Source organism: Mycobacterium sp. E3298, from assembly GCF_001666895.1.
Lineage (GTDB): Bacteria > Actinomycetota > Actinomycetes > Mycobacteriales > Mycobacteriaceae > Mycobacterium.
The window spans coordinates 1-56,637 of sequence record NZ_LZJB01000281.1 but is presented as its reverse complement, the minus strand read 5'-3'; the positions used below and the strand labels follow the sequence as shown (position 1 = coordinate 56,637).

Sequence of the window (56,637 nt, the reverse complement as noted above, 5' to 3'; positions counted from 1 at the left end):
CCGGGCAGGCGCTGTCCGACACCGGACCGGTGTTCATCACCTTCGACGTCAGTCCGCACGCCGACGGGCCCGGCATCCTGATGGGGTTCGTCGACGCGCGCGAGTTCGACGAGCTGGCCCCCGAGCAACGTCGGCACGCGGCGTTGAGCGGCTTCGCCAGGTTGTTCGGCGACGACGCGCTCAAACCGCTCGACTACGTCGACCACCGTTGGGGCGCAGAGCAGTTCGCGCCCGGCGGCCCCACCGCGGCGGTTCCTCCGGGATCGTGGACCCGATTCGGGCCGTTCCTGCGCGAGCCCGTCGGCCCGATTCACTGGGCCGGCACCGAGACGGCGGACGAATGGACGGGATTCCTCGACGGCGCCGTGCGGTCCGGCCAGCGGGCGGCCGCCGAGATCACCGCCCTGTTATGAACTGATCCGCACGTCCGGGATCACCGATTCGGCGAGCGCCCGCAAATGCCGATTCACCTCGCGCGGGTGTTCCAGCATCGAGCAGTGGCCGCCGGGCAGCTCGACCAGGCCGACGACGTTGGGCGCCGTGCCCGCGATCCGGCGGGCCTGGCTGATCGGGGTCAGCCGGTCGCGTTCGCTGCCGATGACCAGCGTCGGGACCGTCAAACCGTCCAGCTCCAGGTAGCGCGACCCCAAGGCGGCGACCAGCATCCTGGCGCAGCCGGCGCGCCCCGCGGGTGACGTCTGTTCGAAGAACTGGTGCACGATCCTGGCGATGCCCGGGTCGGCCTCCTTGCCCACCGCCAGCATGCCGACCAGATAGCGGCTCGGAATCCGGGCGGCGGTCGGGATCGGGAACCCGCCGAACGCGTGGATCAGCGCGCGGGCGGCGGCGACTCGCGCGGGTGACAGCCCGTGCGGCACCGACAGCAATTGCACCTTGCGGACCAGATCCCCGGTGGTGGTGTTGATCAGCGCGACGGCGTCCGCGCGGCGGCGAACCATGTGCCGGTACCGCGCCGACCACGCGGCGATGGTGATGCCACCCATCGAATGCCCGGCCAGCACGGCGCGCTCGTGCGGCGCCAGCGTCGCATCCAGCACCGAATTCAGATCGGAGGCAAGGTGTTTCAGGCTGTAGCCGTCGCGGCGGGGCATACCGCTGCGCCCATGGCCGCGGTGGTCGAAGGCGATCACGCGGTAGTCGTTGGCCAGGTCCGCGATCTGGTATGCCCAGGCCCGGATGGCGCACGTGATGCCGTGCGTCAGGACGATGGGGTAGCCGTCGGCGGGCCCGAAGACCTCGGCGTGCAGGCGGGTGCCGTCGGTGGCCCGGACGCTCACGGTCTGGCTGGGGGGCAACACGTCGGGATAGGGGTCGATCACGCGAGCCGATCGCCGAGCACTCATCGCCGCTCCCCCATTCAACTCGGCCTCGTCGCCGCAGTTAAGGACTGTCGCAAGTTTATCCCCCACGTCCGTTCGGATTCGGTAAATCCGGCAAACCGTTTCTCGTATGAGACGCTAACACCCGTGTACCCGATGTCCCGTCGGGAATTCATCGCGGCGACCACCGGTGTGGTGGGCGGCGGACTGATGGCCGCGTGCGCCCCACGGCGTCCGCCGCCCGCGCGGCCGCCCCCACCGGACACCCGGTCGATCCTTGTCGTCGGGGCCGGGATGGCCGGCCTGTCCGCCGCTCGTGTCCTCGCCGACGCGGGATGGCCGGTGCGGGTGATCGAGGCCCGCGACCGCATCGGCGGCCGCATCCACACCGACCGCGATTGGGGCGCACCGCTGGAGATGGGAGCGTCGTGGATCCACGGCACGGCGGACAACCCGTTGCTGGAGCTGGCGCGGCGGGCGCAGGCTCAGCTGGTCACGACCGACTATTACGGCTGGGCCAAGCTGGTCGTCGATCCCAAACTCCCACCGCTGGACTATGACCCGACGCCGTGGCGCGCGTTCGTGGAGCGGGCGCGTTACCAAGTCGACGCTGGCAGCCTGGCGGCCGCCGTCAACGCGGCGGCCGTCTCCGAGGGCCTTTCGGCCGCGGACCGCGCCCAGCTGGCCTTCTACCTGACCACCGAGATCGAGGACGAATTCGCCGCCGACGCGGATCAACTGTCCGCCATCACTTTTGACGAGGGCGATTACACCGGCGGCGATCAGGACGTCATCACGAACGGCTATGACGCGCTGCCGAGGCTCCTCGCCGGCGGGCTTCAGGTCGAGTTGAACACACCGGTGACCGGAATCGCGCAGCGCGACGACTCCGTCACCGTTCGCGCGAAAGCTCGGTCGTTCCAGGGCCCCGCCGTGATCGTCACCGTCCCGCTCGGCGTGCTGAAAGCCCGTGCCATTACGTTCGATCCGCCCTTGCCGAGCCGCCACAGCCACGCGGTGGACGCCCTGGGGTTCGGGGTGCTGTCCAAGAGTTTCTTCCGCTTCGACCGGCGCGGCTGGATGGTGGACAACGCCTTCTATCAGTACCTCGCCGCCGACAGCGGCACGTGGGCGCAATGGTTCACGCTGCCCGCCGCGGCGGGGCCAATCGTGTTGGCGTTCAACGCCGGCGGGCGCGGCCGGGCCGTGGAGTCCTCGGCCCCACAGGATCTGATCGCCACCGCGAGGCCCATCGCCCGCCGCCTGTTCGGCGACGCCGCGCCCGTGGAGGTCAAGACATCGGATTGGAGCGCCGACCCGTATGCGCGCGGAGCCTACTCCTTTCATGCGCCCGGCTCCGGCCTCGACGACCGGCGCCGGTTGCAAGAACCGGTCGGCGACCGGCTTTATCTGGCCGGGGAGGCGGTCGGCGTCAACAACCCGGCGACGGTGCACGGCGCCATGGCCAGCGGTCGCTACGCCGCGGACCAGTTGATGCGCCGATTGGGCCGCTAGGACGCGAGCCCGCGGAGTCGCGTCGCCGTGTCGTGCTGCGGCTCGTGCTGCCGGGCCGGGCCCGATACCAGCCGCCGGCGGGCCGTGGTCGCGCCTTCGATGTGCGCCAGGGCGGCATCGACCGAGTCGGCAATGGGCAGGCAGTGTTCGGGCAGCACCCGCGTGAGCCGGCGCAGCGCCGCGCCGCTGACGATGCAGCAGCGCAGCTGGGCTTGCCGATGCTCCTCGTTGAGGGCGAGCAGCGCTCGAAGGCCCGAACCGGCAAGGAAATCCAGGCCGGTGAGGTCGAGGACAAGCGGGGCCCTGAGCCGAGAAAAGCGCCGAATCGCCTCGGCGATCAGGTCCGTGTTGGCCGCATCGATTTCTCCCTCGACGCGTAAGACCGTGGCGGTGCTGCGGGCGTGAACGTGGATTTGCACTCCGGCGCAATCGATTTGGTAGCGGCTACGGGGCTCCCCGAGCAGCTCGGGCGTATGTCGATCGGGTGTACGTAGATCGGGTGAAGCAGTCATGTGAATGTGCGCCCTTCAGGCTTGATAAGGCAGGGCGAGCGACGACGGTGTCCGTTTGGCGCCCGTTGATAACGGCAGCTGGGGACTCAACCTGACCCAAGCCTACCGGCAATGGCGACCGGCGGTGCTCATAACCGGCCACCCGCCCTCGGCCGCGCGACCCGGATTCGCCTTCAACCAGGCGTTTTCACCTACGGCTCGCCGTGCGAAAAACATCGTTCGGCGCGTCGGCTTGGGGCCTGGCGATTCAATGCGGCCCGCGGATCTGACCTGCGGCTCAGCGGCGTGTCGCGATCACGACCCCGCGGTCAGGTGCCGGAGGGTGGTGTGCGGGCTCTGACCGTAGGTCTGCCGGTACAGCACCGCGAATCGGCCGGTGTGCGCGAAACCCCAACGCTGGGCGATCTCCGTCACGGTGGCGTGGGACGGCGTGGCGGCCAACAAGTCTTGATGGGCCCGGCTGAGGCGGACGCGGCGGATGTATTCCGTTGGGGTGCTGCCGAGTTGGCGGCGGAAGAGGTATTGCACCGCCCTGGGCGTGAGGTGCACCGCGGCCGCGACGTCGTTGATGCTGACGTCCCCGCCGGCGTGTCGATGGATGAAAGCCACTGCGTCCTTGAGCGTTTCGGGCAGTGCGGGCTCATTGGCCAGGTCCAGCTCCGTGACGTTGGACGGGTAACATTCCAGCAGCGCGCCGGCCAGCAACGGGGCCAGCCCCGCGACCACGAGTGGCTGGTCAGCTGTGTCCGGTCCGGCCAGGGTCAAGGCGACGTAATCCAGCGCCCGGTGCCACGCCCGCACGGCGGCGCGCGAACGCGGGCGCCAATCCGAAAAATGAATCTGCCGGGCTGGCGGGGCACCCCAGTCCGCGGCGACCTTGTGCAGCACGTCGGCGGCCAGGCTGACCACATCGAACCGGGCGCCGTTGCACTGCAACACGCACGGCATGCCTTGGGCGACCAGCACCGGGAAATCCACCGTCGCGGGCGGCCCCCCGGCGACGCTCATCGAGCCCCCGCGGGGCTGGATCACGATGATGCTTTCGGAGGCCACAATCTCCAGCGAGACGCGGCCCTGGATCATCACGTCGTCGACCGTCGCGGCGCCCGCTTCGCACCGCCGATGGGAGACGGCCGACCGGCTCGTGAGTCCGGCGATGCGCCAGGCGGGATGGTAGGCGCCGGCCAGGAACTGCCGCGCGGCCCGCGGATCGACGGTGCGGAACTGGTCGCGCCGAAGTGCCGAGCCCGGATCCCGGGCTTGCCGCACAGCATCGCCCATGCGGCTGGGGTCGGTTTGGTCCGTAACGGGCAGTCGGCCGACCGCGCCGGCCACCTCACCGGGGCCGGTGTTGTCGGTAACGCTCGTCAAGGCGGTCATAGTCGGCGCTCCCCCAGGGTGTTGCGCGCTGCCCTCATTGCATCACCGGATGCCCGATGACTGCAAGCGTTGCGGCATCCAAGTTGTGGAACCCGCCCGTTGGTAGATGTTAAGGCAGTCGAGCGCGATCCGGTCCCAGGCATATCGAGACAGCGCACGACTGCGACCGGCAGAACCCATGCTCATACACTGAAACCTCTGCGCGAGAAGGCTTCTCAACGCGGCTGGCAACTGGGTGGGAGTTTCCGGGCGCAGCACGAGGCCGGTGACGTTGTCCACCACGGCGTCCCTGAGCACGCCGACGCCGTAGGCCACCACCACCACGCCGCAGGCCATCGCCTGTAGCACCGCGGTGGCGCGTGGAGGTTGTCGCGGGGTGCAGGCGACCACATCGGCGGACCGCAGCAGCATCGCCAGTCGATCGCCGGAAACGGTGCCCGCAAACCGGACCCGGTCGGACACCCCCAACCCGGCGCCGAGAAGTTGTAGTTTGAGCCGCGCCTCGTCGCACTCACGATTCGAGGCTTCCGTCTCCGCCAGCACCAGTTCCGTGCCCGGGACCCTGGCCAGCGCCCTGATGACAATGTCGAAGCCGTTGCACGGCTTGGGGTTCGGCGCAAGGCACACAATGCGATGCAGGTCGGTGCGGGCCTGCGCCGGGCCGCTCGAGTTGTATCGCTCGACGTCCACCCCGCTTGTCAAAGCGGATACGCGGGCCCGGCTGCGGCGCAGCCTGGCGAGCGCGTCGACGTCGTCGGAGCTCTCACCGGTGACCCAGTTGGCGCTGCGAGCCAACAGCGGTTCGACGCGGAGCCGTTCGCCCTCCGCCGGCGCGCCCATGGGTGAGGGCGCCGCGGCCTCGGTGGCCAGGCCCAGGAAACTCTGGACGGCCGGCACCCCTTGGCGCCGTGCGGCCAGCTGGGCGGCCAAACCGCCCAGCCACCCGTACGCGTGCACGACGTCGGGCGCCTCAGCGGACCACTCGTCTGCGAGCGCCCCCGCCCAGTCGCCGACGTAGGGCAGCACGTCCAGGTCCGAATTCGTCGACCGCGGCCCGACGGAGATCGACACTGTGCGGTGGCCGCAAGTTCCGATCCCCGCGGGCCGCCGTCGGTTCTGCCGGACGAACCTGGTGACGGCATTTCCGCGGGCCGCCAGTGCGGCGGACAGTTCCTGCGGGTCGTCACCGACAATGTCGTCGCCGCTGACGATCGCAATCCTCACTTCAACCCCGTTGCGTCGCCCATGGCGTGATGGCGTACCCGGCCCCATACCGGCGAAACCGTGGCGGCGCGGGGCTTCGCCTGAAGCGCCTCCGTTTCGCATGGCGGATAGCCGCGGTGGGGCGGGATCGTTCGCCGGACTGTGGTGTGGTCGTCGATTTGGAAGACTGAAAGGGTGGCCAGCGACCCGCATCGGCCCGCCGTCGAACTGGTAGTCCTGTTGTCCTCGGCGGGGGGGTTGGACGCGCTCTCGACGGTCCTCGGTGATCTGCCGGGCGATTTCCCGGCCGCCATCGTCGTGCAGCAGCACCTCGGCGCCCACGACAGCGTCCTCCCGGCGATCCTTCGGCGGCAGACCGCACAGCAAGTCTGTTGGGCCCACGACGGGCGGCCCCTTTGCCCGGGTCAGGCGGTGGTCTGTCCGCCGGGGATGCACCTTGAACTGACGCCCGACGGCTGCTGTCGCCTGCGCCCGATCAGGGATCTGGGCGTGCGCCGCTTCGACGTGCTGCTGCGGTCGGTCGCCGCCTCGTACGGACCGCGCAGCGTCGCGGTGGTGTTGTCGGGCTCCGGGCAGGACGGGGCCGCGGGTACCTCCGCGATGAAGCGGGCCGGCGCCATCGTCATCGCGGAGAGTCCGGAGACGGCCCTGTACACGTCGATGCCCGTGGCGGCGGCGGCCGCCGGCGCCGACCTCGTGCTGCCGATCCACCAGATCGGCCGCGTGCTGACCGGCATCGTCGAGGGAGCGCCGCTGCCCGAACCGCCGCCGCACCACGGTGGCGACCGGTGCGGGGCGGAGGACGTCGGCGAACTGCCCGAACTCCGGCGCAGCGACCTGGTGAACACCGCGGCGGGCCGGGCCGACCTGGCGCGCGAACGCGCCGAAGAGCTCAGCCGTCGACGCAGGGACCTATCCGCCGGACTCGGCGCCACCACCGAATCGGTGGCGATGGCGCGACGCAGGGCCGCGGAGTCGCGGCGGCGCGCGCAGTTGGCGCACCAGGCGGCCGAGGAAGCGGCCGCGCGGTGGGGCCACTGACGCGGCTAGCTCACGACCTCCATGAGCAACAGGGCGCCCCCGACCGTGCCCTCACCCGACCGGAACGACGTGCACGTAACGCGCACCCGGGTCGGGCGCCCCCGGCGGTTGATCGCGTCGACTTCCGTCTCACCGGAACTGTCGGCGTCGACGAACGCATTGCCGATCAAGGACCGCACGCTGTCCAGGGGCAGGCCGATGTCCAGGGCGGTCAGCCGGGTTCCCACCGCCTCCTCGGACCGCAGGCCCCACAGCTCTTCGCACCCGCGGTTCCACAGGATCACCTTCATCTCGCGATCCACCACCACCATGCCCATCTGGACCGAGTCGACCAGCGAATCGAGGAAGACCTTCGCCTCGTCGAGTTCGAGGCTGCGTTCCCGCAACATGTCGTTGATGGTGTGCAGTTCGTCGTTGGTGGACTGCAGCTCCTCGTTCATCGTCTCGAGCTCTTCGTTAGTGGACTGCAGCTCCTCGTTGGTGGTCTCCAATTCCTCCACGGTGGACTGCAATTCCTCGTTGGTGGTCTCCAGTTCCTCGTTGGTGGACTGCAACTCCTCGTACGCCACTTCCAGCTGGCGATTGGTCTGGACCACCTTGTCCAGCAGCGCGCGCGTCGCGCTGACGTCGAAGAACACGATCGACACGCCCAGCAGCCCGTTCTCGGCGTCGACCAGCGGATTGACGTGGATCTCGAACCAAACGGTCTCGGCGCCCGGTCGCTGCCACTTGACGTCTTGGATGCGCGCCGAGCGCCGCTCCACCTTGGCCTGCTCCAGATAGGCGCGCAGCTCGACCGGGCGGTAGGAGACTTCGAGGTCGCGCAGCAGCCGGCCGATGTCGCGGGCCGAGAGCCCGAACAACGTCTCGGCCTGCTGGTTGATCATCGCGACCGTGTCCTCGCCGGTGACCACGATCTGGGCCACCGGGCTGGCACGGAAAGCCAAGTCGCGCACCGTCGTCAGGCCCGTGAGGTCGACGTTGCGTTCGTAGAACGCGCCGGCGGGGTCGTAGCGCTCGACCCCGCTGTGGCTTCCGACCGCCTTGCGGAAGATGCGGTGCTTGAGGTTCAGCGGCGTGAACCGGTCGCCGTGGCTGAGCAACATCTCGGCGTGCCCGAGGAACAGCGTGCCCTGCGGTGCGAGCGCAAAGTGCAAGCGGCCCAGGACGTTTCGCTGAGTCTCGGCGTTGAGGTACATGAGCGTATTGCGGCACACCAGCAGATCGACGCGGGAGATGGGCGCATCCTTGACCAGATCGTTGCGACCGAAGATCACCGCGCGGCGCAACTCCTTCTGAAACACGTAGCGGCCGTTGACCTGTTCGAAATAGCGCGCCAGGAGATCGGGCGGCACCGACTCGACGGCCTTGGCGTCATAGGACGCCGCCCGCGCCTCGGTCAGCGCGTCCTCATCGATGTCGGTGGCGTAGATCTTGACCCGTTGCCGGAAACCCTCGGCGCCCAGCGCCTCGGCCAGCAGCATGGCCAGCGTGTAGGCCTCCTCGCCGGAGGCGCATCCCGCGCTCCACACCCGAATCGGATCGCCGGGACCACGCTCGGCCAGCATCCGCGGAATGACCTCGGAAGCGATGTACTCCCACGCGTCCGGGTCACGAAAGAAGGCGGTGACGTTGATCAGGATGGTGTTGAACAGGGCCGCGAATTCGTCCGAACTGGCCTGCAGGAAGTCGAGGTATTCCTCGAATGTGCTGTAGCCCGCCTGATCCATTCGGTGGCGGACCCGGCGCATCAGCGACGTGCGCTTGTACCCCGTGAAGTCGAAGCCCCGCGAATCGCGCATGTAGCGCAGCAGGGCCTCGAAAGCCTCGTCAGTCGTGCCGTCCATTCAAGTCCCGTCCGCATCGAGCCTGGCCGAAGGACTTGAACACTACTCGCGGTCGTCAGAATCGATCGTCGTGACCGACCATCGCCCAGACGGTCTTGCCGGACGAGGTGGGGGTGGCGCCCCACGTCCGGCACAGCGCGGAAACGATGGCCAGACCGGACACGGTTTCCGCGCCGCGCCGGCCGTCCTCGTGCCGGACCGGCAACTGGTCGCTGGCGTCCTGTACGGCGACGGTGACGGCCTCGCGATGGCTTTCGACGATTAGCACCGGGGCACTCTCGGTGTGGTGGAGCACGTTTTCGATGAAGACGGTGGCCACGGTGGTCGCGATGGGAATCACCGCGCGCCGGTCCCATTCGGTGAGCCAGTCGGTGACGACGGTTCGGGCCATCCCCAGGGTGCCGTCCGAACGGGGCAGCTCGGTGCGCGCGCGGCGCCTGATCTGCGGCGCCCGGCCGCGCACGGCATCCAGCGCCAGCTCGCGGCTCGCGTGGACGGGCACGTAGCGGGCCACCCCGACCCCGATGATCGCCCGCCGGACGGACGGTTCCGCGGACACGAGCAGGATGGGTACGTCGGGCCAGGTGCTGACGTGCCAGCGAGCGCTGGTGAAAACGGTCCAGGCAGAGGCCGTCGGCACGGTGAGCCGGTCGACGTCGACGATGACCGCGCGGGGCTCGTCCAGCGCGGCCTTGATCACGATGTCGCGCAGGCCGCGATACGTGGAGCTGTCCAGCACGCCGTCCGCCACCAGGATCGGCATGTCCTGTTGTTCTTCGGCGGCGATGCGGATGGCCGACTCAGTCACCGCCATCACCGCCGTGCGGAGCGGTGGCCGACAACCGGTCGCTGAGCACCGCCAGCGCCCGTTCGGTTTCTTCGGCGAGGCCGCTGTAACGCATCTTCAGGGGACCGGGTCCAGCCTTGTCCGCCAATTGCCGCGCCAATCGGGCCTTCTCCTGCAGGCTGCGCAGCGCCACCCACAGCGCGCCGTCGACCTCGGTGTCCCGCGCGGCCAGCAGCGCGTCGGCCGTCCAGGCGTGCCCCACCTGGCAGCGGAAGTTGCCTTCGCTGACGGACACCAGGGAGCCGTTGCAGTCCGGGCAGGTGTACCCGGACGGGGTGCCGAGCTGTTGGGTGTCGAAGTCGGTCGAAAACCGCGACATCATGGCGATCCGGTTTTCGAGCTCCATCGCGGCGTCGCGTTCCATGTTGGGGTCCTTGGTCTTCTGGTGCGACAGCTCTTTGAGGACCGCGCCGATGTCGGCGGCCGCCGCATCATGATCCAGCACGCCGGCGTCGCGCGCGTTGGCCGGCATGGCGGGGAACAACGCGTCGTCGGGTGATTGGCCGATGGTGGTACCGCCGCGGGACCGAATGGCACCCAGGCCGAGCACACCGTCGTCGAGCACGCCCGAGAGCACGACTCCGATCGCGCGGGGCCCGAATGCCAGGGCGACCGAGCGGAACAGCGCGTTGATCGCCGGCCGGTGCCCGTTCTCGGTCGGGCCCTGCGAGAGGACCACGCGGTGGTCGGCGGCCAGCAGATGTCGATCGGGCGGGGCGACGTAAATTCGCGCGGGTTCGAGTTTGGCGCCGTCTTCCGCGGTGACGGCCGGCAACGGCCCGCTGCGGTCGACGATGCGAGCCAACACGCTCGGCGCGCCGGCGGGAATGTGCAGGGTCACCAGGTAGGCGTACGGCACATCGGCGGACAAACCCGCCGCCAGCTTCGACAGCGCCTCCACTCCCCCCGCGGAGGCGCCGATCGCCACCACGCCACGCAAGCCGCCGGATTCGTCAGTCATCACTTTCGACTACCCGCATCAATAGTAGGTATTCAACTCCGCAGTAGGTATTCAACTCCGCGCGGGATAGCTGTCGGGGATTCGCAGACCTGGGTTTTCACCGCGGCCGCGGCGGGCACCCTGAGTTGTCTGGTCGCGGACAGGAGGGTGAATCATGCCGAACTCGTCGATCAAGAACGAAAAGTTGTACAAGGACCTGCGCAAGCAGGGTGACTCCAAGGAAAAGGCGGCCCGCATCTCCAACGCGGCCGCCGCGCGGGGCAAGTCCTCGGTTTCGCGCAAGGGCGGGAAGTCCGGGTCGTATCAGGACTGGACCGTCCCACAGTTGAGGAAGCGGGCGAAAGAGCTTGGCATGTCAGGGTATTCGAACCTGACGAAGGACAAGCTGGTAGCCAAGCTGCGCAATCACTGAGTGAGGCCGAGCCGCTCGGCCAGCACCAGGAAGGCGACCGCGTAATCGTTGTCGGCGGTGCGCGCCCGGATCCGCTCCCAGTCCAGCTGCTCGCGGACGGCGCGCACGGCCGGCAGCAGCCTGGCGAAGTCGCAGTAGTGCTCGCCCAGGGCGCGAAGTTGCTGGACGAGCACCATCGTCGGCGGTAGCACGGGCATCCTGACGGCGAGCACGTCGTGCTGCTCGGCGCAGTCCAGCGTGGACGACTCCACCCGCACGCCGTTGAGGCGGTGCAGCACATCCACCACCGTGTCGCCGGTGCGCGCCTTGAAAAGCCAATCCTCCGGGGGACGCTCGATGGCGAAGCCCGCATTGCGCAGCGTCGCGACGGCGTCCTCCACGTCCGACTCGGCCACCACCAGGTCCACGTCATGGGTGGGCTCCGGCGCACCGTAGGCCCACAACGCGTAGCTGCCCGCCAGCGCGAAGCGGGGGCCGTTCTCCTTCAGCGCCGACGCGGCGCCGCGCAGCGCTTCCCGCAGCTGCATGCTGGAAGCGGGTGCGTCGACGTGGGTCTCGATCGGTCCCATGGTGCCCAAGTCATACCCGGCCGACGGCCAGTGCAACCTGCGCTAACGCGGCCGGAGATTGGTAAGCCCGTTTAATCTGCCCCCAATTGGGAAAATCTTTCGAGGTGTCAACCGCTTGGCTCGGCGCCTACGAAGCCGCCGCCGTCGTAATCCCCGCCTGCAACGAGCGGGCGAAGCTGCCGGCCTGCCTGCGCGCCGTCCTCACCGCCGCCCTGTGCGCCCCCATCCCGGTCACCGTCGTTGTGGTGCTTGACGACTGCGACGACGGCAGTGCCGAGTTGGCCGGCGAGTACGGGCCCGATGTGCACTTCATCAGCGTCGAGGCGCACAACGTCGGCACGGCGCGGGCGGTCGGGTTCGGTTACGCGCGGTCGCTGGTCGGGGACCCCGACCGGTGCTGGTACGCCACCACCGATGCGGATAGCAGAGTCGACCCCGACTGGCTGGTGCACCAACTCCGGGCGCGGGCCGACATGGTGCTGGGCGTGGTGCGAGTCACCGACTGGCGCCACCACGGCGCCGAAGTCGTCAACCGCTATTTGCAGTCCTACCAAGCGAACCCGCTTTACCGGCGCGACCAACACGACCACATACACGGCGCCAACATGGGTTTCAGCGCACGGGCCTACTGGCGCGTCGGCGGCTTTCGCACGCTCGCCTCCGGCGAGGATTCCGACCTGGTCGAGCGATTCGAGGCCGCCGGCTACCGCGTTCACCGCGACACCGAACTCTCCGTCATCACGTCGGCGCGAACCCAGGCTCGGGCGCCACACGGGTTCGCTCACCACCTCAGGCAACTGGGGAGATCGGCGGCGGGTGATTGCGCGTGACGGCGGGACTGGTCAGGCATTGGCTGGAGTCGGAAAGACTCGAGCTCCCACTGCCCGCCTCCGGGCGCACCGCCGAGCGCTGGCAACGGCTCTCGTCGCTGGCCGAAGAGAACATCGTGGCGGCCAGGGTCGCCGAAGCGCACGTCGATGCGGTCGCGATTCTTCACGAGTTGGGCGGTAAGCCACCGGAATCCGGCCAACTGTGGGGAGTTTGGGCCGCGGAGTCCCCGGACGCGGTGCTCACCGCCACCGACACCCACGGTGCATTCACACTCGCGGGCACCAAGGTGTGGTGCTCGGGCGCCGGGTTCTGCACCCACGCTCTGGTGACCGCCCGGCTGGAGGACGGCACGCGGGGGTTGTTCGCCGTCCAGGTGACTGACGGGAGCGTGAAACCGCTGCCCAGCACCTGGTGGAACGCCGGCATGGCCGGCAGCGATACGCGGCCCGTGCAGTTCACCAACACTCACGCCGTTGCGGTCGGCGACCCCGGCGACTACCTGGACCGGCCCGGGTTCTGGCACGGCGCGATCGGGGTGGCCGCCTGTTGGCTCGGGGGCGCACGCCGCGTCGCAGATCCGCTATACCGTTGCGCTAAGAGCGAATCCGCCGATGCCTATTCGCTGGCCCATCTCGGCGCCGTCGACGCCGCGCTGGCCGCCGGCGACGCGATGCTGGCCGCCGCGGCGGCGCAGGTCGACGCCGACCCGTTCGACCGTACCGGCACCGCTCAACTGCTGGCCCGTCGCGTGCGCACGGTGGTGGAGCACGCGGTCGATGAAGCCATCACCCGCACCGGCCGCGCCTTGGGCCCGGGGCCACTCTGCCAGGATGGTCGGCACGCCCAGCGGGTCGCCGACCTGAGCATCTACATTCGGCAAAGCCACGCCGAGCGCGACCTCGCCGAGCTCGGGCGGCTCGCGGGCAGCCAGCGTTGAGGACGCCGTGAGGACCGCGCCGATCAGCAACAGCGCCAGGTTCGCGGCCAAGCCGCTGACCTCCGGCGGCACCCCAGCACCCCTGTGGCTAGCCGCGTTTGAGCGCGCTCCCCTGCCGGCGCTCGACCTCGCCGGATGCCGACGCCTGATCGTCGTGGCGGCCCACCCCGATGACGAAACCCTCGGCCTGGGCGCGACCATCGCACACTTGGCGGCGGCGGGGGTCGACGTCCGGGTGGTGTCGGCCAGCGACGGCGGTGCCGCCCAGCCGGGCGCGACGCTGTCCGGCCGGATTCGGCTGTCCACCACCCGTCGATACGAACTCCGCAGGGCCACAAGTATTTTGGGTTCCGCCCCGCCGGTCCGGCTAGGATTGCCCGACGGCGAGCTGGCCAACCACCAGGATCGGCTCACCGAGGCGTTGGTGGGGATATTGCGGACCGCGGGCCCCGACACCTGGTGCGCCGCCACCTGGCGAGGCGATGGACACCCGGACCACGAAGCCGTGGGCCGCGCGGCCGTGGCTGCATGCGTGCGCACCGGCGTCGCGTTGCTGGAATATCCGGTCTGGATGTGGCACTGGGCCGCTCCGGCCGACCCCGCGGTGCCGTGGGACCGCGCCAGATCGGTTCTCGCCCCGGGTTGGGCCGTCAACCGCAAACGCCAAGCGGCGCAGTGCTATCGGAGTCAGTTGCGGCCCGGTCGCGGTGAAACACCACCGGTCTTGCCGCCGTTCGTCCTGCAGCGCCTGCTCACCGTGGGGGAAGTGGTCTTCCGGTGACCACGCGGCTGCCCGACGCCTACTTCGACCGGATGTACGTCGGCACCGACGATCCCTGGCAGCTCTCGACGCGGTGGTACGAGCAACGCAAGTACGCGATCACCCTGGCGCTGTTGCCAGCCCTCCGGTATCGGCACGCCTTCGAGCCGGGCTGCTCCATCGGCACGTTGACCGCGCGACTGGCGGAGCGCTGCGACCACGTGACGGCCGTCGACGTCGCAGATGCCGCGCTTCGCGGCGCCGACGCCCGCCTGCGGCGGGCCGGCTGTCGCGACCGGGTGACGCTGACCCGGTCGTCGCTGGACGCGGCGTGGCCCGCGGGGCCGTTCGACCTGGTGGTACTCAGCGAGGTCGCCTACTACCTGGCGCCTGAAACACTCACCGCGGTGCTGCGTCGCGAATTTCCCCGGCTGGAGCGCGGCGCAACGATCCTCGCCGCGCATTGGCGTCACGACGTGACCGACTATCCACTCACCGGCGACGCGGCCCACGCCGTCATCGCGGGGACACCCGGGCTGACGTCGCTGGGCCGCTACCAGGATCACGATGTCGTCATCGAGGTGTTCGACACCGGCGACGGAAGGTCGGTGGCAGGACGCGAAGGGGTGCCGGGCGTGCGCTGAATCCGCCGCCGACGCATGACAGTGCGACCCCGAGAGTGGCTAGGAGAAAATGGGTAGGAGAAACCCTATGCGCGTGGCGACCTTCAACATCCTGCACGGCCGCACCGTCGGCGACGGGGTGGAGGTGCAACGGCTGCGGGACTGCGTGCGCCGACTCGATCCCGATGTGCTCAGCCTGCAAGAGGTCGACTGCGATCAGCCGCGGTCCGAGCGGGCCGATCTCACCGCGGTGGCGGCCGAGGCGATGGGCGCCGTGGAGCACCGGTTCGTGGCCGCGATCTCCGGCACGCCCGGGGCGACGTGGATGGCCGCGACGGGTCGAGAACAGCCCGGGACCGCCGCCTACGGCATCGCGCTGCTGTCGCGGTACCCGGTGACCAGCTGGCAGGTGGTGCGGCTGCCCCGCATTCCGATGCGCTTTCCCATGTATCTGCCGGGTCCCAACCGGGTGATGGTCGTCGACGAGGAGCCCAGGGCGGCGGTCATCGCACGGATGCGCACCCCGATGGGCGAGCTGACGGTAGCCAACACCCACCTGTCTTTCGTGCCCGGCTGGAATCGGCGTCAGCTGCGCCGGCTGGTGCACGACCTGCGCGGCTTCCCGGGCCCCCGGCTGCTGACCGGGGACCTCAACATGACACCCAAGACCGTGCGGCGCTGGTCGGGCATGCGGGCGCTGGCGGCCGCGGCGACGTTCCCCGCGCACGCCCCCGACCGCCAGTTGGATCACATCCTGACCGACGATCGCGGACTGCGCGGCAAGGCCGTTACGGCCGAGCCGATGAACATCTCCGATCACCGGCCGCTGGTCGTCGACCTCGTGCATTCGTGAATCGCCGGCCGGTTATCCCATCGCGCTGAGCCGGCGCTTGACGCGCGCGATCTCGTCTACCGAGGGCAGCGCGTCGGTGACCCGGGTGATTTCCACCCCGACGTCCACATTGGAGATCGAACGACACGTCGGGACCAGCAGTTTCGTCGCGATGGTGGCGACCTCGTCGTCGGACACCCGGCGCGGCAGCAGCGCCAGCACCGGCGAGTGGCCGAGGGCGGGGGCACCGCCCGGGTAGCCCGCGCGCAGGAACGCGACGATGCTCAAGACGCGATCGCTCAGGCCCATGTTCCACCTCGTTCATCCGGTCGTAGCCAGGAATAACCGGCCCGCGCGGTTTGAAACCCGGCACGCCCGCGAAAGCGAAAAAGGGGCCCGGCCCCTAGACGGAACCGGACCCCTTCGTCAGCGTGCTACTGGTTTTCCTTCTGACGCTCCTCGGCGGCCTTGGCGCCGGCCCGCGCGGACTCGGCTTCGGCCTCCTTCTTGCCCGCGTCGCGCTGGGCGTCGGCCTTGTCCTGCTGGGCCTGGCCCTCCTCGACCATGTCGTCGCGGCCGAGCACGGTCCCGCCGGCCTCCTTGACCTTTCCCTTGACGCCCTCGACGGCGCCCTTGACCGCTTCCTGCGGTCCGCTCTTGTCATCCCCCATGGGGTCGACCTCCCTTTTGTTTACTGTGCATCTCGCTCATACGGCGTTCCCGTCGGCCGAACCGTCAAACGCGCAGACCGCTGTGCGCGCGATCACGGAACGATTCCACCTTCAAATTGGACCGTTTGGGACGCGATCCGGTGGGTAGTAATGAGCGACCACCAACGAAAGCGGGTGAGGTTTCTTGACCACCGTCGCCGTGATCGGGGCGACCGGGACCGCCGGGTCGCGCGTCGTCGCCAGGCTCAGGGCCAGGGGCGTCGCGGTCGTGGAGGTTTCCCGCACCCACGGCGTCGACGTGCTCGACGGCGAGAGCCTGTACCGGGCGCTCAAAGGAGTCGATGTCGCGATCGACGTCGCCAACCCCGAGCCGCACGACGGTCACCCCACTGCCACCGAGACGCTGGCCGCCCGCAACGTCATGGGTGTCTGCTCCGCGCGGGGCGTGCAGCGTCTGGTGGTGGCGACGTTGGCCGGCATCGACGATCCGGTGTTCGACGGGCTGCCCTACTTCGAGGGCAAACGGGCGGCGAAAGAGATCCTTCTCGAGGGCCCGGTCCCGGCCACGGTCGTGAAGTCGACCCAGTGGTATGAATCCGCCACCGGCCCAGCGGGGCCGGTGATTTGTGACGGGAACGAGGTGATCGTGGAGGATTGGCTGATACAGCCCATCGCGGCCGACACTGTCGCCGACGTCCTCGTCGAGGCGGCCCTCGGACAGACGCACACGCCGCGCACCATCACGGGTCCCGATGCCATCCGGCTGCCCGAGCTGACCTCGAAAGTCCTTGCCCAGCAAGGCGATGGCCGTGCGGTGCGGGTGGTGCAGCCCGCCGTTCCCGCGCTCGCCGCCGGGGCATTGCTCGCCCCCGAGCGCGCGGTGGTCGTCGGGCCCGACGTCGAAACCTGGCTCCGGACGGTGCCGCCGGCGAGCACCGACGGGGACGGCGATGGCGCGACGCTGCACCGGCCGGATTTCTCCCAGACCTGACCGGTCGTCCTTAGCCAGAAAACGAAGAGTTGCCGACGGTGCGCGGACCATTCGGTGCCGGATGCGCTGGTCGAGCGCGCTGACCACACCAGGTCACCGCGGGCCGTCGTCATTTTCCTGCGCCGACGGAGGCAACGGCGTTATGGTCACCTCAGGTTGAATCCACAGCTGCCCTCACGCGAGCGGCCGTGGGCACCGGTCGCTCCTCACTCACCCATCCGATGGGGCGACGATATGACTGCTCAACCCTACCGAGTCGAACAACGACTCCACTGCTACGAAATCGATTGCGCCGGGGCGCGACTGGACGTGCAGGCGCACGGCCTGGCCACCGTACTCGGCGTCAGCGGCGAAATCGACGCGTCCAACGCCGACCTCATCGCCAAGGCGATCCGGCGCTTCGTGCGACTGCGGGCCCCGCTGATCCTGGACTTCAGCCGCGTGGACTACCTGGGCAGCGCGGGCCTTCGGGTGCTGCTGCTCGTGCAGGATGAGTGCCGGCTCGCCCGGCTGCACTGCAGCGTGATCGGCGGTGTCGCCCTGCGTCGGCTCACCCGCCTGGTGACCGGGCTCGGCCTGCCCCTGGTCGATTCGATCGGCGAGGCGCTCCAACTGATCCGCGCCTCCGAAAATGGCACGCAGTGGCGGTGATTTCAGGTCACGATTCCGTCACGATCCTGATCACGAATCCTTAAGAATTGCCGGCCCGTTCCTAAGAATTCTCAACATCGCCGGGCGGATTTGACCATTTGCTTAGTGAACGCCCGCGTTCCGTGGCCGATTCGCGGGGTTCGCGCACTTTCCGTTCCTCGCGGGCGATCACGACCACTGTTGAATTCCGCTACTTTGGTTTTCGAGGATCGGGAGCCTCTCTGGCAAGAATCAATTCGTAATTTCGAAGGACACATTCATCATGAAAATCAGCAGTATTGTCGCGCGCCGGCGGCTGGCCGGCGTCGGTGCCGGCTGCCTGCTCGGGGGGATCACCATGGGGCTCGTCGGCGCGCCGTCGGCGGCCGCAGCGCCCGACTGCAGCCCCGGCGGGGTCAACGCCACCGTCTCGTCGGCGCAGGGCTCGGCGGAGCAGTACCTGGCCGCGCACCCGGGCGCCAACGACGTGGTCAGGGCCGCCTACACCCAGCCGCGGCCGGAGGCCGAGTCCAACCTGCGGGGCTACTTCACCGCGCACCCCCAGGAGTACTTCGACCTGCGCGGCATCCTGGCACCGATCGGTGACACCGAGCGGCAGTGCAACGTCAAGGCCCTGCCGCCGACGCTGGAGTCGGCCTACCAGGAGTTCATGGCCGGTTGATCCCGGCTCGAAGCGACCCGCCACGACGCTGTGGCGGGTCGTTTCGCTTCACGTGTGAACGGCCCTCGTGACGGGTAATTGTCCAGTCAACGTGACTGGAGGGAAAGATGCGGCTGCGTCGCAGTGTGCTCAACAAGCCGGGGATCGCGCGTAAGCGCCGGGGTAAGGGCTTCGCCTATTACGGGCCCGACGGCGAGTTGCTGTCCGACCCCGAAACCCTGCAGCGCATCAAGGATCTGGTCATTCCGCCGGCCTGGAAGAACGTGTGGATCTCACCGCATCCCAATGGCCACATCCAGGCCGTCGGCGTGGACGCCGCCGGCCGCCGCCAGTACCTCTACCACACCGCGTGGCAACAGGAACGTGCCGAAGAGAAGTTCGACCGCGTCCTGGAACTGTCCACGCGCCTGCCCCATTGGCGCGCCGCCATCGCAAAAGACCTGACGCGCAGCGGCTTAACGCGTAAGCGGGTGCTCGCGGTGGCGTTGCGGCTGCTCGATCGCGGCTACTTCCGGGCCGGCAGCGAGCAGTATGCCGAGGAGAACGAGTCGTACGGGCTGGCCACCCTGCTGTGTGAACACGTGCAGGTCCGGCGCGACGCGGTGGCCTTCGACTTCCCCGCCAAGAGCGGCGTGCGGCGCACGGTGGAAATCGAGGACCCCGAAGTGGTCCGGGCGGTGCGCGCCCTCATGCGCCGGCCCGAGCGAACCGAACGACTCTTGGTGTGCCGCAACGCAACCGGATGGCTCGATGTCCGATCCGACGACCTCAACGCCCGCTTCAAGGAGTTGGTCGGGAACGAATTCACTGTCAAGGACCTGCGCACCTGGCACGGAACGGTGCTGGCGGCCACCGCGTTCGCCGACGCCGATCCGGCCGTCTCGCAGCGGGTGGCCAAGCGGGTCGAGTCCGCCGTCATGAAGGAGGTCGCCGAGGAGCTCGGCAACACCCCGGCGGTGGCCCGCGGGTCTTATGTGGATCCCCGCGTCGTCGCCGGCTACGAGCAGGGGCTGACGATCGCCGCGGCGACCCGCCGCGCCGAGCGCGCGCGTGATCCCGACGCGGCTCAGGAAATCCTGGACAAGGCCACCCGCATGCTGATCCGCCGAGTGGCCAAGGGCGCTGGCACCTCCGTGCTGCTGAAGAGCGCCTGACGCGCCGTGGGCCGGCCTCCTGCACAGGCGAGGCGCGACGAGTCGGCGCGGCCAAGGCGGGCGAGCGATCGTCGTGCTGAACACCACGACTCGCTCGACCCGACCATGGCGTAAGAGGGGCTTGGGCTACGTCGGAAACGGCGCACCGCAAGGCTTTTAGCCGAATAAAGCCGACCGGCGGCGCGTTCACAGGAAACCCGACGAATAACGGCGGCGATCGTGGGTATGCCCGTCGTGTGGGAAGCGCTTCAGCCTGCCCATTCACGTCTGACTGCGGTCGAAACGGACGGCCGTGGGCCTTCGCAGCAAACCGCACGCCCCCGTGGCTTCGGCGTCGGCCGGCGTAGCTAGCGAATCGTCATCGAAAACCGTCTGTCTAGGAGGAACACCAATGGCTAAGCAAGAGGTCTCGGACTACCTGCTGGAGCGACTGCGGGCGTGGGGCGTTGAGCACGTCTTCGCCTTCCCGGGCGACGGCATCAACGGGATCCTCGCCGCATTCGGCCGCGCCGACAACAAGCCCATGTTCATCCAGTCGCGGCACGAGGAGATGAGCGCATTCGAGGCGGTGGGCTACGCGAAGTTCACCGATCGAGTCGGGATCTGCATGGCCACCTCGGGTCCGGGGGCGATCCATCTGCTCAATGGCCTGTACGACGCCAAGCTCGACCACGTTCCGGTGGTGGCCATCGTCGGACAGACCAACCGCAGCGCTATGGGCGGTTCCTATCAGCAGGAGGTCGACCTGCTGAGCTTGTTCAAGGATGTCGCGAGCGACTACGTCCAAATGGTCACCGTGCCAGAACAATTGCCCAATGTGTTGGATCGTGCCATCCGGGTGGCGATCGCTCAGCGCGCGCCGACGGCCATCATCATCCCGTCGGATGTGCAGGAACTTCCGTATTCGCCGCCCACGCACGCGTTCAAGATGGTGCCCTCCAGCCTTGGCATCGAGTGGCCGGCGGTCGACCCCGAAGACGCGGCGGTGCGGCGGGCGGCCGACCTGCTCAACGCCGGCAAGAAGGTTGCCATGCTGGTCGGCAACGGCGCGAGCGGGGCCCGCGACGAGCTGATCGAGGTCGCCGACCTACTGGGGGCCGGCGCGGCCAAGGCGTTGCTGGGTAAGGACGTGCTGAGCGACGAATTGCCTTGGGTGACCGGCTCGATCGGACTGCTGGGGACACGGCCGAGCTACGAGCTGATGCGGGACTGCGACACGCTGCTGACGGTGGGCTCCAGCTTCCCCTACACGCAGTTCCTGCCGCAGTTCGATCAGTGCCGCGCGGTGCAGATCGACATCGACGGCCGCTTCATCGGCATGCGCTACCCGTATGAGGTCAACCTGGTTTCGGACGCGAAGTCGGCACTGCGGGCGCTGATCCCGCACCTGCGGCGCAAGGACGACCGCAAGTGGCGCGAGACCATCGAATCCAACGTGTCCCGCTGGTGGGAAACGATGGAGATGGAGGCGAAGGTCAGCGCCGACCCGGTTAACCCGATGCGGATGTTCTCCGAGCTGTCCCCGATGCTGCCCGACGACGCCATCGTCACCGCCGATTCCGGCTCGGCGGCCAACTGGTATGCGCGCCAATTGAAGTTCCGCGGCAACATGCGCGGCTCGCTGTCGGGCACGCTGGCCACGATGGGCCCCGGCGTGCCGTACGCGATCGGCGCGAAGTTCGCTCACCCGCGGCGGCCGGTCATCGCTTTCGTGGGTGACGGCGCGATGCAGATGAACGGCATGGCCGAGCTGATCACGATCAAGCGCTACTGGCAGGAGTGGGGCGATCCGCGGCTGATCGTGGCGATCCTGCACAACAACGATCTCAACCAGGTCACCTGGGAGATGCGCGCAATGGCCGGATCGCCGAAATTCGCCGAGTCCCAAAACCTTCCCGACGTGGACTTCGCCGCGTTCGCCGCGAGCCTGGGCCTGAACGCGATGGCCATCAAGGACCCCGAGGAACTCGGGGACGCGTGGCGCAACGCGCTTTCGGCGGACCGCCCCACCGTGTTGGACGTGTTCACCGATCCCAACATGCCCCCGATCCCGCCGCACGCCACCTGGGATCAGTTCAAGGCCGCCACCACGGCGGTGCTCTCGGGTGACGAGGACCGAGTCGGCTTCGTCAAGGTCGGCCTCAAGACCAAGGCGCAGGAATTCATGCCGCACAAGAAGTGACGACGCTTCGCCGGCTCAGAGGTTGGAGCCGGCGCTGCGCAGGTCGTCGACGAACAGCCGGTAGGCCTCCTCGCGTCCATCGCTGCGGTCGCGCAGCACGGCCGACGGATGCACCGTCGCCACCACGGCCGGCTCGGGGTCGACGTCGACGACGGAGGAGGGCAGCCGCAACTGCTGGCCGCGCTGGGCGGAGACCCGAAAGTCGGTGCCCAGCAAGGATTGTGCCGCGGTCGCGCCGAGGCACACGACGACGTGCGGCCGCACCGCCTCGATTTCGGCGATGAGCCAGGGCCGGCAGGCGACCACCTCGGTGCGTCCCGGCTTTTGGTGGATCCGCCGTTTGCCGCCCTTGCGGGTGAACTTGAAGTGCTTGACCGCGTTTGTCTCGTACGTCAGCGAGGGATCGATGCCGGCGTCTTCCAGGGCGCGCGCGAGCAGCCGCCCGGCCGGCCCGACGAAGGGCTCACCGGCGCGGTCCTCCTGGTCGCCCGGCTGCTCGCCCACCAGCATGATCGGTGCGCCGGGATGTCCGCGGCCGAACACCGTCTGGGTGGCGTCGGCGAAAAGCGGGCAGCCCCGGCAGCATTCGGCCGCGGCCCGAAGCGAATCCAGGCCCCGCTGCTCGGGCAGGTAATGCTCGGCCCCCGGTGCCTTGGTTGCGGTCATGGTGCTCCCTTGCCTACCCGACGGGGCTGGGGCGCCCCCACCCAGGTCGTGCGGGGGCGCCCCATCGAGTCGTGCTAGCCCTTGCCGACGATGGCGTCGCGGGCCCGGTCGAGCATCGCCGCGAACGGTCCCGCGGCCAGGTTGGCCGCCTGCGACTCGACTCCGGCGTGCGGCCGGGTGGGCGCGATCGCCTCGGCGAGCTTGGCCGCGCGGCCCATCCGCTCGAGCTCGTCGCCGCTCAATTCCTGGCCCAGCTTGGAGAATTCGTCGTGCTCCTCGTGCTCGGCGTGCGCGACGACCGCGTCGCGCAGCTGAGTCAGCAGGCTGGTGAACTCCGCGCTGTCCACGTCGAGCTTCTCCAGCTTCTGCAGGACCGTCTTGGCCTCGTGCTCTTCGTGCAGTCGCTCGTCGACCACCGCGGCGCCGTCGGAAAGCTTCCGCTTGGCCCGCGGGTGCACGATTTCCTCCTCGGCGGTTTCGTGGACGGCGAGCAGTCGGCGCAGTTCGACGAACGCCTTTTCGCGTTCTTTGCCCGACGCCGCCAGGGTTTCGGCGAACAACGATTTGATCTGCTCGTGCTGACTGACAAGAAAGTCGACCACATCGGTGGGCGACGTGATGGCGCTCTGAGCCATGATGTCCTTCCCATTTGTTCCGCGCGCGGGCTGTTGCGCGCTTCTGTTCGGCTACCCGACGAATTCGGCGACCAAACGGTACGGCCGTGCACCAGTGGGTAGTTCCTCATCAAGTCGCGAACGAGGAGAACGATGGTGACAACCGGAATGCGCAGTCGGGCGGCGATCCTGGGCGCGCTGGTCGTGACGGCCGGCTGCGCGGCGCCGGGGGCGTCGCTGGAAAGCGCGCCCAACGTGGTGGTGTGGTCGGTCGCCGCGCCCCTGCGCGGGCCGGTGTGGTCGTATCGGACGCACGCCCTCGTCGCGCTCACCGGCGACCGCCGGCTGGCCGAGGTGACCGCCGGTGACCGCCCGGGCGACGCCAGGACGCGGCTGTCGGCGCCCGTGGCGGCCGGACGCAACCTGCAGATCAGCCAGCGGGACGACCGGATCGTGTTCGTGCCGCAGCCCGAGCGCGGCAGGGTCGCCGAGGTCGACCTCGAAAGCCTGCGCCAGATCGGCGATTTCGACGCCGGGCCCGCCCCGGCGTATCTGTCCGAGGACGCCGGGTTGCGCACGCTGCTCGCGCTGTCGGCGGACGGAACGACGGTGACACCGGTGGATCAGCACGGTGATCGCAAGCTACCCACCGCCCGGATCGCCGGCGATCCCGCGGACACCATCGACGGCGCCAATCGCGGCCGCGAGATCGATTACCACGCCTATGCGCCGTCCGGAATCCGCCATTACCAAGGCTCTTCGTCACCTCCGGCGGAGCGCGGGTCGTTGGGTATCGACGTCGCGGTGTCGGCGGGCGACGGCACCGCGGTGACGCGCAGCTACGTGGCCGGCCACGACGACGCCACGCTCTACGCCGTGGATTCCCGCCGGGGCGGGGAGGGGCTCACGGTGCTGGCCAGCACCCGGCTGCGCTCCCCGATCCGCGAGTTGGGCACCGACGACACCCGGATCTACGCCGCCACCGACCACGAGGTGGTGGTGCTGGAGACGGCGAGCTTCACCGGCTTCCCGGCGGGGACGATCCCGGTGGTCCGCGCGATCGGCTACCGGGCGGGGCTGCCGCCCGCGGCCCAATCCGCGCCCCTGTCGGGCATGGCGATCGGGCCCCACCGGGTGTACCTGACCCTCGCCGACGTGCCCTACGTGGTCAGCGTCGCCAAGCCGCGCCTCTGACGCCCGGGCTTCGGCTACATTTCGGGCAGGTTGGCCGGTAAGGAGGCGCTGGCGTGACCAACCCGCAGGACCCGTATTGGCAGAACCCCTATACCTACGACCCGCTCGGCCGGGTTCCGCCCGCGCCGTCCCCGGTGGAACCGCCGCCCGTCCTGGCGCCCCCGCCCGCGGTGCCCTATCGGCCGCCGGTCAACGTGCTGGCGACGCTGTCGCTGGTTTTCGCATTCGTGTTCGCGCCCGTCGGGGCGGTCCTGGGCCACGCCGGACTGGCGCAAATCCGCCGCAGCGGGGAGCTCGGCCGGGACCGCGCCCGTGTCGGGCTGGCGCTGTCGTACGCGTTCATGACGCTCGCCGTGGTCGCCGTCGTCGCGTGGGCCACCTTGGGCGCGACCCCGTCCACCCAGACCGCCGCGCCCGCCACCACCACCGGCGCGGCGCCCCCGGCGCCCCCTGGTCCGGTCGCGCCGGACGCCCTGGCGGCGCTGCTGCCCGGCGCCGACGCCCTGCGCAACATCACGTCCGATCAAAATCTCGAGGCCGGCCAGACGTGGGACAGCCTGGGCCGATCCAGCGCGGAGGGGGCCATCGACCGGCCGGAATGCTGGGGCAGCATCGCGCCCGGAACGCCCGACGCCTACGCCGGTGCCGCCGTCACCGGATACCGCGCAGCGGAGTTCCGCGACTCGCGCAGCTTCCTGAAGTCCACCCAGGTGATCGAGGCGGTCGTGGCCTTCCACGACCCGGCCGCCGCCCGGGCACAGCTGGCGGCGTTGCTCTCCGGATGGCGCCAATGTGGCGGCTCGACCGTGACGCTCACACCCCGCAACGGGGAGTCGCTCACGTTTTCGGTCGGCGCACCCGCCGACGCCGGCAACGGCGTCACCACCCAGGATCTGACGCCCCGGGGAGTGCAGATCCGCTCGGCCCGCGTCATCGCGGCCAAGGCCAACGTGATCGTCGACCTGATGGTGTCCTGCAGCGGCACGACGGACGGCGCTCAGCCGCGGCAGGGCGGCCTGGGCATCGCCACCTACGTGCTGGGCAAGCTGCCTGGCTAGGGTGGGCCTATGAGGTATGTCGACGTCGACGGAGTGGGCCGGGTCAGCCGGATCGGCCTGGGCACCTGGCAATTCGGGTCACGGGAGTGGGGCTACGGGGAGGGCTACGCGTCCGGCGCCGCGGGCGAGATCGTGCGCCGCGCCCTGGCTTTGGGGGTGACGCTCTTCGACACCGCCGAGGTCTACGGGCTGGGCAAGAGCGAGCGGATCCTCGGCGAGGCACTCGGCGACGGGCGCGCCAGCGTCGCCGTCGCCAGCAAGATCATGCCGGTGGCGCCGTTCCCCGCCGTGGTCAAGCAGCGGGAGGCCGCCAGCGCGCGGCGGCTGGGCCTCGACCGCATCCCGCTCTACCAGATTCACCAATCCAACCCGTTGGTTCCGGACACGGTGATCATGCCGGGCATGCGCGACCTACTCGACGCCGGCAAGATCGGCGCGGTCGGCGTCTCCAACTACTCGCTCGCGCGGTGGCGGAAGGCCGACGCCGCGCTCGGTCGGCCGGTCGTCAGCAACCAGGTGCACTTCTCGCTGGCCCACGCCGGGCCGCTGGAGGACCTGGTGCCCTTCGCCGAGCGGGAGAACCGCATCGTCATCGCCTACAGCCCGCTCGAGCAGGGGCTGCTCGGCGGCAAGTACGGCCTGGACAACCGGCCCGGGGGCATCCGGGCGCTGAACTCGCTGTTCGGCACCGAGAACCTGCGCCGGGTCGAGCCGCTGTTGCAGACGCTTCGCGACGTCGCGACCACCGTCGGCGCCAAGCCGGCCCAGGTCGCGCTGGCCTGGCTGATCAGTTATCCGGGTGTCGTCGCCATCCCCGGCGCGTCCAGCGTCGAGCAGCTCGAGTTCAACGTCGCCGCCGCCGACATCGACCTGCCCCCGGACGCCCGCGAGGCACTCACCGGGGCCGCCCGCGCCTTCCGGCCGACCTCGGCCGGGCGTTTCCTGACCGACCTGGTTCGCGAGAAGCTGGGCCGCTAGGACTGCGCGGAGTCGGCGAACGCGGCGGGGCTGGCCGGTGCGCCCCGGGCCACCACCACCGGCATCGAGGTCGCGGAGTTGGTCCGCAGGATGGTGTGCACGACGTCGACCAGGTCCTCGACGGGCATCAGCTTTCCCGGCATGCAGCCGCGGGACGCCCACAGCGGGACGGCCTTCATGGCGAGGTCCATGTCCCAGCCGATGTTCATGCCCGTCGCCGCGTCCCCCTCGCCGCCCGGGCACTCGCCGACGATGAAGGTGGTGAACCCGATGTCGGGATGCTCGGCCCGCCACGCGTCCACCATCCGCTCGAGGGCGGCCTTGCTGACGCCGTAGGCGCCCAGGCCCGGCCACGGCGGCCCGAAGGTGCCCGCGTCGGAGGACAGGTAGACCGCCTTGCCGGCGGAGACCGTCAAGTGCGGCAGCGCCGCGGCGGTCACCAGCGCGGCGCCGATCACGTTGGTGTCGAAGATGCGCCGCCAGGTGGCGGCATCGGTGTCGACCATGCGGACCAGCGGGCCGACGGCCGGGGTGTAGACGATGTTGTCGATGCCGCCGAGGGCGTCGGCGGCGGAGGCGATCGCCGACCGGCACGACGCCTCGTCGGTGACGTCGCATTCGATGGCGACCGCGCCCGGGCCGGCCTCCTTGGCCGCCGCCTCGATGCGCTCGCGGCGCCGGGCCAGCAGCGCGACCTGATCGCCCCGCTCGGCGAGGCCGACACCGATGCAACGACCGAGCCCGCTGGAGGCGCCCACCACCACTGTCCTTGACATATTTGCCCTCTCTTGTAACGAGCTGCCGTCGGCAAAAACCTACCGGATAGCACCCGGCGCATGTCGATGGCTGGGCGGCCTAATTCCGGACGACGGTGTTCCGCTCCCCAAATTTGGCCTGGTACATGGCGGCGTCCGCCCGGGCGGTGACCGCGTCGACGGTATCGCCGGGAAGGGCAAGCGTGGCGCCGATGCTCAGAGTGGCGGAAATCGTATTGCCGGACACGCGGATGGGTTCGGCGGCCCGGCAGCGAATCTTCTCGGCGATCCGGGCGAGCTCGTCGATGTTGCGGACGCCGGGCAACAGGGCGAGGATTTCGTCGCCCCCGGTCCTGCCGACGGTGTCGCCACGGCGAACGCTTCCCCGAATCCGCGCTGCCACGGTCGCGAGCACGAAGTCCCCGATCCCGTGTCCCCAGGTGTCGTTGATTTCCTTGAAATGGTCCAGGTCGCAGAACAAGACGCCGACATAGGTCCCCGCCGGTTGCGGTTCCTCGAGCGCGGCGGCGAGCCGGCCGAGCGCCTCGGCACGGTTCACCAGGCCGGTCAGGGTATCGAACCGGGCGAGCCGTTCCAGTCGCTGCTCCGCCTTCACCTGCTCGTCGACGATGCGCACCGCGGCGATCATGCCGTCGGTGTTGCCGTCGGCGTCGACGTACGGTTTGCCGTGGCTCTCGACCCAATGGTATTGACCGTCGGCGGAGCGAATTCGGAACCGTTGCACGACCGATTCGCCGGCGGCGACCCTGCCCACAGCGTCGGCGACCGTCTCGATGTCCTGCGGATGGATGTGGCGGTTGAAACCTGGGCCGATCCACCCGTCCGGCGGGCGGCCCAGCGCGGCCTCCACGGACGGCGACACCCATACGACCTCGTCACCGCGAAGGAGCACGACGATGTCCACCGCGTTGTCGGCGAGGATGCGGTAGCGCGCCTCGGCCTCGGCGCGCTCGGTGCTGGCCAGCTCCTTTTCGATCAGCAGTTTCTGCTCGTTCTGGATGAACACGAAGGTGATCACCCCGACGACGAGGGTGCCCAGCAGGATCGAGAAGGTCCACTCGGCGTGCGGTCCGACCCCGAGCCCCAGGAAGATCGGCCGCGATACCGCGACGACGACCGGAAGCGCGGCGAGCAGGCCGGCCAGCCGAAGCAGCGACTTCCGGTCGGGGCGCGCGAGCAGCCAGGCGACCGGGAACCGGTCGGGGCGCGCCAGCGCCGTCGCCGCGGCGACCAGCAACAGCGCCGACGCCGTCATCAGTGCCTGGCCGGTCGAAGGCGAGGTGCCCACCAGCGCCAGCGCGTCGAAGAGGTAGGCACCGACCGTGACGAACGGGATGGCCCCGCCGGCGGCGGTGCACGCGGGCCGGACCACGCGGGTCCCGCGATCCACTCGGATCAGGCCGGTGGCCGCCGCCAGGAACAGCGCCGACACGCCTGTCTGCGGGCTCGGCCGCCCCGGCCAGCTCCATCGTGACGCACGGACCGCGTCACCGAACCACACCTGGTCGAATCCGGACGACGGCCTGCCGGTGGCGTACTCCGCGAGCACGATCACGGCGAGGGCGCCCACGACCAGCGCCAGTCCTCGCCCGGCCCACGCGCGCCCCCGCGAGGGGCTACCCGACTGGAGCAGAATCGCCGCACCCAGCCCCGCCAGCCACGCGCCCGTCCATGGCATCATCTCCGGCCAGGTCGGGTGGATGCGGGTCAGCCGGTCAACACCCGTCGCCCAGCCCACCCACGTCATCGTGGCGAGGGCGAACACCATCAGCAGGGCGATCCGCCGGCACCAGGCCACGTCGTTCAGGCACGCCTCGGGGCTCCGCCCGTCCATCGGCTGCCCCTTCCTTCCCCCAACGGCGCGCACCCGACAGTGTGCGCGGATCGACGGCCGATGCCCGAGGGCACAAGGTAATCAATCCATGGGCGAAAGGTCCCCCGGCCACCCGGGCGGGATCAGCCCCCGTCCGGGGCCTGCAGCACCACGGCCGTGTGCGCGTCCACGGTGAGCGTGCCCCCGCCGGGCACCTCCTCCGCGGGCGTCTCCTCGTCGGGGCCGGTGAACACCACGAGCTGCCAGGCGGCGCCGAATTCCTTTGGCGGCAGCGTGAATTCGATCGCCTCGTAGTGCGCGTTGAAGCAGAGCAGGAACGAGTCGTCGAGCACCCGCTGGCCCCGCGCGTCGCGGTCGGGGATACCGTGCCCGTTGAGGAACACCGCGACGGATTTCGCGAACCCCGCGCCCCAGTCCTCCTCGGTCATCTCGGTGCCCTCGGGGGTGAACCAGGCGATGTCGGGCAGCCCGTCCTGGCCGCGGCGGCCCAACGGCTTGCCGGAGAAGAACCGGCGCCGGCGGAAGACCGGATGGTTGGCGCGCAGCGCCGACACGACGCGGGTGAACTCCAGCAGGCCGTTGTCGGCCTTCGACCAGTCGATCCAGGTGATCTCGTTGTCCTGGCAGTACCCGTTGTTGTTTCCGTTCTGCGTGCGGCCCAGCTCGTCGCCGTGGCAGATCATCGGCACGCCCTGCGACAGGAGCAGCGTCGTGAGGAAGTTGCGCTGCTGGCGGGCGCGCAGCGCGTTGACACCCGGGTCGTCGGTGGGCCCCTCCGCGCCACAGTTCCACGACCGGTTGTGGCTTTCGCCGTCGTTGTTGTCCTCGCCGTTGGCCTCGTTGTGTTTCTCGTTGTAGGACACCAGGTCTCGCAGCGTGAACCCGTCGTGGGCGATGACGAAGTTGATCGACGCGACCGGGCGGCGCGCGGTGTGCTCGTAGAGGTCGGCCGATCCGGACAGCCGATAGGCGAACTCGTCGAGGGTCGACGGCTCCCCGCGCCAGAAGTCCCGGACGGTGTCGCGGTACTTGCCGTTCCATTCCGTCCACTGCGGCGGGAAGTTGCCCACCTGGTAGCCACCCGGCCCGACGTCCCACGGCTCGGCGATCAGCTTGACCTGGCTGACCGTCGGATCCTGTTGCACCAGTTCGAAGAACGTGGCCAGCCGGTCGACGTCGTAGAACTCGCGGGCCAGCGTCGACGCGAGGTCGAAGCGGAAGCCGTCGACGTGCATCTCGGTCACCCAGTAGCGCAACGAGTCCATGATCAGCTGCAGGGCGTGCGGGTGACCGACGTTGAGGCTGTTGCCGGTCCCCGTGTAGTCCATGTAGTAGCGCTTGTCGTCGTCGACGAGCCGGTAGTAGGCGGCGTTGTCGATGCCGCGCATCGACAGCGTCGGGCCCATGTGGTTGCCCTCGGCCGTGTGGTTGTAGACGACGTCGAGGATCACCTCGATGCCGGCCTCGTGCAGCGCCCGCACCATGGCCTTGAATTCCTGCACCTGGCCGCCGGGCGAGGTCGAGCTGGAGTACTTGAAGTCCGGCGCGAAGAACCCGATCGTGTTGTAACCCCAGTAATTCGACAGGCCCTTGTCGACCAGGGTGGAGTCGTTGGCAAAGTGGTGCACGGGCATCAGCTCGATCGCGGTGACGCCCAGGCTCTTGAGGTGCTCGATGATCACGGGGTGCGCCACGCCCGCGTAGGTTCCGCGCAACTGCTCGGGCAGGTCGGGGTGGGTCTGCGTCAGCCCCTTGACGTGAGCCTCGTAGATGACCGTGTCGGCGTACTGGTGGTCCGGCGGCCGGTCGTTGCCCCAGTCGAAGTAGGGGTTGATCACCACCGACTTGGGCATGAACGCGGCGGAGTCGTCGTCGTTGCGGCTGTCCGGGTCGCCGAAGTTGTAGCTGAACAGGGCCTGGTTCCACTCGAACGATCCGTCGATGGCCTTCGAATACGGGTCCACCAGCAGCTTGTTCGGGTTGCACCGCAAGCCGTTCGGCGGGTCGTACGGGCCGTGCACGCGGTAGCCGTAGCGCTGGCCGGGTTCGATGTTGGGGATGTAGGCGTGCCAGATGTAGCCGTCGATCTCGGGCAGCGGGACCCGGCTCTCGGTGCCCTCGGCGTCGAACAGGCACAGCTCCACCCGCTCCGCGACTTCGCTGAAGACGGCGAAATTGGTGCCCGCCCCGTCGTAGGTGGCGCCCAGGGGGTAGGCGCGGCCCGGCCACACCTCTCCGGTGGGCGTGGGGGCGATGGCTTCTGCGGATGTCATGGCGCAATCAATACCCTACCGGGGCCTCCCCCAAACGGTGGTTCGGAAGGCCTTGCAGCAAAACGATTTTCAGGGCCGTAACATGACCTTCACCGCCCCGTCCTGCTTCTTCTGGAAGATCTCGTAGGCGTGCGGGGCCTGGTCCAGGGGCAGCACGTGGGAGGCGAACGTGTCGACGCCCAGCGGGTCGTCGTCGGTCAGCAGCGGCATGATGTCGTCCACCCACCGCTTGACGTTGGCCTGGCCCATCCGCAGGGTCACCTGCTTGTCGAACAGCGTCAGCATCGGCAGGGGGTCGGCCATCCCGCCGTACACACCGATCAGCGATATCGTCCCACCGCGGCGGACGATGTCGATGGCGGAGTAGAGCGCGCTGAGCCGGTCCACGCCGGCGGTCTGCATCAGCCGCTTGCCGATGAAGTCCGGCAGCATGCCGGTGGCCTGCTGGGCGAACTTGGCCGCCGGGGATCCGTGCGCTTCCATGCCGACCGCGTCGATGACGGAGTCGGAACCCCGCCCGTCGGTCAGGTCCCGGATCGCGTCCCCCAGCGAGCAGTCGAGTCGCCCCAGGTCGATGGTGTGGATGCCGCGCTGCGCGGCGCGGCCCAGGCGCTCGGCCACCAGGTCGGCCGCGATCACCCGATAGCCGAGGTGGTCGGCGATGCGCGCGGCCATGTCGCCGATGGGGCCCAGGCCGAGCACGGTGACCGTCCCGCCGTCGGGGATGTCGGCGTAGGCCACCGCCTGCCAGGCGGTGGGCAGCACGTCGGACAGGTAGACGAATCGCGAATCCGGCGGGCCCACAGGGACTTTGATGTGGGTGAACTGCGCTTGCGGGACGCGCAGCAGTTCGGCTTGCCCGCCGGGGACCTCGCCGTAGAGCTCCGAGTAGCCGAACAGCGCAGCTCCCATGCCCTGCTCGCGGACCTGGGTGGTCTCGCACTGGGTGTAGAGCTGCTGGTCGCACATGTAGCAACTGCCGCAGGAGATTTGGAACGGGATGACCACCCGGTCGCCGACCCGCAGGTCACCGGTTTCGCCACCGACCTCGCGCACGATTCCCATGGGTTCGTGCCCCAGGATGTCCCCGGGTTTCATGAACGCCCCGAGAATCTCGTACAGGTGCAGGTCCGACCCGCAGATGTTGGTCGAGGTGACTTCGATGATGGCGTCGGAGGGCTTCTCGATCTTCGGGTCTGGAACCGACTCCACCCGCACATCGCGCTTCCCGTGCCATGTAACAGCCTTCATGCGCGTGGCACATACCCGCTCGGCGGGGGGCGAAACGCCGCGGCCCCTCGTCGCACAGCGTCAGCGGTGCGGACGCTTGAGGGGATGCTCGTTCTCGATCAGCGACTTCGCGATGTCGGTGAGCCGGGTGTTGGATTTCTGCGACAGCCGGGTGAGCAGCTCGAAAGCCTCGACGGCGTCCAGATTGAACCGCTCCATGATGATTCCCTTGGCCTGACCGATCATGTCCCGCGAAGCCAGGGCACTGCGAAATTGGTCTTGCCGGCGCAACATCGACCACGCCAGCGCGACGTGTGTGGCAAAGACGGCGCCCAACTCCACGGAGTCGTCGTGAAACGCGTACGGGGAGTCGGAGTAGAAGTTCAGCGCGGCCATCGTGCCGTGGCCCACGAACAATTCGTAGGACAGGATGGACCGGATCGGCGTCTGCTCGATCGCGTACCGCCGATACCGCGGCCATCGTTGGTCCTCGGCGAGGTCTTCGACGTGCATCAGGTGGTGCCGCCAGGCGGCATCCAGGCACGGTCCCTCGCCGTAGCGGTTCTGGATGGCGTCCAGCAGGATCGGGTAACGATGCGTCGCGGCCACGTTGATGACGGACTTGCTCCGCTCGGCCAGCGTGATGCCGGCGTACTGGCAACCCGCCACGTGCAGGACGCCGTTGTCGATGAGTTGATTCAGGCCCGCGGTGGTATTGCTTTCCCGGCGCTCGAGGCTGGACACCAGTTCGGCCAGCTGGGTGACCACCGCCGCACTGCCGTCTTGCACAGCACCCCCTTTCGATGGCCTGCCCTTTGGCGGCCCCCGGCAACGAATCCGCGCAGGCCGAGTGCCGAGGGCCACGCCTCGCTCATTCAAGCGTGCGAATGGAAATTCGGTGCGTCAACCCACAAAACGAAGTCTAGGTGCCAGAATACGAAGCGCAACCAAGCGGCGGCGCTCGGCGACCACCGTGCGAATAACCTTCACCAGGTTTGCCTGCACGTAACACGTTGGCATTGAACAGTTTTCGTCGCGGTCGTCGACGTTCGCGCGGCGACGCCCCGGATCTTCGCGGGACGCCGTCCTACACTCGGCTTGGTGACCTCAATCGTGATCGTTGGCAGCGGCTTCACCGGATTCACCTGCGCGCACCGTCTGGCACGCATTCTGCGGCGACGGCGCGAGCAGGTGGACATCACGATCATCTCCCCGGTGGATTACATGCTCTACACACCGTTGCTGCCGGACGTCGCCGGCGGGGTCGTGGACGCCCGCTTCGTCGCGGTCCCGCTGGCCAACAGCCTCAAGGGTGTGCACGCGGTACGCGGGCGCGTGGACGGCGTGGACTTCGATCGGCGGACGCTGACGTGGTGCGATCCCGAGGAACGCAACCACACCATGTCCTGGGACCGGCTGGTGCTCACGCCGGGTTCGGTGACGCGGTTGTTCGACGTGCCGGGGCTGGCAACCTGCGCGCGCGGGTTGAAGACCACCGCCGAGGCCCTTTACCTGCGAGACCATTTCGTGGAGCAGCTCGAGCTGGCCAACATCGAGGACGACCCGCGGGTGGCGGCGGCCCGGCGCACGGTCGTCGTGGTCGGCGCCTCCTATTCGGGCACCGAGCTGGTGGCGCAGCTGCGGGCGCTGGCCGACGCGGCGGCCAAGCAGATGCGGTTCGATCCCGCCGACGTCAAGTTCTTGCTCCTCGACCTGGCGGAGCAGGTGATGCCGGAAGTGGGCAAGAAACTGGGTGACGCCGCGCAGAAGGTACTTCGCCGGCGCGGCATCGACGTCCGGCTCGGCGTGACGCTCAAGGAGGCGCACGCCGATCACGTTGTGCTCAGCGATGATTCGCGCATCGAGACCCGCACGATCGCGTGGGTGACCGGTGTCACCGGTGCACCGCTGATCCAGGAGCTGGGCTTGCCGACCGAGCGGGGCCGGCTCAAAGTCGGTGCGGATCTGCGCGTGCCGGAGCAGCCGGACGTGTTTGCGGCCGGTGACGCCGCCGCGGTTCCCGACCTGACCCAGCCCGGCAAGATCACGCCGCCGACCGCCCAGCACGCGACCCGGCAGGGCAAGGTGCTGGCCCGCAACGTGGCGGCCAGCCTCGGGTACGGCAGCCCCAAGGAGTACAAGCACCGCAATCTGGGCCTGGTGGTCGACCTGGGACCGTGGCAGGCGGTGGCCAACCCGCTGAACATCCACCTGTCCGGGCTGCCCGCGAAATTCGTCACCCGGTCCTATCACCTGTACGCGATTCCGCGGGGGGTCAACCGATGGGCGGTGTCGCTGGCCTACCTGACGGACCTGCTGTTCGACCGGTCGGTGGTGTCCATCGGGCTGGCGTCCGAGGAGGACGCGCAATTCGCGGCCAGCGAGGGCATCCCCATGCCGAAGACCGGCTGAACCCCTCAGCCGGCCGCCTGCTGCGCCCTGGCGTAGGCGAGCTGCAAGAAGTCGGCGCCGGTCAACACGGTGAAGACGCCCGCCACCAGGCGGGTGAACCGCGGCGCGAACACCAGGCCGATCGCGAAGCCGGTCGCCACCCACATGTCCAGGCAGAACGGGCAGGTCAGCAACTCCCCCAGGCTGTGCCGAAGCGGGCTTTCGTCCCGAACCTCCTCCATGACCTCCGCCGGGCCGCCGCTGCCGGCGAAGCGGGTGAAGGGCGCCCGCAACGGGCTCGTCACCGCGTCCTTGGTCAGGGTGCGCGAGAGCTTGTGGGTGCCGAGGGTCACCGTGACCAGGTCCTGGATGCGCCAGCGCGTCGGCAACGTGCGCCCGGTGAGCAGCGCGGCCACGGTCGCGACCCCCACCACGGCGCCGTAGATCGCCAGCACCACGAGGTAGCCGCCCAGCGGCCGCGGCTCGTCGCCCCGGTACTCGTCCGCTTCGCGCCGCGCTTCGTCGACCACCTGGGCCTTGGCCTCCGCCACCTCTGCCATTGCCGCTCCTTCACTAGGGACAGCTGGCTGGGTACCCGATGTCGGTGAACGCAATCGGCGGACGGCGGGCGCCTCACGCGTCCTGGCGCGCGGACCCCCCGTTTTTCGCGGCCTTGCGCAGCGTCCGGTTGGTGGACTGCAGGTCGGTATTGGCCGCCGAGAGCGTCGCGTTGTGGTCCTCGAGCTCCAGGATCCGCGCGATGCCGGCCAGGTTGACGCCGGCGTCGACCAGCTCGCTGATGCGCTTGAGCCTGGTCAGGTCGTCGGCGCTGTAACGCCGCGTCCCTCCATCGCTTCGCGCCGGCGTGACCAGCCCGTACCGCTCGTACAGGCGCAACGACTGCACCGCGATGCCGGAAAGTTCGGCGGCCACCGAGATGCCGTATACGCCGTGATCGGGCGCCGGGGCGCCGAAATCGCTGCGTTGGTCGGTCATCACGCGTCTCCCCCAGAACTCACGGGCTCAGAAAATCTATCTATCACACTTGCGCCATTGTGTCGATAGTGCTATATCAAATCTATGTCATTGGACATAGGTAATTGCCAGACCACAGCCTAGATTGGAGTGAGAGGTGACCACCATGCTGATGCGTACCGATCCGTTCCGTGACCTCGACCGCTTCGCCCACCAAGTGTTCGGCACCGCCGCCCGGCCTGCGGTGATGCCGATGGACGCCTGGCGCCAGGGCGAGGAGTTCGTCGTCGAGTTCGACCTGCCCGGCATCAACGCCGACTCGCTCGACATCGACATCGAGCGCAACGTCGTGACCGTGCGGGCCGAGCGGCCTGCCCTGGACCCCAACCGGGAGATGCTCGCCACCGAGCGCCCCCGGGGCGTGTTCAGCCGGCAGCTGGTTCTCGGCGACAACCTCGACACCGACAAGATCGAGGCGTCCTACCGGGAAGGCGTTCTGCGCCTGCGTATTCCGGTGGCCGAACGTGCCAAGCCGCGCAAGATCACCGTCGGCCGGGGCGACACGCAGACGGCCATCGACGAGAACGCCTCGCACCGCGAGGTCATCAACGCCTGATCGCCCGGCTGGGCGGCGGCTCGATTCCGGGTAGCAGACACGGGCCGCCGCCCATCGCCGGCCCAACGGCAGGAAAGCCGGGTGCGAGATGAAGTGGGAACTCGACGGTCAAACGGTTGACGTCGAACGGGCGTTGGCCGGTGGCTCCGCGCAACCGGCCGGCTGGTTCCGCTTCTATTTCACCGATCAGCGCTGGGAGTGGTCGGAGCAGGTGCAGCGGATACACGGCTACGAGCCGGGCACCGTCACGCCCACCACCGAACTGGTGCTCTCGCACAAGCACCCGGACGATCGCGGCCAGGTCGCGGCCACCATCGACCAGATCGTGAACACCCGCCAGGCGTTCAGCACCCGCCACCGGATCGTCGACACCGGCGGCAACGTGCGCCACGTCGTCGTCGTGGGTGACCGGTTCTTCGACGACGACGGGGATGTGGCCGGCACGCACGGGTTCTACATCGACGTCTCCCCGGCGACCGGACGGCCGGATGAGGAGCTGGTCAGCGCCAGGCTGGCCGAGATCAACGAGAACCGGGCCGGCATCGAACAGGCCAAGGGCATGCTGATGCTGGTCTACGGCATCGACGCCAACGCGGCCTTCGAGTTGCTCAAATGGCTTTCGCAGGAGGCCAATATCAAGCTGCGGCCGCTTGCCGAGCAGATCGCCGAGGACTTCCGCGGCGCCGGAGGGCGCCTCGACGCCCGATCGGAATTCGACCATCTGTTGTTGACCGCGCACGAGCGCGCCGCCCAACGCAGCCGGTCATGACGACTTGCGGCGCCTCTTGCGGGCGGCCGCCACCAGTTGCGCCATGCCCTCCTCGATGCCGGCGGCGAGCGCATCGATGTCGGGTGCGGTGTCGTAATCGGCGGTGATGCCGAAAACGAACGTGTCGGCGTAGCTGAGCATCGCGACGCCGGTGCGCACCTGTAGGGCGATCGGCGGGATCGGCAACAACTCCAGCACCCGGCGGCCCATAAGCCGCTGCCGGCTCCGTGGACCGGGCACGTTGGTCGCCAACGCCACCACCGCCCGCTGGGGTATCCGCGAGAGCAGGCGAATGGCCCACGCGGACAGCGCGAATGGGGTGCGCTTGGCCGCCACCACCATTGCGCTGCCACCCTCGCTCTGCCCGCTGGCTTTGGCGTGGCTGAGTCGATCGTGCACCAGCTTGAGCTGCCGCACCGGGTCCTCCTCGTCGACCGGCAACAACGGCAGCATTGCCGACACCCGGTTGCCCGCGACGTTGAAGTGGTCCACGGCGCGGACCGAAACCGGCACGAGGGTGCGCAGCGAGTCGCGGCCCGGGCGCTCCCCGCGCGCCAGCAAGACACCGCGGTAACTGTTGGTGATCGCCGCCAGCGCAACGTCATTCAGCGTGACCCCGAAGGCCCGGGCCACCTTGTGCATGTCGGTCAACCGGGCGCGGGCCGCGCTGTACCGCCGCATCGTGGTCACCGGCCCGTGCAGCGACGAATCGGGGGCGGGATGCAGCAGCCCCGCCGCGAGCTCGGCCGCGCCGATCGCCGCGTGTTCCGCCGCGGTCACCGCAGCGAATGCGCTGCGGCCGATACCGCTCGCCCAGCTCAACGGGTTGAGGTTCACCTTGGCGGGCCCCGACCGGGCCGACAACCTGGCAGCGCCGACGTCGGCGGCGAACGTGTCGCCGTCGCCGTCGTCGCTGAACTTCGACAGCAGCTGCGTGGTGGCGATGCCGTCGGCGATGCAGTGGTGAATCTTGGTCAGCACCGCCCATCGATTTCGGCTGAGCCCCTCGATGATCCAGCACTCCCACAGCGGGCGCTCGCGATCGAGCCGGCGCTCCATCAGCGACGCGATCAACTCGAACAGCTCCGCGTCACCACCGGGATGTGGCAGCGCGATGCGGTGCAGATGGCGCGCGAGGTCGAAGTGCGGGTCATCCACCCAGTTCGGCGGGCGCAGGTCGAGCGGATGGGTCCGCAGCACCTGCCGGCACCGCGGGATCGTCGCGACCCGTTCGGCGAACGACGCGAAGAACTCCTCGTACGTCGGGGCCGGCCCCTCCACGATCGACACCCCGCCGACCGCGAGGCTCACGTGCGGATCGGAATCCTCGACCTCCAGGAAACCGGCATCCAGGGCGGTCAATTGCTCCATGGTGCTACTTTCCGCGCCGCAATGCGCTGCTGGCAGGGCCGTAAGTCCCCAAGTACTGAGGCCAAACGGCGGCTGTGGCCTCGTGCCCCCGGGCATATCGTGAGGCGGGTGACGGGAGATCAATTGAGCAGCGAGGCAGATGCTTTCGCCGCCCGCCCCGGCCTCACCGCGCCGCCCGCCCTTCTGCACGCGCGGCCGCGCATGGGCTCGGCCCGCGACCGCCGCCCGGTCCACGCCTGCCGCATCGACGAAGCGCACTGATGCAACCCACCGAAGGAAGAACACCATGAGCGATTTCACCTACGTCCGCTTCTTCGAAGAGATCGGCATCTCCGACGTCCCGCTCGTCGGCGGGAAGAACGCCTCGCTCGGCGAGATGTTCCAGAAGCTGACCGGACAGGGCGTGCGGGTCCCGCATGGGTTCGCGATCACCGCCGAGGCCTACCGGCACATGCTGGACAGCGCCGGCGCCTGGGACGCGCTGCACGCCGCGCTCGACGACCTCGACCCCGACGACGTCACCGCGCTGGCCCGCAAGGGCAAGCGGGCCCGCGAAATCGTCTACGGCGCAGGGCTTCCCCCGGAACTCGCCGCCGAGATCACCGCCGCCTACCGGCAGCTGCAGGAGGAATACGGCGAAGACGTCAGCCTGGCCGTGCGCAGCTCGGCGACCGCCGAAGACCTGCCGACCGCCAGCTTCGCCGGCCAGCAGGAGACCTTCCTCAACATCAAGGGCACCGAGAGCCTGCTGGACGCCTGCCGCCGGTGTTTCGCGAGCCTGTTCACCGACCGGGCCATCCACTACCGGATCGACCAGGACTTCGACCACTTCAAGGTGGCGCTGTCGATCGGCGTCATGAAGATGGTGCGCTCCGACCTCGCCTCGTCCGGGGTGATGTTCACCCTGGACACCGAATCCGGCTTCCACGACGTCGTATTCATCACCGGCGCCTACGGGCTCGGCGAGAACGTGGTCCAGGGCGCCGTCGACCCCGACGAGTTCTACGTGCACAAGCCGACGTATCAGGCCGGCCACCGGGCGGTGCTGCGCCGGCTGATCGGGGACAAGGCGGTCAAGATGATCTTCGTCGAGGGCGAGACGAAGAACACCACGCGCAACATCCCCACGCCGAAGGCCGACCGGGCCCGGTTCTGCGTCACCGACGACGACGTCCTCGAGCTGGCCGGCTACGCCTGCGCCATCGAGGGCCACTACGGGCGGCCGATGGACATCGAATGGGCCAAGGACGGTCTCGACGGGCGGATCTACATCGTCCAGGCGCGCCCCGAAACCGCGGCCTCCCAGCGCAGCCAGACGATGATCGAAAGCTACGTGCTCGAGGGCAAGGGCGCCGAACGCAAGGAGGTGCTCGCCGAGGGCCGCTCGGTCGGCGAGAAGGTCGCCACGGGCATCGCCAGGCGGATGGACAACCTCGGGAAGCTGTCGGAGTTCCAGCCCGGCGACGTGCTGGTCGCCGACATCACCACGCCCGACTGGGAACCCATCATGAAGATCGCGGCGGCCATCGTCACCAACCGCGGCGGGCGCACCTGCCACGCGGCGATCATCGCCCGCGAGCTCGGCATTCCCGCCGTCGTCGGCGCGGGGAACGCCACCACGACCGTGCCCGACGGCGAGCTCGTCACGGTGTCGTGCGTGGAGGGCGACACGGGGCGGGTCTACCGCGGCGAGTTGGGCTTTCGCGTCGACCACACCGAGGTGTCCGATCAGGAGCGCCCGCAGACCGAGATCATGCTCAACCTCGGCAACCCGGACCTGGCGTTCAAGACGTCGTTCCTGCCGAACGACGGCGTGGGACTGGCCCGGATGGAGTTCATCATCAACGAGTACATCCGGGTGCACCCGCTGGCCCTGCTCCACCCCGACCGGGTGGACGACCCCGAGGCCCGGCGTACGATCGACACGCTGACGTACGCCTATTCCGACGGCGCCGAATTCTTCGTCGAGCGCCTGTCGGAAGGGATCGGCACCATCGCCGCCGCCTTCTGGCCCAAGCCCGTCGTCGTGCGGATGTCGGACTTCAAGACCAACGAGTACGCCAGCCTGGTCGGCGGCAGCGGCTTCGAAGCGGCCGAGAGCAACCCGATGATCGGCTTCCGCGGCGCCTCGCGCTACGCGCACCCGGCCTATGCCGAGGGATTCGCGCTGGAGTGCCGGGCGATGAAGCGGGTGCGCGAACAGATGGGGCTGACCAACGTCGTGCTGATGGTGCCGTTCGTGCGCCGGGTGGCCGAGGCGGACCTGGTCCTGGCCGAGATGGCCAAACACGGTCTGCGCCGCGGGGAGAACGGGCTCAAGGTGTACGCGATGTGCGAGATCCCCAACAACGTCATCCTCATCGACGAGTTCGCCAAGCGCTTCGACGGGTTCTCCATCGGATCCAACGACCTCACCCAGCTGACCCTCGGGGTCGACCGGGACAGCGAGATCGTGGCCTTCGACTACGACGAACGCGACGCGGGAGTCAAAGAGATGATCCGTCTGGCCGTGGAGGGCTGCCGCCGCAACGGGATTCACTCCGGGTTGTGCGGTCAGGCGCCGTCGGACTACCCCGACATGGCCGAGTTCCTGGTTCGCTGCGGCATCGACTCGATCAGCCTGAACCCCGACGTGGTGGTCAAGACCACCCGGCAGATCCTGGACCTCGAGCGTGCGGTGCAACGGCCGAGCGTCACGCCAGCGTGACGCAGGAGCTCGAGCGTCACGCCAGCGTGGCGCTTGAGGCGTCCCGCGGTGGCTGGCGATAGAGGGCGGCGCCGGCGACGACGTCGGCCCCGGCCGCGACGAACAGGACCCGCGCTCCCGACGGCAACCGCTCGGCCCGCGCTCCGAACGCGGCGGCCAGGGCGGCGGTGTGCATGTGTTCGTCGTCGGCGACGCTGATCTCCTCGACCGGCACGCCCAGCCGGGCGCCCAGCGCGGCGCGGTATCCGGGACGGGCGGGGGCGGCGACGATCGCGTCGACGTCGGACAGGCGCACCGATTGCTCGGCAAGGCACGCCGACACCGCCCGACCGGCCGCCGCGGCGAACCGCTCGTCCATCGCCGCCGACTCGGAAAACCGCAGGACGTTGCGTGAGTCGGCGAAACCAACTGTAGCGCTGAAGGTTTCGTCACCATTTTCGCTGTGGTCGTTCACCCAGGACACCCGGCTGAGGCCGTAGTCGCCGTCGGACCAACCACACAGCATCGCCGCGCCGGCGCCCGAGAATCCGAAGTGCTCGCTCATCCCGTGGCCGGGGTCGGCGTCGCTGGCGACCACCAGCGCGCGCCGGATGGCGCGGCTGCGCATGAAGCCGTCGACGATCTGCAGCGCAGTCAGGAGCCCGCACGTGCCGTTGGCGATGTCGAAGGAGAACGTGCCGTGGGCGCCTGCGTGCGGATCCTCCGGGTTGGCGCCGATGTCGTCCTGGATCAGCGCGGCGAGCGCCGGCTCACCGAGGTTGCGGTCGCGGTAAATGCCTGCGTTGATGACGAGGTCGAGGTCTTTCGCCTCGCATCCGGCCCGCTTCAGGCAGTCCTTGGCGGCGACGACGGCCAGGTGCAACGCGCTGTGGCGCCCGCGCAGCCGCGGGTGCGAGACGTCGATCCGATCAATCACCGTGCCCATAGCGGCTCACCACATCCTCGTCCAGGGTCAACAAGACCACACCGATTTCCAGCCCGGAGGCCAACGCCAGCAACGCGATTCGCTCTCCCGGCTTGATTCGCCCGGCCTCGAGTTCCTCGACGAGCGCCACCGTGTGGGTCGTCGAGGCGGTGTTACCGTAGCGGTCGACGGTGATCACCGCGTCGTGGCGCGGGCTGTCGCCGAACACTTCCGACATCCGGGCCATTCCCTTGCGGATCGCGCGCGCGGACGTCTGGTGGGTGATGACGTGATCGATGTCGTGGATCGAAAGGCCAACGGTGTCAAGCACTTCGCTCAGCAGCAGCGGAGTGTTGGCTATCGCGGCCTTCTGGATGGCGCGGGAGTTGGTGAACATGCGCGCGCCCGGGTCGTCGCCCTGCGGATACGCCAGGCAGAGCCGGCTGTAGTCGGCCACGGTGGTGAAGCCCGCCAGCGCGATGCCGGCCGAACCGGCCGGCGCCCGCTCCAGCAGCAGCGCCGCGCCGGCATCGCCCAGGGTCAGGCAGGCCAGCTCCTTGCTCATGATGTTGCGGATGTGCCGGGCGGCATTGTTGGAGAGCTGCGAGATGTACTCACCGCTGACGACGAGCCCGCGCTCGACGACGCCCTGGCGAATCCAGTTGTTCAAGATCGTTACGCCCGTGAGCATTCCGGCGCACGCGTTGGACACGTCGAACGTCATCGCGTTCACCGCCCCGATCCCGCGCGCCACGGCGCTGCTCATGGTCGGCTCGAGCCACTGGGTCAGCCCGTCGCGGAACTTGGTGATGCTGCAGCTGATCACCACGTCCAGCGCCGCCGGATCCTGCTGCGCGGTGGCCAGGCAGTTCAGCGCCGCCGAACTGGCCAGGGTGTAGGAATCCTCATCGCCCACCGACACCCGGCGTTCGCGGATCCCGGTCAGCCGTTCCAGGTCGATGTGGGTGCGGTGGCGGGTGGATGCCATCAGCTCGTCGGTCGTCAGGTGGGTGCCGGGCAGATGCCGGCCCGCGCCCGCGACTCGCGCGACGAAGGGAGCCTCACCGCCCTCCCCGTTCGTTTCCATCACCAGCCAGTGCCGAGTCATCGATGACACCTCCTTGGCTTCGTCCTTGCGGTGGTCCTGGGCATGTCCGGTCACCCACGCATCTCGAGGACCTCGGTCACCGGACGCCGGGCGGTGGGTTTCGCGTGTGGGTCCCCGGCCGGTGACCGGCCGACCCGGATCAGCAGCTGCGGCTGGCCGGAACCGCCGGTGATCTGCCTGATGATGTCGCGGCTCTGCGACATCTCCGTCATGTGGGTCAACGTGCAGGTGGCCATGCCGGCCACAGTGCATTCGAGCAGCACCGCCGACAGCGCCTCACCGCAGCGCAGCACCTCGGTCGGCGCATCGTCGTGACGGGTGGACAGGACCACGATCTTGGAGTGGTCCGCCTCGATGGAGGCGCGGCGGCGGCCCCCACCCGCCGGCGGGAACGCGCGGGCGATGTCGACGCGCGCGGCCTCGGAACTGGACAGCAGAGCGCTTTCGGGCACGTGTTCGGCGTTCGCTTCGAAGGGTGATGTCCACCAACGTAATTCGGTCAGATAGGAGGTGTCGCTTCGGCGCAGCTGCTCGGTGAGCCGCGACGCCTCGGCCAGCCTCGGCCGCTCGTCGTCGTCGACCACGTCCAGTGAAACGTCGTATGGTGTCACCGCGCGGATCAGGGCCGCATGCAGCGTGGGCCACGCGGCCGGTGCGCCCAGGGGCAGCCGGTCGGTGCGGCGGCGAAGGATGGCTTCGGCCCGCAGCCGGCGCTGCGGCGTCACGTTCTCCACGGGCAGAAAGCCCACGCTCGCGAGGTGATCCGGCCTGCCCTCGGTGGGGAACCGTTCGGTGACGCTTTCCCAGCCCGCGGCGGCCATGGCGACCCTTAGGTGGTCGAGGGCGGCCCCGCAGCTCAGGATCAGCTCCCGGCCGGTGTGGTCGGTGGCGTGCATCGCGTGGTGCGGGTCGGCCCACAGGTGCAGCCTCGTGCCGTCGGCGACCCACCGCCAGGGCTGGCTGTTGTGCAGCGAAGGCGCGCGGCACGCGAGGGTCACCGCGTCCCGGATGACCTGCTCGGTCGGCACTTTCGCGTCCATGTCCACCGTTTCGTCGACTTCGGTGAGGCAAACTGTATGCGCCGTGCGCGGGTGCGGGCAGGGCCGTTGGTCCCCGACGGCCGGGACGTTGGCACCTGCCGAGGGCGTTATGTCGTGCGCGCCCAGAGGTCGTGCGCCTCGCGGGCGACGAGGTCGGGGCGCCGCGAGGTGTCGATCCGGTGCGCGCCGACCCAGTCGGCATGCCCGGCGGCCAGGGCGGCGGCGATCTCCGGGGTGACCTCCGAAGTGCCCGCGGGCCTGGTCTTGATCCGGTCGGCCGCCACGTCGGCCGCCGCCGAGCACACGAATTCGACGAGCGCCGAATGCGTCTCGGTGGCCAGCCGGTGAGCCTGCTCGCGCGTCCGCGGATCGCGCCAGGTGCCGTCGAGGATCACCGAGTGCCCCTCGCCCAGCAACCGCCGCGCGCGGCTCAGCGCGGTCTCGTAGACCACCGTCACCTGGTCGGGGCTGTAGAGCCCGGCGTTCAGCACGCCGGGCTCACCGGCGATGGCACCCGAGTCCCTCAGCTCCCGGCGCACGTCGTCGGTGGAAATAAGCTGAGCGTCAAATGATTCGGCCAGCCCGCGCGCCACGGTGGACTTCCCGGTGCCGGGGTTGCCGCCGACGAGCGCCAGCCGAACGGTGCCGCTCTGCAGGTGCCGGGTGGCGATGGCCAGGTGGCGCGCGGCGTCGCCGGACGCGCCTGGGCTGCCCTGCGAAACCCGGACGCAGTCCACCTTGGCCCGCACCCCGGCCCGGTAGGCGATGTAGAAGTCAGCCAGCGCCCGTGGCGCCGCCCGACCCGCGTGCTCGGCGTAGCGCCTCAGGAAGTGGTCGCCGAAGTCCTTGCGGCCCAAAAACTCCAGGTCCATCGCGAGGAAGGCGGCGTCGTCGATGCAGTCGACGTGGCGCAGCCGGTCGTCGAACTCCAGGCAGTCCAGCAGCGCGGGGCTGCCACCGACCCAGAAGATGTCGTCGGCGAGCAGGTCGCCGTGCCCGTCGACGATGCGCCCCTCGCGGATGCGCCGCTCGAACAGCCGCGAGCGCCCGGCGACGAACTGGGCCACCAGGCGCCGCAGCAGGTCGACGTCGTCGGCCTCGACCCCCGGAATCGACTGGCTCGCATAGCGTTCCAATTCGGACAGGTTCTCCCGCCAGCGCCCCTCGATCGCGCCGGCCTCGCCCTGGGCGTCGATCCGCTCGCCGCGCTCGGCGCGTTCGTGGAAGCGGGCCAGCACGGCCGCGACCGCGTCCAGCACGCGGTGCACGGACTCCGCGGTGTCGTGGGCCACCAGGTGCGCGAGGCGGTCCTCGTCGCGGTAGCGCCGCATGACCACGACCGGTTCGGCCGGCCCGCCGAGCGGGTCGGTGAGGTGGGCGACGCCGAGGTAGCTGTCGGGCGAGAGCCGGCCGTTCAGCTCGACCTCCCGGCGGCAGGCGTGCTCGCGCTGCTGCGGCGCGCGGAAGTCGAGAAAGTCGGTCAGCACCGGCTTCTTGGCTTTGTATGCGCGGTCGCCGGCGAGAATGACGACGCCGGTGTGGGTTTCGTGCACATCGAGAAACGGCACGGCGGCGGCGCGACCCTACGACGGTCGGGCGACGATGACGGGCATGCGGACCGAGTGGACGACGGCGTTGCTGACCGAGCCCAGCAACACGCCCGACAGGCCGCCCCTGCCGTGGCTGCCCACGACGACGAGCTGGGCGGACTCCGACTGTTCGATGAGCTGCCGCGCGGGCCGGTCGGATACGACGACCCGGTGCACGGTGACGTCGGGATATCGTTCCTGCCAGCCGGCCAGCTGTTCGGCCAGGCTCCGCTCGGCTTCCCCCTTCACCGCCGACCAGTCCACCCCGGGCAGTTCGAAGACGTCGACGTCACTCCACGCGTGCAGGGCGGTCAGCCCGACTCCGCGACGCGACGCCTCGTCGAAAGCGACGGCCACCGCAACCTCCGAGGCGGGCGAGCCGTCGATGCCCACGAGCACCGGCGCCTGCTGAGGGTGCTCCATCAGCGGATCCTCGTCGCGGATCACGGCGACCGGGCAGCGCGCGCCGCGGACCACGCTGCTGCTCACCGAGCCCAGCAGCAGCCTGCCCACCGCGCCGCGTCCGTTGCTTCCGACGACGACCATCTCGGCCTCTTTGGACATCTCGACCAGCGTGGGCACCGGGGGCGCACAACGCAGCTCGCTTCGGACGTCGATCTTGCGGTCGGTGGTGACGGCGTCCTCGGCGATCTTGACCGCCTGCTCGAGCACCTCTCGGCCTTGCTCCTCCTGCCACACGGCCACGCCCGTCGACAGGGGGAGGGCCGGATACATCGGCACCATCGCGTTCACCATGTGGACGATGGTCAGCGGGACGTGTCGCATCGCCGCGTCACGGGCCGCCCAACAGACGGCGGCGTTCGAAGCCGGCGACCCATCGATTCCGACGACGATGCCGTGGCGGTTTGCCATTGCGGACATGATGTTCTCCCTCTCCTCCCCCAAAACGCTATGGCGCGACCGACCGTCGATCATGAGGCTTTAGTCACCAACCGCATGGCCATGAGGCCCCCCTGCGCCGACGGGCCTTGACGGCCGCGTGCGCTGTGGCATCGTCACAGCAATGACTGAATGGCCTGTCACCGTGGACGGGCGCTACCACGACGCGGTGATCCTCGGGCTCGACTGTGTGATCGAACAGACCTCGCCGGACGTCGTCGAGGCCCGCGATTCGACCGCCGTGCTGCTGCGGCGGCTGCGCGAGGCCGGCATCGCCGCCGCCGTCTATTCCTCGGGCCGCGAATGCGCACCCCTGTTGCGCGCCGCGGGAATTGAGGAATTGGTGGACGTCGCCGTCTGCCCGGCCGAGTCCGCCGCGCAGGGGGGCGCGGCGCTGACCGTGGCGGTGGCGCGCCTGGGGGTGCGCCCGGTCCGTTGCGTCCTCGTCGACTGCGACGAAGGGGGAATCGCGGCGGGCCGGGACCACGGCTTCGGGCTCGTCATCGGCCTCGAGCGCAACGGGGGTGGAGACGGGTTGCTGTCCCTCGGGGCGGACGCCATCGTCGCCGACTTCGCCGGGATCACGGTGCGGCGCGGGGGCTCCCCGTTGTCGACCATCGCGGACGCGACGGGTGTCTACAGCCAGCTGAAGGAGCTGGTGGCCAGCCGGCGGCCGGCGGTGTTTCTCGACTTCGACGGCACGCTGTCCGAGATCGTCGCCCGGCCGGCGTCCGCCACACCGGTCGAGGGTGCGCCCGAAGCGCTGTGCGCGCTCGCGGCGGAGTGCCCCGTCGCGGTGGTCAGCGGACGCGAGGTGGGTGATCTTCGCGACCGCGTGCGCGTCGACGGGATCTGGTACGCGGGCAGCCACGGTTTCGAGCTCGTCGCACCGGACGGGACCCACCACGACAACGCCGACGCCCTCGGCGCCATCGACGCGCTGGCGCGTGCGGCCGACCGGTTGACGGAGCTGCTCGCCGGTGTCCCGGGGATCCATTTGGAGCGCAAGAGGTTTGCGGTCGCGGTCCACTACCGCCACGTCGACTCCGAACGGGTCGATGGGGTGATCGCGGCGGTACGCAAGCTCGCGCGATCCGAATGCCTGCGGATCACGATGGGTCGCAGGGTCATCGAACTGCGCCCCAGCCTCGACTGGGACAAGGGCACGACGCTCAACTGGATCCTCGAACAAATCCAGGGAACCGGCGGCGATGCGGTGTTGCCGATCTACGTAGGCGACGACATCACCGACGAGGACGCCTTCGATGCGGTCCAATTCGACGGAGTCGGAATTGTGGTGCGGCACAACGAGGATGGGGATCGCCCATCGGCCGCGTTCGTCAGCCTGGCCGATCCGTTCGCCGTCCGCGACTTCGTCCGGCGGCTGGCCGACGATCTGCACGAGGCCGCCGCCGCACCCAACGACGCGTGGGAACTGGTCTATGAGGGTTACGACCCCACCTACGAGCGGCTGCGCGAAACGCTGTGCACCGTCGGCAACGGCTACGTCGCCAGCCGCGGCTGCGCCCCGGAGGCCACCGCAAGCGCGGCGCACTACCCGGGGACGTATGCGGCCGGGGTTTACAACACGCTGGCCGATCGGGTCGCCGGCCGGACGATCGAGAACGAAAGCCTGGTCAATCTGCCCAACTGGTTGCCGTTGACCTTCCGGATCAACGGCGGGCCGTGGTTTCACATCGACGACACCGAATTGTTGTCCTACCGGCAGACATTCGACCTGCGGCACGCGACGCTGACGCGCACGCTGCGATTCTCCGACGGTGCGGGCCAGATCACCAGAATGACCCAACAGCGGTTCGCATCCATGCACGAGCCGCATCTGCTCGCCCTGCAGACGACGGTCGTCGCGGAGAACTGGTCGGGCACCGTCGAGTTCCGGTCCCTGCTGGACGGCGGCGTGGGCAACACCATGGTCGAGCGCTACCGTTCGCTGTCGAGCAGACACCTCACGTCACCGGCTATCGACGAATTCGCCGACGAATCGGTGATCTTGCGGACCGAGACGTCGCAGTCGCGCATCGCCATCGCGGTGGCCGCTCGCACCACCGTGTGGTGCGATGACGCCCGAGCCGTCGCCCAGTACAAGGTCGTGGCCGAGCCCGACCGTGGCGGCCACGACATCCAGGTGGCGCTGGCCGAGGGCCAATCGGTCACCTGCGAAAAGATCGCGGCCGTCTTCACCGGCCGGGACAACGCGATATCGGAGCCGGCGAGCACCGCGCAGCTACATCTCGATGCCGCCGGCCGGTATGCCGAGCTGCATCGTCAGCACGCCCGCGCCTGGGACCTGTTGTGGGAACAATGCGCGATCGGCCTGACCGACGGCGCCGACGCGCTGCGGATCCTGCGGTTGCACCTGGTGCACCTGCTGCAGACGCTCTCGCCACACACCGCCGAACTCGACGCCGGTGTGCCGGCCAGGGGCCTACACGGCGAGGCCTACCGCGGACACGTGTTCTGGGACTCGCTGTTCGTCTCCCCGGTGCTGAGCGTGCGCATGCCCAATGTGGCACGCTCGCTGCTGATTTACCGTTATCGGCGCCTTCCGGAGGCCCGCCGGGCGGCACACCGGGCCGGTTATCTCGGTGCGATGTACCCCTGGCAGTCGGGCAGCGACGGACGCGAGGTGAGCCAGGAGGTGCACCTGAACCCGGAGTCCGGCCGCTGGAATCCGGATGCCAGCGCCCGGGCGCACCACGTGGGTCTGGCCATCGCCTACAACACCTGGCAGCACTACCAGGTGACCGGGGACCGGCAGTTTCTCGTCGACTACGGCGCCGAGATGCTGGTGGAGATCGCGCGTTTCTGGGTCGGGCTCGCCAGCTTCGACGAGACCCGCGGCCGCTACACGATCAAGGGCATCGTCGGCCCCGACGAGTTCCATTCGGGTTATCCGGGCAAGGAATACGACGGGATCGACAACAACGCATACACCAACGTGATGGCGGTCTGGACCATCCTGCGGGCGATGGACGCCTTGGACCTGCTCCCGCTGCGGGACCGCCTGGACCTCGTCGGCAAGATCGACCTGACGAGCGAAGAGCTCGGCCGGTGGGAGCACGTGACGCGGCGCATGTTCGTTCCGTTCCACGACAACGTGATCAGCCAGTTCGAGGGCTATTCGCAACTGGCGGAACTGGATTGGGACCAATACCGGCAGCGCTACGGCAACATCCAGCGGCTCGACCGCATCCTGGAGGCCGAGAACGACAGTGTGAACAACTACAAGGCGTCCAAGCAGGCCGACGTGTTGATGCTGTTCTACCTGCTGTCGTCGGACGAGTTGCTGGCTCTGTTGGGCCGGCTCGGCTACCGCTTCGCGCCGGAGCGGATCCCTGAGACGGTGGACTACTACCTCGCGCGCACCTCCGAGGGATCGACGCTGAGCGCCCTGGTCCATTCGTGGGTGCTCACCCGCGCCAACCGGCACCACGCCATGAAGTACTTCGTGCAGGTGCTCGCGTCCGACATCGTCGACATCCAGGGTGGTACCACGGCGGAGGGTATCCACCTGGCCGCGATGGCCGGCAGCATCGATCTGCTGCAACGGTGTTTCACCGGACTGGAGACCCGCGACGACCGGTTGATCCTGAGCCCGCAGTGGCCGAAGGCGCTGGATCCGATCGAGTTTCCGTTCGTCTATCGCGGCGAACGGCTGCACCTGCGGGTCAGCGGGCGGGCGGCCGAGCTGACGTCCGAGGCCGGCAACAGCGCATCGGTCACGGTGGAATGCCGTGGCCGCGTGCACCAGCTGCTACCCGGGCGCACGGTCGAGGTCGCCTGAGGTCAGGTGACCAATGCCCGCGAACGGGGGCCGAACGGCCCTGCTGAACCGCGCCGCGCCCCCATAACGTGACCAGTGCCGGGCCTTCAGGGTCCGCTGGCCAGTCTCCGGGAGGACACGATGAACAATCCGCAGCAGCGGATCGTGGTGGGTATCGACGGCTCGGACGCCGCGATCAATGCGGCCAAGTGGGCCGCCGCCGAGGCCGTCAGCCGTGACGTCCCGCTCCGGCTGATTCACGCCGTCCCCCGGCGGAACGCCGGCGACGACAGCCTGGACATCCAATACGCCCAAACCGCGCTGCGCGCCGCCGATGCGGCGCTTCAGGCCACGGGTCAGCAGGTGAAGATCGAATGCGACATCGTGCGCGGCTCATCCGAGGACGCGCTGATCGACGAATCACGCAGTGCTGCAATGGTTTGCGTGGGTTCGGTCGGCACGGGCTGGGTGGCGCGTAAGGTCCTGGGCTCGACCGCGGAAACCCTGGCGCACAAGGCGCACTGCCCAGTGGCCGTGATCCGCAGCCGTGGCGCCGAGCCGGATGACGGATTCGTCGCCGTCGCCGTCGGGGAATCGGCCGGCAACGACGCCGTGCTCGAACACGGCTTCCGCGAGGCCCGCCTGCGTGAGGCGCCGATCCTGGCGATGGGCGTCTGGCGGTGGGGCCTCGGCGAGATCCCCTACAGCCAGCTCGAGCAGCGGCTCGGCCCCTGGGTGGCGCAGCACCGCGAGGTGCACGTCCAGCCCGCCGCGGCCAGGCGCGGCGCGGCCGAATTCCTCACGCACACAACCGAGCCGGTTCAGCTCGCGGTGGTGGGCGGCGAGGATGCGGACAAGGTCGCCCGGATCGTGGGACCGATCACCGCGCACCCGAGCGGAAACGCGGGGTGTTCGGTGCTCGTCGTGCGTGACTGACGGCGAGCTACCCGGCCGCCCATTCGGTGGCGCTGTCGAGCTCGTCGGATGAGAAGATGGCGAACTCGCCGGGGACCAGCCACGCGACGGCGTGCAGGACATGGGCGACCCAGTCCTTGTCGGAGACCACCGCGATCCGCTTGAACGCCGCGTGGTGCGGCAGCACGGTGCCCAAGCCCAGCTTGAGGTCCTCGAGGAATCCGCCCGGCCCGAATCCCTCGTAATCGGGCGCGATCACCTCGACGATGCGGACCTCGCCGGTCTCTAGCACCCGCTCGATCTGGGGCTTGAAGTCACGCAGCTCGTCGCCGCGCAGCCGGCCCGACACCCGGATGCCGATCACTTTCTCCGGCATGTTCGGCAACAGTTCGATCATTTGCGAGCCTCCCTCACGCGCAAGGTTCTTCTTCTCAACGGACAACCAACACGGGCACCCGCGCCGACTGCGCGACGGCCGAACTCACCGAGCCGAGCAACATTCCGGGGAATCCGCCACGGCCGCGGCTACCGACCACCACCAGCTGGGCGCGTTCGGATTCCTTGAGTAACCACTCGGACGGCTTGTCGCAGAACAGTTTCCGTTCGACTCGCACGTCGGGATACCGCTCGTGCCAGCCGGCCAGGCGTTCGGCGAGGGTTTCGGCCGCCTGGATCTCGCGGTCGCGCCAGTCCATGCCGAGGATGGGGAACACCCCCACGTCGCTCCAGACGTGCACGGCCACCAGGCCGACCCCCCTGCGGGAGGCCTCGTCGAAGGCCAGCGTGGTCGCGTCCTCCGACGCCGGGGAGCCGTCGATGCCGAGCACCACGGGCGCGGCCGGATCGGGCGCCGACCCTTCGGCGGAGTGAATCACCGCGACCGGGCAGTGGGCGTAGTGCACGAGTCCCGTGGTCACCGAGCCCAACAGCAGGCGACCCACCGCGCCCAGCCCCTGGCTTCCGGCGACGATCATCCGGGCATCCTTGGAGGCCTCAACAAGTGCCGGGACGATGGCTGAATACCTGGTCTCCGTGTGGATTTCGGGCGGCGCGGAGTCGCCGACGCTGGCGTTGAGCGTCTTGCGGGCCTGGTCGATGACGTGCTGGGCGCTGTCGTGCTGCCATTCGGGCATGTCCGCGTACAGCTGGCCCACCGGCCATCCGACCACGACGGGGGGAACCGCGTGCACCAGCGTGATGGGCAGATCACGCATGAGGGCCTCCCGCGTCCCCCAGGCCACGGCGGCGTCGGATGCCGCCGACCCGTCGACACACACCAGTACGCCGTATTTCGTCGCGCTCTGCGTCATTGTTCTGCTCCTCTACACGCCGTCGAATTCGGGCAGCTCGATCTCGAGATGGCGAACCGAGCCGTGATCGATTGGCCGGCAAGGCCAGCCGAGATCGAAGAAGACCGTGAGCATCGGGTGGTTCTCTTCGAGGACGTCGGCGACGAACCGATCGATGCCATGCGCCCGAGCGATCGGGGCCAGGTGCTTGAGCAAGGCGGTGCCCACGCCCACCGAATGATCCTGGTGCGCAACCACAATCGCCACCTCGGCCACCTGCGGATCGTCGACGACGACGCAGTGCGCCACGCCGATCAGCCGGTCGGCGTCGAAGGCGCCCAGCGCGTACAAACCATCCGCGGGCCCGGTCAGCTTCGCGACGAGCTCATGCAGCGGTGACAGCTGCAGCGTGAAGAAGCGGAAGTACCGGTCATAGTCGGACAGCTGCTCATGCAGCGCCAAGACGGCCTCGGCGTCGGCAACGGTCAGAGCGCGCAACGACACCAGGCGTCCGTCGAGCAGCCGAGCAGATTCCGCCGCGTCCACCGACCGATCACTCACGACCCCGACGGTAGTCCGGGGCGGCGCCGTCGGGCAGGGCCGTTAGGCCCAAGGGCCGCCCCCCTTTGGTCCCGCCGGGGCGACGTTACTGATCGATGAGCGGGGCGACCCAGTGCACCCGGGTGCCACCCTCCGGGGGGCCGGTGATCTCGCAGGCACCGCCGAGTTGTTCGGCGCGGCGCCGCATGTTGCCCAGGCCGCTGCTGCGCGTGTTGCCGACAGGGATGCCGGAGCCGTTGTCGATGATGTCCAGGACGAACATGTCGGCGACGCTGATCTCGACGGTCAGGCGCGATCCACCGGAATGGCGCAGGGCGTTGCTGACGGCTTCCGTGGCCACCGCCTCGGCGTGGTCGGCAAGCTCTCCGCCGACGGCGGTCATCGGTCCGTGCATCCGCACGGTGGTCACGACGTCGCGATTCTCGGTCAGATCGGCGACCACCTGTTGGATGCGGCGCCGGAAGTCGCCGTTCTTACCCATCGGGGATTTCAGCTGGAAGATCGTCGTGCGGATCTCCTCGATGATGGTCTGCAGGTCGTCGAGGGTGCGGTTGAGCCGGTCGGCGACCTCCGGGGAGCGCGCCCGCGCCAGCGTTCCCTGCAGGTCCATGCCGGCGGCGAAAAGCCGCTGGATGACGTGGTCGTGCAAATCGTGCGCGATGCGCTCGCGCTCGGCCAGGATGCTCAGCTGCCGCGCGTCGTCGCGGGCCGACGCGAGCACCAGCGCCATCGCCGCATGCGTGGCGAAGTCGTTGACCAGATCGAGGTAGCTGTCGTCGAACGGCGGCTGGTCGGCGCCGCGGGCGATCGCGATGACACCGACGACCTCGTCGCGGGCGCGCAGCGGCATCAGGATCGCCGGGCGCTGCCCGACGTCGGTGAACGCCTGAATCGGGTACTGCAACGTCTCGGTGATCAGCGGTTCGCCCGAGCGGAACACGGTGCCGCTGGTGGACGCGTCCACCGGGACCCGCTGGCCGACCACCTCGTCGGCGTGCACCCCGACGGCCGCGGAGACCACCAGCGTGTCGACCTCGTCGTCGGGCAGGTCGGGATCGCCGGGCACCAGGACGATCGCCTGTTCGGCGTCGGTCAGGACCCGGGCCTGTTCGGCGATCAGCTGCAGCGGGCGCCGGTGCGGAGCGGCGCTGGAGAGCAGGGCGGTCGTGATCTCACGGCTGGCCTCCATCCACTTGACGGCCGTCCGCTCGCGCTGGAAGACCTGCGCGTTGTCGATCGCGACGGCGGCGGCGAATGCCAGCGCGCGGGCGGCCACCTCGTCGGATTCGGAGAACACCCGCACCGGATCGACGTGGGTGAGGTAGAGGTTGCCGAACACGTTGCCCCGGATGGTGATCGGCACCGCGAGGAAGGCGCGCATCGGAGGATGGTGTTCGGGGAACCCGACGGCGGCCGGATGGGCGGTCAGATCAGTCATCCGAAGGGCCGGCGTGTCCAGCAGCGACAGGCTCAGCAGGCCCTTGCCGAACGGCAGGTGCCCGATGCGGGAGACGGTGTCGGCGTCCATTCCCTCGTGGACGAACCTGACGAGGTTGCCCTCGGGATCGCGGATGGCCAGGGCCCCGTAGGGCGCCGAGGTCAGCTTCCTGGCGGCGCCGATGATCCGGTGCAGCGTGGCGTCGAGGTCGAGGCCCGCACCGATCTCGACGATGACGCGGAGCAACTGCTCCATCTGGTCGCGGGCGGCCAACAACTCGTCGAGCTGCTCGTGCATCCTCCCGACCAGCCCGCGCTGGCCGAGTCCGGCGAATGCCGAGCCGCCGTCGTCGCTCCTCAACCCGTCAAAACCTCCACGACACTTTTGCTCAATGTCAGATGGCAAAATCAGCGTAGTCGCAATTTGTCAAGCGCCCAAGCGAAGAGTTCCCGTCGATGACGTGACGTGTTGCGGTTGCCGGCTAGTCGGCAGGCGCGTCCGCTGGCGGTTGGGAATGGCCGGGCCGTTGATCCAGCTTCGACGCGAACACCGCCGCCTGGGTCCGGCGCTCCATGCCGAGTTTGGCGAGGAGCCGCGACACGTAGTTCTTCACCGTCTTCTCGGCGAGGAACATCCGTGCGGCTATCTGCCTGTTGGTGAGGCCCTCGCTGAGCAGACCCAGCAGCGTTCGCTCCTGCTCGGTGAGGCCGGACAGCGGGTCTTCGCGTTCGGCCGCGCCGCGAAGCTTCGCCATCAGCGCGGCCGCGGCGCGGTTGTCCAGCAGCGACTTGCCCGCGCCCACCTCCTTGATGGCGTGGGCCAACTCCATGCCCTTGATGTCCTTGACCACATAGCCGCTGGCGCCGGCCAGAATGGCCTCCAGCATCGCCTCGTCGGAGGTGAAGGACGTCAACATCAGGCACCGCAGGTCGGGGTGATCGGACACCAGGTCCCGGCACAGCTCGATGCCGTTGCCGTCGGGAAGCCGCACGTCGAGCACGGCGACGTCGGGCTGCAGCGCCGGGATACGCGCCTTCGCCTCGGAGACGGAACCCGCCTCGCCGACGATTTCGAGCTCGGGGTCCGACGCCAGGAGGTCGGCGAGACCGCGCCGGACGACCTCGTGGTCGTCGACCAGGAAAACCTTGACCATTAAGAACCCTTCCGATGGTCGTATGACCTCAATATCACACATCCATCATCGTCCGAGTTCACAAATGTTGCTGATTCACCACCAACAGCGAACACCGGGCGTCCTGCATCACCGAGCTGCCGACCGGTCCGACGAGTTCGGCCACGTGCCGACGGTTGTGGGCGCCGACGATCACCAACCCCACCGGCCCGTCCGGGGCGGCGAGGTATTCGAGCAGTCCGGCGTGGATCGCCACGGATTCGACACGCAGCTGCGGATGGCTTCGCTTCCAGCGGGCGAGCCGGCGATCGAGGTCGGCGAGCGCCCGCCGATCGGCCTCGCTGCCCCACACGCCATGCTCGCTCTGCGCGGTGCGCCGCGAGACGACCGCCTGGAGCGCGGCGCCACGCAACAGGGCCTCGTCGACGGCCGCGTCCAGCAGCACCGAGTCCGGGGACCCGTCGATCTCGACGACCGCCTTTCCTCCGGATTGCCGGTGGTGGTCGTCGCGGCCGCGGACGATCGCCACCGGGCAGTGCGCCGAGACGGCCAGCGCCGCGGCGGTGGAGCCGACCCGGCCCGGT

General features: G+C 69.1%; 55 protein-coding genes (1 of these 55 only partly in view). 24 read left to right on the top strand and 31 right to left on the bottom strand.

All coding sequences use genetic code 11. The features are described from left to right. Positions 1-413, top strand: partial view of a flavin monoamine oxidase family protein gene (locus tag A9X05_RS13430; RefSeq protein ID WP_067781921.1) — the end only. Its footprint begins 934 nt before the window's first position; the window shows 413 of its 1,347 coding nt (coding positions 935-1,347); the start codon falls outside the window, past its left edge; it ends in the stop codon at positions 411-413. On the opposite strand, the gene A9X05_RS13425 is transcribed toward A9X05_RS13430, so the two are convergent. Further along, on the bottom strand, positions 408-1,364 hold the full coding sequence (locus A9X05_RS13425; protein ID WP_067761051.1) for an alpha/beta fold hydrolase: 957 nt from the start codon (positions 1,362-1,364) through the stop codon (positions 408-410). The two genes, A9X05_RS13430 and A9X05_RS13425, sit on opposite strands and share 6 nt — an antisense overlap. A 186-nt stretch (positions 1,365-1,550) precedes the next feature. Here A9X05_RS13425 and A9X05_RS13420 point away from each other — a divergent pair, with 186 nt between their 5' ends. Then, positions 1,551-2,855 (top strand): NAD(P)/FAD-dependent oxidoreductase, encoded by a 1,305-nt coding sequence (locus A9X05_RS13420; RefSeq protein ID WP_231978360.1) that lies wholly within the window; start codon positions 1,551-1,553, stop codon positions 2,853-2,855. Here the strand turns inward: A9X05_RS13420 and A9X05_RS13415 are convergent. The 3 genes from A9X05_RS13415 to A9X05_RS13405 all read right to left on the bottom strand — a co-directional run bounded on the left by A9X05_RS13415 (position 2,852) and on the right by A9X05_RS13405 (position 5,971). Beyond that, the gene (locus A9X05_RS13415; RefSeq protein ID WP_197499052.1) at positions 2,852-3,274 is read right to left on the bottom strand and encodes an STAS domain-containing protein; all 423 of its coding nucleotides are present in this window, start codon (positions 3,272-3,274) and stop codon (positions 2,852-2,854) included. The two genes, A9X05_RS13420 and A9X05_RS13415, sit on opposite strands and share 4 nt — an antisense overlap. A gap of 387 nt (positions 3,275-3,661) precedes the next feature. Next, on the bottom strand, positions 3,662-4,648 hold the full coding sequence (locus A9X05_RS13410) for a helix-turn-helix transcriptional regulator (protein ID WP_231972888.1): 987 nt from the start codon (positions 4,646-4,648) through the stop codon (positions 3,662-3,664). Between the two features lie 141 nt (positions 4,649-4,789). Continuing rightward, positions 4,790-5,971 (bottom strand): glycosyltransferase, encoded by a 1,182-nt coding sequence (locus tag A9X05_RS13405; RefSeq protein WP_067781918.1) that lies wholly within the window; start codon positions 5,969-5,971, stop codon positions 4,790-4,792. A gap of 174 nt (positions 5,972-6,145) precedes the next feature. Here A9X05_RS13405 and A9X05_RS13400 point away from each other — a divergent pair, with 174 nt between their 5' ends. Further along, positions 6,146-7,012, top strand: a complete 867-nt coding sequence (locus tag A9X05_RS13400) for a chemotaxis protein CheB (RefSeq protein ID WP_082970954.1) — start codon at positions 6,146-6,148, stop codon at positions 7,010-7,012. Positions 7,013-7,017: 5 nt separating this feature from the next. Here A9X05_RS13400 and A9X05_RS13395 read toward each other — a convergent pair whose 3' ends face one another. The 3 genes from A9X05_RS13395 to A9X05_RS13385 are packed head-to-tail and all read right to left on the bottom strand — an operon-like array spanning position 7,018 to position 10,667. Next, the gene (locus A9X05_RS13395) at positions 7,018-8,859 is read right to left on the bottom strand and encodes a CheR family methyltransferase (protein ID WP_067781916.1); all 1,842 of its coding nucleotides are present in this window, start codon (positions 8,857-8,859) and stop codon (positions 7,018-7,020) included. A gap of 55 nt (positions 8,860-8,914) precedes the next feature. Beyond that, on the bottom strand, positions 8,915-9,667 hold the full coding sequence (locus A9X05_RS13390) for an STAS domain-containing protein (protein WP_368664929.1): 753 nt from the start codon (positions 9,665-9,667) through the stop codon (positions 8,915-8,917). After that, positions 9,660-10,667 carry a chemotaxis protein CheB gene (locus tag A9X05_RS13385; RefSeq protein WP_067781912.1) on the bottom strand — a complete coding sequence of 336 codons (1,008 nt, stop codon included), beginning with the start codon at positions 10,665-10,667 and terminating at the stop codon, positions 9,660-9,662. Before A9X05_RS13385 ends, A9X05_RS13390 begins: the two co-directional genes overlap by 8 nt. A 154-nt stretch (positions 10,668-10,821) precedes the next feature. Here A9X05_RS13385 and A9X05_RS13380 point away from each other — a divergent pair, with 154 nt between their 5' ends. Beyond that, positions 10,822-11,079 (top strand): Rho termination factor, encoded by a 258-nt coding sequence (locus A9X05_RS13380; RefSeq protein ID WP_067761060.1) that lies wholly within the window; start codon positions 10,822-10,824, stop codon positions 11,077-11,079. Here A9X05_RS13380 and A9X05_RS13375 read toward each other — a convergent pair. Beyond that, positions 11,073-11,648, bottom strand: a complete 576-nt coding sequence (locus A9X05_RS13375; protein ID WP_067781911.1) for a nucleotidyltransferase family protein — start codon at positions 11,646-11,648, stop codon at positions 11,073-11,075. The genes A9X05_RS13380 and A9X05_RS13375 overlap by 7 nt on opposite strands. A gap of 104 nt (positions 11,649-11,752) precedes the next feature. Between A9X05_RS13375 and A9X05_RS13370 the strand changes: the two genes are divergently transcribed. The 5 genes from A9X05_RS13370 (at position 11,753) to A9X05_RS13350 (ending at position 15,652) form a co-directional block, all read left to right on the top strand. After that, positions 11,753-12,478: a glycosyltransferase family 2 protein gene (locus A9X05_RS13370; RefSeq protein ID WP_067761066.1), complete on the top strand. Its 726-nt coding sequence runs from the start codon at positions 11,753-11,755 to the stop codon at positions 12,476-12,478. Next, entirely contained in the window at positions 12,475-13,416 is a 942-nt protein-coding gene (locus tag A9X05_RS13365; protein WP_067761068.1) for an acyl-CoA dehydrogenase, read from the top strand. Before A9X05_RS13370 ends, A9X05_RS13365 begins: the two co-directional genes overlap by 4 nt. 7 nt (positions 13,417-13,423) lie before the next feature. Next, positions 13,424-14,197 (top strand): PIG-L deacetylase family protein, encoded by a 774-nt coding sequence (locus tag A9X05_RS13360; protein ID WP_067781908.1) that lies wholly within the window; start codon positions 13,424-13,426, stop codon positions 14,195-14,197. Then, on the top strand, positions 14,194-14,820 hold the full coding sequence (locus tag A9X05_RS13355; protein ID WP_231978357.1) for a cyclopropane-fatty-acyl-phospholipid synthase family protein: 627 nt from the start codon (positions 14,194-14,196) through the stop codon (positions 14,818-14,820). The genes A9X05_RS13360 and A9X05_RS13355 overlap by 4 nt, the downstream gene beginning before the upstream one ends. A gap of 67 nt (positions 14,821-14,887) precedes the next feature. Beyond that, positions 14,888-15,652 carry an endonuclease/exonuclease/phosphatase family protein gene (locus A9X05_RS13350; RefSeq protein WP_067761073.1) on the top strand — a complete coding sequence of 255 codons (765 nt, stop codon included), beginning with the start codon at positions 14,888-14,890 and terminating at the stop codon, positions 15,650-15,652. Between the two features lie 12 nt (positions 15,653-15,664). On the opposite strand, the gene A9X05_RS13345 is transcribed toward A9X05_RS13350, so the two are convergent. Then, on the bottom strand, positions 15,665-15,940 hold the full coding sequence (locus tag A9X05_RS13345; protein ID WP_067761075.1) for a DUF3349 domain-containing protein: 276 nt from the start codon (positions 15,938-15,940) through the stop codon (positions 15,665-15,667). Between the two features lie 125 nt (positions 15,941-16,065). Beyond that, entirely contained in the window at positions 16,066-16,302 is a 237-nt protein-coding gene (locus A9X05_RS13340) for a general stress protein CsbD (RefSeq protein WP_067761077.1), read from the bottom strand. A 184-nt stretch (positions 16,303-16,486) separates the two neighbouring features. Between A9X05_RS13340 and A9X05_RS13335 the strand changes: the two genes are divergently transcribed. The 5 genes from A9X05_RS13335 (at position 16,487) to A9X05_RS13315 (ending at position 21,941) form a co-directional block, all read left to right on the top strand. Then, a complete protein-coding gene (locus tag A9X05_RS13335; protein WP_067781905.1) occupies positions 16,487-17,293 on the top strand; it encodes an SDR family oxidoreductase in 807 nt (268 codons plus the stop codon). 234 nt (positions 17,294-17,527) lie between these two features. Then, on the top strand, positions 17,528-17,944 hold the full coding sequence (locus tag A9X05_RS13330) for an STAS domain-containing protein (RefSeq protein ID WP_067781902.1): 417 nt from the start codon (positions 17,528-17,530) through the stop codon (positions 17,942-17,944). Positions 17,945-18,206: 262 nt separating this feature from the next. Continuing rightward, complete coding sequence (locus A9X05_RS13325; protein WP_067761081.1) at positions 18,207-18,605, top strand: heme-binding protein; 399 nt, start codon at positions 18,207-18,209, stop codon at positions 18,603-18,605. Positions 18,606-18,712: 107 nt separating this feature from the next. Next, a complete protein-coding gene (locus A9X05_RS13320; protein ID WP_067761084.1) occupies positions 18,713-19,759 on the top strand; it encodes a DNA topoisomerase IB in 1,047 nt (348 codons plus the stop codon). A 391-nt stretch (positions 19,760-20,150) separates the two neighbouring features. Further along, a complete protein-coding gene (locus A9X05_RS13315) occupies positions 20,151-21,941 on the top strand; it encodes a thiamine pyrophosphate-requiring protein (RefSeq protein WP_067761087.1) in 1,791 nt (596 codons plus the stop codon). 15 nt (positions 21,942-21,956) lie between these two features. On the opposite strand, the gene A9X05_RS13310 is transcribed toward A9X05_RS13315, so the two are convergent. Both A9X05_RS13310 and A9X05_RS13305 read right to left on the bottom strand, forming a co-directional pair. After that, the gene (locus A9X05_RS13310; RefSeq protein ID WP_067761089.1) at positions 21,957-22,607 is read right to left on the bottom strand and encodes a UdgX family uracil-DNA binding protein; all 651 of its coding nucleotides are present in this window, start codon (positions 22,605-22,607) and stop codon (positions 21,957-21,959) included. A 74-nt stretch (positions 22,608-22,681) separates the two neighbouring features. Then, a complete protein-coding gene (locus A9X05_RS13305; RefSeq protein WP_067761092.1) occupies positions 22,682-23,242 on the bottom strand; it encodes a hemerythrin domain-containing protein in 561 nt (186 codons plus the stop codon). Between the two features lie 147 nt (positions 23,243-23,389). On the opposite strand from A9X05_RS13305, the gene A9X05_RS13300 reads away from it, so the two are divergent. Genes A9X05_RS13300 through A9X05_RS13290 form a run of 3 tightly spaced genes read left to right on the top strand, consistent with a single transcriptional unit; the run spans position 23,390 to position 26,451 of the window. After that, positions 23,390-24,415, top strand: a complete 1,026-nt coding sequence (locus A9X05_RS13300; RefSeq protein WP_231978358.1) for a hypothetical protein — start codon at positions 23,390-23,392, stop codon at positions 24,413-24,415. A 53-nt stretch (positions 24,416-24,468) separates the two neighbouring features. Next, positions 24,469-25,473 (top strand): sensor domain-containing protein, encoded by a 1,005-nt coding sequence (locus A9X05_RS13295; RefSeq protein ID WP_067781896.1) that lies wholly within the window; start codon positions 24,469-24,471, stop codon positions 25,471-25,473. Between the two features lie 9 nt (positions 25,474-25,482). Beyond that, a complete protein-coding gene (locus tag A9X05_RS13290) occupies positions 25,483-26,451 on the top strand; it encodes an aldo/keto reductase (protein ID WP_067781893.1) in 969 nt (322 codons plus the stop codon). Here the strand turns inward: A9X05_RS13290 and A9X05_RS13285 are convergent. From A9X05_RS13285 to A9X05_RS13265, 5 genes are all read right to left on the bottom strand, one after another. Then, positions 26,448-27,215: an SDR family oxidoreductase gene (locus tag A9X05_RS13285; protein ID WP_082954751.1), complete on the bottom strand. Its 768-nt coding sequence runs from the start codon at positions 27,213-27,215 to the stop codon at positions 26,448-26,450. The genes A9X05_RS13290 and A9X05_RS13285 overlap by 4 nt on opposite strands. A gap of 91 nt (positions 27,216-27,306) precedes the next feature. Further along, positions 27,307-29,061 carry a sensor domain-containing diguanylate cyclase gene (locus tag A9X05_RS13280; RefSeq protein WP_067781887.1) on the bottom strand — a complete coding sequence of 585 codons (1,755 nt, stop codon included), beginning with the start codon at positions 29,059-29,061 and terminating at the stop codon, positions 27,307-27,309. A gap of 122 nt (positions 29,062-29,183) precedes the next feature. Continuing rightward, positions 29,184-31,334, bottom strand: coding sequence for a glycogen debranching protein GlgX (gene glgX / locus A9X05_RS13275; protein WP_067781884.1), 2,151 nt, complete (start codon positions 31,332-31,334; stop codon positions 29,184-29,186). Positions 31,335-31,403: 69 nt separating this feature from the next. Then, positions 31,404-32,585, bottom strand: a complete 1,182-nt coding sequence (locus A9X05_RS13270) for a zinc-dependent alcohol dehydrogenase (protein WP_067781880.1) — start codon at positions 32,583-32,585, stop codon at positions 31,404-31,406. A 60-nt stretch (positions 32,586-32,645) separates the two neighbouring features. After that, complete coding sequence (locus A9X05_RS13265) at positions 32,646-33,353, bottom strand: GAF and ANTAR domain-containing protein (protein ID WP_067781877.1); 708 nt, start codon at positions 33,351-33,353, stop codon at positions 32,646-32,648. Positions 33,354-33,665: 312 nt separating this feature from the next. Here A9X05_RS13265 and A9X05_RS13260 point away from each other — a divergent pair, with 312 nt between their 5' ends. Further along, positions 33,666-34,976 (top strand): NAD(P)/FAD-dependent oxidoreductase, encoded by a 1,311-nt coding sequence (locus A9X05_RS13260; protein ID WP_067781875.1) that lies wholly within the window; start codon positions 33,666-33,668, stop codon positions 34,974-34,976. A 5-nt stretch (positions 34,977-34,981) separates the two neighbouring features. On the opposite strand, the gene A9X05_RS13255 is transcribed toward A9X05_RS13260, so the two are convergent. Together A9X05_RS13255 and A9X05_RS13250 are read right to left on the bottom strand one after the other, a co-directional pair. Beyond that, the gene (locus A9X05_RS13255; protein WP_067761114.1) at positions 34,982-35,515 is read right to left on the bottom strand and encodes a DUF1360 domain-containing protein; all 534 of its coding nucleotides are present in this window, start codon (positions 35,513-35,515) and stop codon (positions 34,982-34,984) included. A 73-nt stretch (positions 35,516-35,588) separates the two neighbouring features. Continuing rightward, a complete protein-coding gene (locus tag A9X05_RS13250) occupies positions 35,589-35,951 on the bottom strand; it encodes a helix-turn-helix transcriptional regulator (protein WP_067761115.1) in 363 nt (120 codons plus the stop codon). Between the two features lie 145 nt (positions 35,952-36,096). On the opposite strand from A9X05_RS13250, the gene A9X05_RS13245 reads away from it, so the two are divergent. Then, positions 36,097-36,546 carry an Hsp20/alpha crystallin family protein gene (locus A9X05_RS13245; RefSeq protein ID WP_067761176.1) on the top strand — a complete coding sequence of 150 codons (450 nt, stop codon included), beginning with the start codon at positions 36,097-36,099 and terminating at the stop codon, positions 36,544-36,546. 88 nt (positions 36,547-36,634) lie between these two features. Then, complete coding sequence (locus tag A9X05_RS13240; protein WP_067761117.1) at positions 36,635-37,315, top strand: PAS and ANTAR domain-containing protein; 681 nt, start codon at positions 36,635-36,637, stop codon at positions 37,313-37,315. Here the strand turns inward: A9X05_RS13240 and A9X05_RS13235 are convergent. Beyond that, on the bottom strand, positions 37,310-38,686 hold the full coding sequence (locus A9X05_RS13235) for a wax ester/triacylglycerol synthase family O-acyltransferase (protein WP_067781873.1): 1,377 nt from the start codon (positions 38,684-38,686) through the stop codon (positions 37,310-37,312). The genes A9X05_RS13240 and A9X05_RS13235 overlap by 6 nt on opposite strands. Before the next feature lie 108 nt (positions 38,687-38,794). Here A9X05_RS13235 and A9X05_RS31035 point away from each other — a divergent pair, with 108 nt between their 5' ends. Continuing rightward, on the top strand, positions 38,795-38,947 hold the full coding sequence (locus tag A9X05_RS31035; RefSeq protein ID WP_156670279.1) for a hypothetical protein: 153 nt from the start codon (positions 38,795-38,797) through the stop codon (positions 38,945-38,947). 25 nt (positions 38,948-38,972) lie between these two features. Next, the gene (ppsA, locus tag A9X05_RS13230) at positions 38,973-41,393 is read left to right on the top strand and encodes a phosphoenolpyruvate synthase (RefSeq protein WP_067781871.1); all 2,421 of its coding nucleotides are present in this window, start codon (positions 38,973-38,975) and stop codon (positions 41,391-41,393) included. 16 nt (positions 41,394-41,409) lie between these two features. Here the strand turns inward: ppsA and A9X05_RS13225 are convergent, their stop codons facing one another. The 5 genes from A9X05_RS13225 to A9X05_RS13205 all read right to left on the bottom strand — a co-directional run bounded on the left by A9X05_RS13225 (position 41,410) and on the right by A9X05_RS13205 (position 46,916). Next, complete coding sequence (locus tag A9X05_RS13225) at positions 41,410-42,318, bottom strand: 3-oxoacyl-ACP synthase (RefSeq protein WP_067761125.1); 909 nt, start codon at positions 42,316-42,318, stop codon at positions 41,410-41,412. Further along, complete coding sequence (locus A9X05_RS13220) at positions 42,302-43,405, bottom strand: 3-oxoacyl-ACP synthase III family protein (RefSeq protein ID WP_067761178.1); 1,104 nt, start codon at positions 43,403-43,405, stop codon at positions 42,302-42,304. Before A9X05_RS13220 ends, A9X05_RS13225 begins: the two co-directional genes overlap by 17 nt. A 50-nt stretch (positions 43,406-43,455) precedes the next feature. After that, complete coding sequence (locus tag A9X05_RS13215) at positions 43,456-44,445, bottom strand: NAD(P)H nitroreductase (RefSeq protein WP_067761127.1); 990 nt, start codon at positions 44,443-44,445, stop codon at positions 43,456-43,458. 107 nt (positions 44,446-44,552) lie between these two features. After that, on the bottom strand, positions 44,553-46,013 hold the full coding sequence (locus A9X05_RS13210; protein ID WP_156736688.1) for a bifunctional aminoglycoside phosphotransferase/ATP-binding protein: 1,461 nt from the start codon (positions 46,011-46,013) through the stop codon (positions 44,553-44,555). Between the two features lie 15 nt (positions 46,014-46,028). After that, positions 46,029-46,916, bottom strand: coding sequence for a universal stress protein (locus tag A9X05_RS13205; protein WP_067761183.1), 888 nt, complete (start codon positions 46,914-46,916; stop codon positions 46,029-46,031). A gap of 118 nt (positions 46,917-47,034) precedes the next feature. Between A9X05_RS13205 and otsB the strand changes: the two genes are divergently transcribed. Together otsB and A9X05_RS13195 are read left to right on the top strand one after the other, a co-directional pair. Continuing rightward, entirely contained in the window at positions 47,035-50,739 is a 3,705-nt protein-coding gene (gene otsB, locus A9X05_RS13200) for a trehalose-phosphatase (protein WP_231978355.1), read from the top strand. Positions 50,740-50,859: 120 nt separating this feature from the next. Continuing rightward, on the top strand, positions 50,860-51,654 hold the full coding sequence (locus tag A9X05_RS13195; RefSeq protein WP_067781865.1) for a universal stress protein: 795 nt from the start codon (positions 50,860-50,862) through the stop codon (positions 51,652-51,654). A 7-nt stretch (positions 51,655-51,661) separates the two neighbouring features. Here A9X05_RS13195 and A9X05_RS13190 read toward each other — a convergent pair whose 3' ends face one another. The 6 genes from A9X05_RS13190 to A9X05_RS13165 form a co-directional block, all read right to left on the bottom strand. Next, complete coding sequence (locus A9X05_RS13190) at positions 51,662-52,030, bottom strand: STAS/SEC14 domain-containing protein (protein WP_067781863.1); 369 nt, start codon at positions 52,028-52,030, stop codon at positions 51,662-51,664. Positions 52,031-52,064: 34 nt separating this feature from the next. Beyond that, positions 52,065-52,943 (bottom strand): universal stress protein, encoded by an 879-nt coding sequence (locus A9X05_RS13185; RefSeq protein ID WP_067761137.1) that lies wholly within the window; start codon positions 52,941-52,943, stop codon positions 52,065-52,067. 12 nt (positions 52,944-52,955) lie between these two features. Beyond that, positions 52,956-53,483 (bottom strand): GNAT family N-acetyltransferase, encoded by a 528-nt coding sequence (locus A9X05_RS13180; protein WP_067761139.1) that lies wholly within the window; start codon positions 53,481-53,483, stop codon positions 52,956-52,958. 85 nt (positions 53,484-53,568) lie between these two features. Then, on the bottom strand, positions 53,569-55,218 hold the full coding sequence (locus A9X05_RS13175) for a GAF domain-containing sensor histidine kinase (protein WP_197499053.1): 1,650 nt from the start codon (positions 55,216-55,218) through the stop codon (positions 53,569-53,571). A gap of 184 nt (positions 55,219-55,402) precedes the next feature. Continuing rightward, a complete protein-coding gene (locus A9X05_RS13170; RefSeq protein WP_067761143.1) occupies positions 55,403-56,074 on the bottom strand; it encodes a response regulator transcription factor in 672 nt (223 codons plus the stop codon). A 58-nt stretch (positions 56,075-56,132) separates the two neighbouring features. Then, on the bottom strand, positions 56,133-56,637 hold a 505-nt coding region (locus A9X05_RS13165; RefSeq protein WP_197499051.1), incomplete at its 5' end, for a universal stress protein.

Excerpts from the sequence above, each read along its gene's own strand:
- A9X05_RS13425 (WP_067761051.1), bottom strand. The coding sequence starts at position 1,364 with ATGAGTGCTCGGCGATCGGCTCGCGTGATCGACCCCTATCCCGACGTG.
- A9X05_RS13420 (WP_231978360.1), top strand. The coding sequence starts at position 1,551 with ATGGCCGCGTGCGCCCCACGGCGTCCGCCGCCCGCGCGGCCGCCCCCA.
- A9X05_RS13410 (WP_231972888.1), bottom strand. The coding sequence starts at position 4,648 with ATGGGCGATGCTGTGCGGCAAGCCCGGGATCCGGGCTCGGCACTTCGG.
- A9X05_RS13395 (WP_067781916.1), bottom strand. The coding sequence starts at position 8,859 with ATGGACGGCACGACTGACGAGGCTTTCGAGGCCCTGCTGCGCTACATG.
- A9X05_RS13385 (WP_067781912.1), bottom strand. The coding sequence starts at position 10,667 with ATGACTGACGAATCCGGCGGCTTGCGTGGCGTGGTGGCGATCGGCGCC.
- A9X05_RS13380 (WP_067761060.1), top strand. The coding sequence starts at position 10,822 with ATGCCGAACTCGTCGATCAAGAACGAAAAGTTGTACAAGGACCTGCGC.
- A9X05_RS13375 (WP_067781911.1), bottom strand. The coding sequence starts at position 11,648 with ATGGGACCGATCGAGACCCACGTCGACGCACCCGCTTCCAGCATGCAG.
- A9X05_RS13350 (WP_067761073.1), top strand. The coding sequence starts at position 14,888 with ATGCGCGTGGCGACCTTCAACATCCTGCACGGCCGCACCGTCGGCGAC.
- A9X05_RS13345 (WP_067761075.1), bottom strand. The coding sequence starts at position 15,940 with ATGGGCCTGAGCGATCGCGTCTTGAGCATCGTCGCGTTCCTGCGCGCG.
- A9X05_RS13340 (WP_067761077.1), bottom strand. The coding sequence starts at position 16,302 with ATGGGGGATGACAAGAGCGGACCGCAGGAAGCGGTCAAGGGCGCCGTC.
- A9X05_RS13330 (WP_067781902.1), top strand. The coding sequence starts at position 17,528 with ATGACTGCTCAACCCTACCGAGTCGAACAACGACTCCACTGCTACGAA.
- A9X05_RS13325 (WP_067761081.1), top strand. The coding sequence starts at position 18,207 with ATGAAAATCAGCAGTATTGTCGCGCGCCGGCGGCTGGCCGGCGTCGGT.
- A9X05_RS13320 (WP_067761084.1), top strand. The coding sequence starts at position 18,713 with ATGCGGCTGCGTCGCAGTGTGCTCAACAAGCCGGGGATCGCGCGTAAG.
- A9X05_RS13315 (WP_067761087.1), top strand. The coding sequence starts at position 20,151 with ATGGCTAAGCAAGAGGTCTCGGACTACCTGCTGGAGCGACTGCGGGCG.
- A9X05_RS13310 (WP_067761089.1), bottom strand. The coding sequence starts at position 22,607 with ATGACCGCAACCAAGGCACCGGGGGCCGAGCATTACCTGCCCGAGCAG.
- A9X05_RS13305 (WP_067761092.1), bottom strand. The coding sequence starts at position 23,242 with ATGGCTCAGAGCGCCATCACGTCGCCCACCGATGTGGTCGACTTTCTT.
- A9X05_RS13300 (WP_231978358.1), top strand. The coding sequence starts at position 23,390 with ATGCGCAGTCGGGCGGCGATCCTGGGCGCGCTGGTCGTGACGGCCGGC.
- A9X05_RS13290 (WP_067781893.1), top strand. The coding sequence starts at position 25,483 with ATGAGGTATGTCGACGTCGACGGAGTGGGCCGGGTCAGCCGGATCGGC.
- A9X05_RS13280 (WP_067781887.1), bottom strand. The coding sequence starts at position 29,061 with ATGGACGGGCGGAGCCCCGAGGCGTGCCTGAACGACGTGGCCTGGTGC.
- glgX (WP_067781884.1), bottom strand. The coding sequence starts at position 31,334 with ATGACATCCGCAGAAGCCATCGCCCCCACGCCCACCGGAGAGGTGTGG.
- A9X05_RS13270 (WP_067781880.1), bottom strand. The coding sequence starts at position 32,585 with ATGAAGGCTGTTACATGGCACGGGAAGCGCGATGTGCGGGTGGAGTCG.
- A9X05_RS13255 (WP_067761114.1), bottom strand. The coding sequence starts at position 35,515 with ATGGCAGAGGTGGCGGAGGCCAAGGCCCAGGTGGTCGACGAAGCGCGG.
- A9X05_RS13250 (WP_067761115.1), bottom strand. The coding sequence starts at position 35,951 with ATGACCGACCAACGCAGCGATTTCGGCGCCCCGGCGCCCGATCACGGC.
- A9X05_RS13245 (WP_067761176.1), top strand. The coding sequence starts at position 36,097 with ATGCTGATGCGTACCGATCCGTTCCGTGACCTCGACCGCTTCGCCCAC.
- A9X05_RS13240 (WP_067761117.1), top strand. The coding sequence starts at position 36,635 with ATGAAGTGGGAACTCGACGGTCAAACGGTTGACGTCGAACGGGCGTTG.
- A9X05_RS13235 (WP_067781873.1), bottom strand. The coding sequence starts at position 38,686 with ATGGAGCAATTGACCGCCCTGGATGCCGGTTTCCTGGAGGTCGAGGAT.
- ppsA (WP_067781871.1), top strand. The coding sequence starts at position 38,973 with ATGAGCGATTTCACCTACGTCCGCTTCTTCGAAGAGATCGGCATCTCC.
- A9X05_RS13225 (WP_067761125.1), bottom strand. The coding sequence starts at position 42,318 with ATGGGCACGGTGATTGATCGGATCGACGTCTCGCACCCGCGGCTGCGC.
- A9X05_RS13220 (WP_067761178.1), bottom strand. The coding sequence starts at position 43,405 with ATGACTCGGCACTGGCTGGTGATGGAAACGAACGGGGAGGGCGGTGAG.
- A9X05_RS13215 (WP_067761127.1), bottom strand. The coding sequence starts at position 44,445 with ATGGACGCGAAAGTGCCGACCGAGCAGGTCATCCGGGACGCGGTGACC.
- A9X05_RS13205 (WP_067761183.1), bottom strand. The coding sequence starts at position 46,916 with ATGTCCGCAATGGCAAACCGCCACGGCATCGTCGTCGGAATCGATGGG.
- A9X05_RS13195 (WP_067781865.1), top strand. The coding sequence starts at position 50,860 with ATGAACAATCCGCAGCAGCGGATCGTGGTGGGTATCGACGGCTCGGAC.
- A9X05_RS13190 (WP_067781863.1), bottom strand. The coding sequence starts at position 52,030 with ATGATCGAACTGTTGCCGAACATGCCGGAGAAAGTGATCGGCATCCGG.
- A9X05_RS13185 (WP_067761137.1), bottom strand. The coding sequence starts at position 52,943 with ATGACGCAGAGCGCGACGAAATACGGCGTACTGGTGTGTGTCGACGGG.
- A9X05_RS13175 (WP_197499053.1), bottom strand. The coding sequence starts at position 55,218 with ATGCACGAGCAGCTCGACGAGTTGTTGGCCGCCCGCGACCAGATGGAG.
- A9X05_RS13170 (WP_067761143.1), bottom strand. The coding sequence starts at position 56,074 with ATGGTCAAGGTTTTCCTGGTCGACGACCACGAGGTCGTCCGGCGCGGT.